The following is a 55255-nucleotide window of genomic DNA, read 5'->3' on the forward strand; positions in this document are numbered from 1 at the left end:
CGTCGGCGTCGGATTCGTCGTCGTCACCGCCTCGCGGACGGACCACGGACTGGGCGCACGACTGCGGACTCGAGCGGTGGGCCGACCGCGTCTCGAGCGGGCGCTCGAGGCCGCGCTCGGGTTCGCGGGGGACGTTCAGGTCGTCGCCCGCCAGCCGAGGGCGGTCGCGCGGATCGGCGCGGGAAGTCTGCTGATCTGGGCGTTCGACGTGCTGACGGCGGTACTGGTACTCGCAGCGCTGGGCAGCGGACTCGCGCTCGGGCCGCTGCTGGCGGTTGGGACGCTGGCGGTCAGCGTCGGGAACTTAGCGAAGGTCCTCCCGCTGTCTCAGGGCGGCGTCGGACTCTACGAGGCGGCCTTTACCGCGCTGGTAGTCGCGCTTACTCCCATCGGTGCGGGGACCGCGCTGGCGGCGGCGATCGTCGACCACGCGCTGAAAAACGGTGTGACACTGGTCGGCGGGGCCGGCGCGGTCGCCGCGCTGGGGCTTTCCGTCTCGGACGCGACGGCCGCGGAACCGACGCGGGAGACCGATAGTATTTTAGGCTCGCCTAAAAGATAGCCGAGCAATGAATCAGGACATCTGTGTCATCGTCCCGACGATACGGGAGTACGAGTGCATGCGCTCGTACTTCGCGAACGCCCGCGACCACGGCTTCGACCTCGAGCGACTCCACGTCGTCCTCGTGACCGAGGACTTCTGTGAGACCGACGAAATGGAAGCCATGCTCGAGGAGGAGGGCGTTTCGGGCGAGGTCTTCGACGGCAGCCGTCGCGAGGAGTGGTACGAGGCCCACGACGTCGCCGAGTACGGCCACGTCGTGCCGGCGGCCAGCCACGCCGAGACGAGTTTTGGCCTGCTGTACATGTGGGCCCACGACGAGTTCGACTACGGCTTTTTCATCGACGACGACACGCTCCCTCACGAGGACGAGGACTTCTTCGGCACGCACATGGAGAACCTCGCGTTCGAGGGCGAGATCGAGACAGTCTCCTCGGACGAGCAGTGGGTCAACGTCCTCTACCAGAACGCGGACGAACACGGGCTCTACCCACGGGGCTATCCATACTCGGCGATGGGCGAGACCGTCGAGACGGGGACGACTGAGGTCGACGGCGGCGAGGTCGTCGCCTCACAGGGCCTGTGGACCAACGTACCGGATCTCGACGCCGTCCGCATCCTGATGGACGGCGACCTCGAGGGCCAGGCCCAGACCCGCACCTCGAGCGATGACTTCGGCGAGGACTTCGTCGCCGCACGGGACAACTACCTCACGGTCTGTTCGATGAACCTCGCGTTCCGCCGGGAGGTGATCCCCGCGTTCTACCAGCTCCCGATGGACGAAAACGAGTGGGACGTGGGCCGATTCGACGACATCTGGTCGGGCGTGTTCCTCAAGCGCGCCTGTGACGTGCTGGGCAAGCGGATCTACAACGGCGCGCCGCTGTGTGAACACAACAAGGCCCCCCGCAGCACCTTCGACGACCTGAACAACGAGGTGCCGGGGCTGGAACTGAACGAACACCTGTGGCAGGTAATCGACGAGACCGGCAGCGAGGCAGACTCCTACGCTGCGGTCTTCGAGGCCATGGCCGATGAACTCGCCGAGGGCGACTGGGACGACTACAACAACGGAGCCTTCTTCAACCACGTCGGCGAGTACATGCGCGACTGGCTCGACTGTCTGGCGACGCTGCGCCCGGTGGCCGGCCTCGAGGCCGACGGCACGCGGGTCGTCGCGGACGACTGAATCGTCAACTATAAGTTTTTAGGTTAACCTAAATCGAGTATGAACGACGAGCAGGGCAATCGTGCAGTTTCACGTCGGCGGGCGTTACAGGTCGGCTCCGCGTTCGGGGCCGCATCGCTCGCGGGCTGTCTCGGGTTTTTCGACGACGGACAGAGCGCGGATATTCCGCCGCTCTCGGAGTTTCGGGGGTCCGGATCGCTGGTCGACGGCCGACCGGCACCGGGCGGCACGTCGATCGAGGACCTCCCGAACCTCTCCGGGGACCTCGCGCTCTACATCGGCGGCGGTGAAGGCGGCATCTACTACGAGTTCGTGGAGATGCTCGAGGACATCTATCCGGACTTCGAGGTCCACTCGACCGACAACAGTTCGTCGTCGCTGGCACAGACGATCGTCGAGGAGGCCGACGCCGGCGCGGCCCAGGCCGACGTCTTCTGGTCGATCGACGCCAGTTCCCTCGGGTTCGTCGCGGAAAACGACGCCTACGAGCCGCTGTCGGACGAGGCGGTCGAGGCGGTCGGGAACAGTCAGTTCGTCGGCGACGACAACGCGTGGGCCGGCGTCGCCGGACGCGCCCGTGCCGTGCCGTACAACACGAACGAATTGAGCGAGTCGGACATCCCGACCACGGTGCAGGAGTTCCCCGACGCCGACGCGCTGCAGGGGACGATGGGCTGGGCACCGACCTACGGCGCGTTCAAGGCCTTCGTGACGGCCATGCGCCTGCTCCGTGGCGACGACGAGACCCGCAACTGGCTACAGAGCATGAGCGAGGCCGGAACGGAACGACGCGGCAACGAGTACGCCGTCTCCGAGGCGGTCGCCAACGGCTCGCTGTCGGCCGGGTTCGCCAATCACTACTATGCGATGCGGGTCAAGAACAATCGGCCGGACGCCCCGATCGATCTGGCCTTTACCGAGGGCGACGCCGGCGCGTTGATCAACGTCGCGGGCGCGCTGAAGGTACAGGGCACCCAGAAGGGCGAACTGGTCGACAACTTCGTCCGCCACCTGCTCTCGGCCGAGGCCCAGGAGTACTTCGCGACGATCAGTTTCGCCTATCCGATGATCTCGGGCGTCGAACCAGTCGGCGGGCTGCCGACCATCGACGAGCTGAGCCCGCCGGACATCGACCTCGCGGAACTGGCCGACATCGAGCCGACGCTCGAGCTGATGGACGAAGCCGGCGTCTCCGGATAACGGAATGAGCGTTCGGGATCGAGTCGCGAAGACGGTCGAGCGAGCCGGTGACGACGACGGGAGCGGCGCCACCGGCGTCGGGCTCACCCTGCTCGCCGCGGCCATCGCGGCCGTTCTCGTTCTCCCCTTGCTCTGGCTGGTCGTCGACGCCGCCGGGCTCGGGACTCGAGCGTTCGAACTCGCCGTCGATTCCCAAACGATCGACGTACTGATCCGAAGCGTCGCTCTCGTCGCGATCGTAACGGGTGCGAGCGTCCTCATCGGCGTCCCGCTCGCGGTGTTGACGGTCCAAGGCGAGATTCCGTTCCCCCGGTTCTGGACCGTCCTCATCGCGTTGCCGCTGGCCGTCCCGAGCTATCTCGGCGCGTTCGCGTTCGTCTCGGCGTTCGGTCCACAGGGTGAACTCGTCGGCTTCCTCGAGCCCCTCGGTATCGACGCGCTCCCCTCGGTATACGGGTTCGCGGGTGCCGCGTTCGTGTTGACGCTGTATACCTACCCCTACGTGTTCTTGACCACGCGAGCGTCCCTGCTCTCGATGGACGGTTCGCTCGTGGAGGCCGCTCGGACGCTCAACTCGGGCCGCTGGGAGGCGTTTCGCCGGATCACCCTCCCGCAGATCCTGCCGGGGATCGCCGCCGGCGCGTTGCTCGTCGCCCTGTATGCCCTCGCGGACTTCGGCACGCCGAACATCATGCGCGTCGAGGTGTTCACGCAGTTCATCTACGCCAGATACAACGCCTTCGCCCGCGACTACGCCGCGTTGTTGTCCCTGCAGTTGCTGACGGTGACCGTGATCATCCTCGCGATCGAGTCCCGCATCGGTGCCGACGACTCCGGGGCCTACGAGAGCGGTGGCGACCGCGGTACCGCCGACCTCGAACTCGGAGCGTGGCGGTATCCGGCCCTGCTGTTGCCGGTTGCGATCGCCCTGCTCGCTATCGGGCTCCCGATTGCCATCTTCACCATGTGGCTGAACACGGGCGGACCCGGCTATCAGCTCGGTCGACTGACATTCGACTGGGAGTACGGGTTCAACTCGGCCTACGTCGCACTGCTGGCCGCCCTCGTCTCGGTGCTGGTGGCGCTGCCGATCGCGATCGGATCGGCGACGTCCGATTCGCGGGTGGCGGCGCTGGCCGATCGGGCCCCCTACATCGGATACGCCACGCCCGGGATCGTGCTGGCGATCGCGTTGCTCAGCTTCAGCCTCGACGTGCTACCGTCGATCTACAAGACCGTTCCGCTGCTGATCTTTGCCTACGTCGTCCGGTTCATGCCCCAGGCGATCGGCTCGATCCGGACCTCGACGCTGCAGGTCGACCAGAAGTTGGTCGAGGCGGCCCGGACGCTGGGTCGATCGCGGCTGAACGCCTTCCGGTCGGTGACGCTCCCGTTGATCCTGCCGGGCGTGGCCGCCGGAGCCGCGCTGGTCTTTCTCACGACGATGAAGGAACTCCCGGCGACGCTCATGTTGCGCCCGCTCGGATTCGAGACGCTCGTAACCTACATCTGGCGGGTCGAGGAGGCCGGTCTCTACGGACAGGCGGCAGTGCCGGCGCTCGTCCTCGTGGCCATCTCGGGGCTGTCGATGGCCGTGATGCTCGCACAGGAAGGACGGTGACGACCGTGAGAACAGGGCCGGGACGACGAACACGAGGTGGGCGATGAGACGGCGACGATGGCGGGCCGCGGTCGCCGCTATCGCCCTCGTCGGTGCGATCGCGATCTGGTTGCTCGCGACGCGGACTTTCCCTCACCACTCGCTCAACCACGACGAGGGCGTCTACCTCCAGCAGGCGGCGATGTTGCTCGAGGGGCAACTGTTCGTCCGGCCGCCGGTCGAGGAGGCCTTCCGCCCCTGGTTCTTCGTTACGGACGGCAGCCGGCTTTATCCGAAGTACTCGCCGGTGCCCGCAGCGATCTTCGCGCTCGGGAAGATTGTGGGCGGCTACCGGCTCGCGCTGGCTGGGATCGGCGCAGCCGTCCCCGCACTCGTGGCGCTGGTCGTGCGCGAGGTCTTCGACCGGCGGACGGGCCTCGTGGCCGCCGTCGCCGTGTTGTGTTCGCCGCTGTTCCTGATCCAAACGGCGGTGTTCCTGCCCTACGCGCCGACGGCGATGCTCAATCTGGCCTTTGCATACGCCTACCTCCGGGCCGACCGGACGGGGGACCTGCGGGTCGCGGGCGTGGCCGGCGTGGCGATCGGGCTGGCCTTTTTCGCACGGCCGTACACGGCAGTCCTGTTCGCCGCGCCGGTTATCGCCCACGCCTGCTGGACGCTCCGGCGGGATTTCCGCGGGGCCGTTCCCCGACAGGCTGCGACGGCGGCGTTCGGGCTGGCCGGCGTTTCCCTCGCGCTCGGCTACAACGCCGTCGTGACCGGATCGGCGCTTGTGTTCCCCTACGAGGCGTTCGCCCCGCTCGACGGGCTCGGGTTCGGCCGTCGGCGCATCCTCGAACACGAGATCGAGTACACCGTCGGGCTGGCGCTGCGGTCGAACGCGCTGGTACTGCGGTCGTTTTTCACCGAATGGGTCGTCGGCGGACTGCTGGGCGCGGGGCTGGCCGCGGTCGGACTCGGGCTGACCGTCCGCCGACGCCTCTCGCCACGCGCGGCGATCCTCGCTGGACAGTTACTGACGATTGCCGTCGGCAACGTCTACTTCTGGGGGAACTTCAACGTCCTCGGCGACATCGATCGGGCCGGAACTGGACTGATCGCCACGCACGGCCCCTACTACCACTTCGATCTCCTGCTCCCGGTCGCGGCCTTCGCGGCCGTCGGCGCGCTGGCGCTGTTCGACGGCGTTCGCCGACGGGCCGATCGATCGCTGTCGCCGGAGCGCGCACGCGCGGTCGTCGTCGCGGTGTTGCTCGTCAGCGGGCTCGCGGTCGGCGGCGTCACCGCGACGACCCTCGAGGGGAAACTCGAGCGAAACGAGGCCATCACCGAGACCTACGATCGGGTCTACGACCCGCTCGAGGACGGGACGATCGAGGAGCCGGCGGTCGTCTACCTGCCGACGCCGTACGGCGACTGGCTCGGGCATCCGTTCCAGGCGCTTCGCAACGACCCCGGGTTCGACGGGGAGCGCGTCTACGCCCTCGACGAGCGGCCGTTCGACGTGGCCGACGCCTACCCCGACCGCTCGCTGTACCGCCTCGCGTATCGGGGGGCCTGGGCTCCACAGGCCAGGTCGCCACAGGGAGCCCGGCTCCAGCGGGTCGACCGGGTCGCCGGTGAGACGGTCTCGCTGAACGCGACCGTCGGCGTCCCGGAAACGGCCGGCGGCGTTAGCGCGACGATCACGACCGACGAGGAGAGCGCCACCTACGTCGCCGACGATGTCTCGAGTCCGTTGGCGACCCGAGTGGTCGTTACCGACGGCGAGGCGTGGCTGCGCGGCGCGGCATGGGGGGCCAACAACTCGGTCGCCGTCGACGAACGCGACGACGTGATGCTGACCGTGTTCGTCGATCGGGGGCCCGGCAACAGCTTCAGTTACCGGCTCGAGCTGCCGGTGGAGGCGGCCGAAAACGGAACGACACGGGCGCTGACACCCAGGGTCGAGCGGTGTAGCGGGATCCGCGACTGTGGCGGCGAGGCCGCGTACCTCCCCGAGAGCGCGCCCGACGGCATCTTCGTCCAGACCGAACTCACGGCGCTGGATCGGAACGGGTCCGACTATAGTAGCCGCTGAAAGTCATTGCACACCTGATCGCACGACAGCGTTGCGATCAGTGTGTAAATCGTTTCAGCGGCTACTATAGAACGAGCAGGTACGTCGACTACTGGGTCGGCCGGTGTGGGAGTTCTCGAAGCCGTTCCTCGAGTGATACTTTGACGATCGAGCGGGCGATCTCGGCCCCGCCTTTGAACGGGTCGAGCTTGGTCTGGCCGGCGCGCTCGCGGTACTCGATCGGGTGTTCGCGGACGTCGTAGCCGCGCATCAGGGGCCGGATCAGCAGTTCCGCCGAGAGGCCGGTGTTTTCCGTCCACTCGATGTCCTCGACGACGTCGCGCCGGTAGGCCCGCATGCCGGTCGTGGTGTCGTGGACGCGGGTGCCCATGAGGAGGCTCGCGACCGCGGCGAAGGCGTGGTTGCCGAGGCGGTTGAGCGCCGGCATCGCGTCCGCGCCGTGATAGAGCCGGTCGCCGCTGACGACGTCGTAGCCGTCGTTGATCAACGCGAGAAACTCCGGAAGTTGCTCCATGGGATAGGTGTCGTCGCAGTCGGTCGTGACGACGATCGGCCGGTCAGGCTCTAAGACGGCCGCACGGACGGCGACGCCGTACCCCTGTGGCTCCTGTTCGATGACCGTCGCGCCGTGGTCGCGGGCGATTTCGGGGGTTCGATCCGACGAGCCGTCGACGCAGACGACCTCGGCCGTCCCGTCGGTGACCTCGTCGATGTCGGTCAGTACTTTGCCGATCGCTTCCTCCTCGTTGTACGTCCCCATGACGACGCTGACGTCTTCGAAGGTGTACTCCTCGTCCGAACCGTCGGTCGTCGCGGGCTGGACCCCATCACTCATTGCCGGTACTCTCTGCGCGCCGTATTTATGCGTTTAGGTTTGCCTAAAACAGTCGGGACACCGGTCCCCGTTCGTCGGGGCGGGATCGGTCAGATCCAGTCCTGCCGACGGAAGTAGACGAGCATCAGTCCGGCAACCGCCCCCATCCCGAGCATGACCGCCGGATAGCCGTACGTCCAGTAGAGTTCGGGCATGGCAAGCGGCGTCTCCGCGAAGTTCATCCCGTAGATCCCGGCGACGAACGTCAGGGGGATGAAGATGGTCGCGACGACCGTTAGCGTCTTCATCACGTCGTTGGTCGACTGTGAGACGGCGTTGAGATAGATATCGCGGGAGCCACCGGTGAGGTCGCGGTAGGTCTCGATGAGATCGACGACCTGCACGAGGTGGTCGTAGACGTCGCGGAAGTACTTCTCGTTCTCGTCGGCGACCTCCGGAATGTCGCCGCGGGAGAGCGACGAGATCGCCTCCCTGGCCGGCCAGGCGACCTTCCGGAAGGCCAGCAAGTCCCGGCGGACGTCGTTCAGGTCCTCCAGTATCCGTGGCTCCGGCTCGTCGAGAACGCGCTCCTCGACCGCTTCGATGTCGTCCTCGATCTCGTCGAGAACGTCGAAGTAGTCGTCGACGATGGCGTCCATGAGCCGATAGGCGAGGAAGTCCGTGCCGCGGTTCGCGACCCGGCGTTCGTTCTTCGCCCACTGCGTGGCCGACTGGTCGACGACGTCGATGTCGGTCGTCGACATCGTCACGAGCCACCCCTCGCCGATGAAAAAGCCGACAGTGTGGGTCCGGATCTCCTTTTGCAGCGCGACCTCGTCGCGCTGACTGAGGCTGACGGTCTTGAGGAGAACGAACGTGTGCGTTTCGTACTCGGCGGTCTTCGGCCGCGTCTGGTCGTCGATAACGTCGTCGACGGCCAGCGGATGGATTCCGAGCCGATCCTCGAGCGTCTGCAGTTCGTCCGGTTCGATCCCGGCGGCGTGAACCCACGTCTCCCCCGGTGCGGCGACTGCGGCCGCCGGATCGTCGTATCGCTCTATGCCGTCGTCGGCGTAGACCATGGCGCGAAGGGTCATGTCTCGCCCCCGGTCGCCGACGACCGTGCGATCGCGACGAGCGTGAACCCGACCATGATCGCGGTCAGGGAGAACGCTCGACCGGCATACGCGACGGAAATCCCGACGACGTACCCGACGACGCCGACGGCGGCCACCCCGACTCCCGCGAGCCGTACCCGATTCATAGCTCCCCCATCGGCTGCCGCTCAAAAGAAGCTGTGGTGTGGACCGCGTTCGGGAACGCCGAGCCGGATGGCGTTCAGCCGCCGTTACGCGGCCTCGAGGACGTGGTCGGCTGCCTTCAGCGCCAGCGCCGCGATCGTCAGCGTCGGGTTCATCGCCCCGCCGGTCGGGAAGACGCTGCTCGAGGCGATCCAGCAGTTCTCGAGATCGTGGGTTCGCAGGTCGGGGCCGACGACGCTCTCGGCCGGCTCCGACCCCATCCGGGTCGTTCCCATGTGATGGTAGGCCGGCCCCGTTCCCTCGGGCCCGGCCTGCCAGGTGATCTCCGCGCCGAGTTCCGCGAGGATCCGTTCCTGGATCTCGTTGACGCGCTCGATCGTCTCGAGCGCGCGATCGCCGACGGTCCAGTGGACGTCGGGCACCGGATTACCGTGATCGTCGGTCGTCGAGGGATCGAGCCCGACGTAGCTGTCCTCGCGAGGGAGCTGTTCGACGAGGCCGCCCATGCCGATGTGGGTGCCATACGCCGAGCGGAGTTCCGCGAGCAAGTCGTCGCCCCAGTCCGCGCCGTCGCTCGAAAGGGCCATCCCGGCCGGCGAGGGGCCGTCGTAATTGAAGAACTCGAGCTTGAAGGGAGCCTGTTCGGCGTCGGCCTCGTCGTAGAACTGGTGGGACTCGCTGGTGAGGAAGCCGACGTGGTTCTGCCGGGTGGGTTCGTCGAGGACGCCGCCGGTGCCCGCGAAGAGGTGGTCCATGAAGTACCGGCCGACGAGCCCGCTCGAGTTGGCCAGCCCGTCCGGATAGTGACTGGATTCGGAGAGCAAGAGCAGGCGCGGTGTCTCGACGCCGCCGCAGGCGATCACGAAGGCGTCGGCTGACTGGCGGTGGCGCTCGCCGTCCGGCGTCGCGTAGACGGCCGCCTCGATCGCGTCGGGCCCGTGTTCGAGTCGCTGAACCGGCGCGCGGTCGATCACCGTCGCGCCCCGTTGCTCGGCACGCTCGACGTGGACGGTCGCGTCGTACTTCGCGCCGGACGGACAGACCGGTTGACAGGTGCCGTAGCCGACGCAGGCGCTGCGGTCGTCGTAGCCCTCCGAGTTGCGTGCGTTGGGCACCGAGTGCATCGCGATCTCGAGTTCGTCGCAGGCCGCGGCGAACAGCGAGTCGCTGTAAGAGGGCGGGAAGGCCGGCATCGGATGAGGCTCCTCCCGGGGCGGGGCGAACGGGTTGTCGTCGGCCCCTGCCACGCCCAGTTCCCGCTCGGCCGCGGCGTAGTAGGGCCGCAGGTCTTCGTAGTCGATCGGCCAGTCGGCCCCGACGCCGCGGGCGCTTTCGGAAGCGAAGTCGTCCTCGTGGAGCCGCATTACCATCCCCTGCCAGTGCAGCGTCGAGCCGCCGACGCCGCGGGCGCGGGCGTGGTTCAGCGGGTAGAACCGCTCGCCGGTGGACTCGTAGGCATCCCGCTCCGGATCGCCGTCCCAGACGTCCGGGCGGTCGTAGGCGGGACGGATCGCGCGTTCCTGCCGGGCGAGCCGATCGTCGGGATCGAACCGCGGCCCGGCCTCGAGGATCACGACCTCGCGGCCGGCCTCGGCGAGGCGGTCAGCGACGATTCCGCCGGCCGGCCCCGCGCCGATGACACAGACGTCGGCGTCCCTGACGGGGGTTCGGTCGGCGTCGTCAGTGGTCGGTACCGCCGAGCCGGCCGGCGGCCGGTCCCAGCTCACGCGTTCGGCCCCCGCTGGTAGCTCCCGGTCCCGCCCGCGTGGCCCTGCGGATTCTCGAGGCCGACCAGCTCGCCGCCGGTCGGCGAGGCATACAGCGCCAGCAGGAGGTCGTTGACGACGTAGTACCGGACCCGTTCGCTCGCCGTCCCCGACGGGTCCTCGTCGGCCTCGTCGGCACCCACGTTCCGCAAGACCTGGTCGCGGTCGGCGACCGACAGTGCCGTGAACCCATCGTCGAACCACACCCGCGCGTTCTCGTCCAGTTCCGCGACCGCCGCCTCGAGCCCTTCGATGTGGGCCCGGTCCGCGAGTCGCCCCTCGAGGAAGGCCGCGACGAACGGGTCGATCCCGGATACCTCGCTCGGGTAGACGACCTCGGCGGCCGCGACCAGCGTCTCGTGGAGGCGATCGACGTCGACCGGCTCCGAACCGGGCGGGGAGACACAGCCCGCCAGCGTCCCCCCGACGCCGAGCGCAGACAACGCGGCGACCGCGTCCCGCCTCGTCAGTTCCATGCGGGAGGATTAGGCAAGCCTAAACCATATATTCGTTGGAACGGGACGGTCGCGCGGCCGCCGCGTCATACGGTCTGCTGTAACTGTTTACTGGGGCGACCGCAGGACGGCTCGCGGTCGCTCCGGAAATAACTTACAGCAGTCCGTATCACACCGTCTCGACCGGTTCGACCAGCGACGGCTCGTCCGTCGCCGGGTCGTTGACCGCGGTCGAAACAGGATACGCCGTCATCCCGTCGGCCGACCGGGGCTCGAGCAGTTCCCGACCGGCCTCGCCCGACAGCCACCGCTGCTCGTCGTCGGGGTCGAGGATCACTGCCATCCGGTGATGAAGGTCCGCGACGAGGTCGTTGGGCTCGGTCGTGACGATGGTAAACGTCTCGAGGGGGCCGGTCTCGGTTCCGCCCTCAAGGCCGCCGCCGAAACTGTCGAGTCCGGTCTGGGTCGCGTCCGGCTCCCAGCGCTCCCACAGCCCCGCCATCGCGAACACCCGCTCGTCCTCGAAGGCGACCCGATAGGGGCGTTTCCCGCCGTCGGATCCCCGATCCGACGAGGATCGCGAATCGCCGATTCCCTCACCGTCTTCGGTCTCGACCCACTCGTAGAACCCGTCCGCGGGGACGAGACACCGCCGTCGCTCGTAGGCCTCGCGAAAACTCGGCTTCTCGTCGACGGACTCGGCCCGCGCGTTGATCAGCCCGTCACTGTCGTCGTCGGCCCACGACGGGACCAGCCCCCACTCGAGGCGTCGAAAGACCTCGGGCTCCTCGTTCGTGATCACCGGCAGCTCCTGGCCAGGTGCCATGTTGTACCGGGGTTCGAACCCGGAGTCGGAAAGCCGGGCGTCGAACCGCGCCTCGAGGTCGTCCCCGTCGACGGTGAGCGTGTAGCGACCGCACATACCCGATCCTCGGCCCGACGGCCCAAAGGGTTGTCCGGTCGTGGCTCGCCGGCCGCCGCGGCGACGGGGTGTCAGTGGCTCCCTCGAGCGACCGGCCGAACGGATTTGGGGCGGTAGGAAGCCGTTACTCCGGCCGAACCGCCGGGTACGGACCGCGTTACGATACCCGATCCCGGTCGATCCTTCGATGGGGTCAACATGGACGATCGATACGAAATGGTGGTGTGTCAGCGCGGCGCGCTCGAACTCCGAGATCCTGACGACCCCGACTGCTGGATCGCGACCGAATCCCCTGTCGAGATCGAGCGGTAACGCGCTCCGGTACCCCTACCCGTTTTCCGCCGTCGGAAGAAATGACTCGTGAGCCGTCGGGTCGCCGTCCGCTCGCGACTCGAGCGCGATCAGTTCCCGTCGTCCGTGATCGTGATCGTTCCGTTCGCGGTCTGGGCCTCGTTTATCATTACCTCGACCGTGTACTCGCCCGGTTCGGACGGGTTGTCGACCGCGGGGTAGGCTGCGACGACTACGTCGCCGGACTCGAGCGTGTAGTCGGTGTCGAGTTCGATCGTGAACGAGTAGTCGTTGTTGTTGACGCCGCTAATGTGTGTCTCGTTGAACTCCCGGTCCACGACGCCGTCGCCGGTCGTGTCGGCACCGAGTACGATGTCCTCGTGTTGGGCGCTGTCGACGGTGAAGTTCTCGCGCGGGTAGGTCACCGAGAGCGACTCCCACTCGCTGCCGTTGACCGACTCGTTGGCCTCGATCGTGACCGACTGGTTGGTGTCCGTCGCGTCGAGCGTCGAGTCGCCGGACTCGACAGTACTGTTACCGTCTGCGGAGGGCGTTGCCGAGTCGTCGCCCTCCGGCGAGGGGTCGGCCGAGTCTCCGCCGAGCCCCGAACAGCCGGCGAGCGATACGAGTACCGCCAGCGTCACGACGAGCAGTGTGCGTCGCATCTACGGCCCGGTCACGGAACGACAGGTGAAAGTCTTCTGGTCGGTTATTTCAATTCATCCATACTATTTGCGCTTATCGTAGCAGGTATGTCCACTAATTCACAGTAACGGGAGACAGAAGGTGAGTGATTTGAACAGTTACGAGACGATCGGCCTCACTGCGTTCGGCCGCGTGCGACTCGCGTGTTCAAATCCCGACGTTGTGTTTTCGTCGCTCACGAAGTTGTTCGCGACAAAAACGCCAGGACAGGGATTTGAACCACGCCCAGACGATCGCCTCGCTTCGCTCGGCGCTGCGACTGGTCTGATTCAAATCCCATCTGTGGCGTTTCGTGATTTCGAATTACTCGCGCCGCTACGCGTCGCTCGCAGCAAGTGAAATCACGAAAACGCCAGGACAGGGATTTGAACCCTGAATCCCAAAGGGAACACGCTTTCCAGGCGTGCGCCTTACCGTTCGGCCATCCTGGCTCACGCTATCCTAACCGCGTCCCTCGTTTAACCCTTACGAGATCCGTCGCCGCGCCCGCGGTCGAGCGCCCACGCGGCGATCCGGGGCTCGAGCAGGTACGCTCCCAGCCCCGCGCCGATTCCGACCGCGGTCGCCAGCGCTACCGCGACCGTGAACCGTACGAGCGGTGTCACGAGCAGGGCATACCCCTGCACGAGGACCAGAAACGCCAGTCCGCCGACGAGCCCCCACAGGACCGCCGACTTGGTCCGCGGCCCGATCCCCATCTTTCCGGCTGGATAGCCGCTCACGCGACGCTCACCGGGTTCACTCGAGATCGGCGACGGCTTCGATCTCGATCCCGACGCCCTTCGGGAGGGCGGCGACCTCGACGGCGCTTCTGGCCGGCGGCTCGTCGTCGAAGTAGTCGGCGTAGGCCTCGTTCATGGCGTCGAAGTCGTCGATGTCCTCGAGGAAGACGGTCACCTTGAGGACGTCCTCGTAGCCGCCGCCGGCCTCGTCGAGGACGGCATCGAGGTTGTACAGCGCCTGTTCGGTCTGGGCCGCGATGGGCTCGTCGTCGAGCAGGTCGCCGTCGGCGGTCATGGGGATCTGGCCGGCGGTAAACAGCAGCGAGCCGTTGCTGGTCGCCTGACTGTAGGCACCCACGGCAGCGGGCGCGTCGTCGGTTTCGATGATTCGTTTCATGTCCAACACCTCGGACCGAGACGGCTTAAAAGCGGGCGAAATCCCCGGCCGATCGCAGCCGGGGAGGTGCCGTCCACAGACATCGACTCCCGGCGATCACTTGGTCGGAATTTAATTCCATGTTTCTCACATTTTGCCCATATCTACACACCACCTCGAGTATCGTATGAACACTCAACACGGTCTACGGAGTCGATCCCGGGCTCTTCGCCGTTCCCCACAACGCATCCACGACTACCGTTGACACACCCTTTCCCTACTCCTTGTGTCTAAAGGTGAAGAGATACGTCGTTATCATCACTATAATACCCAGAGAAATGCCACCAGGAATCGGTGGCGGTGGCTCTACCATTAGCAACGTCGCGAGTACGGAATACCCGAGAGCGGATAAAACGCCGGCAAGAACGGCAGATTCACTACGGGATAGATTGTCCGCCCAATCGTCAATATGATCGTATATTTGTCTCATGCCCCATAGTCACTACTCGAGTATATCTGAAATAAATTTTCGAACGTCCAGTTGAGCCAGTTTGAGGAGCGAGTAGGTCTCAAGTTTTGGCGATGTTCGCAGACCCGCTCAACGACTGCCACGCGGTAGAAGTTGATGGACACGCGTCGCTATCGTTATCGAGCGGAGTATACCAGGCACTCACGCTCTCGTCGCCAGTGGGTCGGTGATTACGGCTCGCAACGGGGTCGTTGGAGAACAGTCGCACTTCGTCCGTCGTCGCGCAGTTCGAGCCGTTCACCGGTATCGGTTTCTCGGGACCGATCGGCAGACTGTCGACCCCCGAAACGTCCCCGCCGGGCTACCGGGCTAGACCGGAACACGACGACCAGTCCCGCTCCATCAGAACGGCGATCGTGATCGGGCGACGGATCGCTCGAGGCCGTTCCTCCCGATCAGGCCAGCACGTCGACTTCGTAGCCCGCGTCCCGCAGCGCCGACAGGAACGCGTCGACGTGGTCGGGACCGCGCATCTCGAGTTCGATCTCGACTTCCGTGTCGCTCATCTCGACCTCGCGGGAGGTCCGGTCGTGGTGGATCGCATAGATGTTCGCCCGGTGGGCGGTGAAGACGTCGAGGAGGTCCTCGAGCGCGCCGGGGCGGTCTTTCAGCACGGTCCGGATCTTCAGGTAGCGGCCGGTCTCGACGAGGCCGCGGACGATGACGTTGGTCAGGGTATTGAGGTCGATGTTGCCCCCACAGAGCGCGGGGACGATGACCTCGTCCTCGGCGTAGTCGAACTTCTCGAACAACACCGCGGCGAGCGCCACCGCGCCCGCGCCCTCGACCACCGTCTTCGAGCGCTCGAGCAGGTAGACCAGGGCGACGGCGATCTCGGGGTCGGAGACGGTGACGACCTCGTCGACGTACTCCTGAATGTGGGGGAAGGTCTGCTCGCCGACGCTGCGGGTCGCGATCCCATCGGCGATGGTATCGACGCCGTCGAGGGAGACCCGCTCGCCCTTCTCAAGGGACTTCGCGGCGCTGGAGGCCCCATCGGCCTGGACGCCGATCACGCGGGCCTCGGGCTGTTGCTCCTTGATCGCGGTCGCGATCCCGCTGATGAGCCCGCCGCCGCCGATCGGAACGACGACGGTTTCGACGTCGGGACAGTCGTCGATGATCTCGAGGCCGATGGTGCCCTGGCCGGCCATGACGTCCTCGTCGTCGAAGGCGTGGACGTAGGTGCGGCTTTCCTCGCGTTCGATCTCGTGGGCGCGTTCGGCGGCCTCGTTGTAGTCCTGGCCCGCGAGGACGACCTCCGCGCCGTAGTTCTTGGTCGCTTTGACCTTCGAAATCGGCGCGTGTTCGGGCATGACGATCTTCGAGTCGACGCCGGACCTGGTGGCCGCCAGCGCGACGCCCTGCGCGTGATTGCCCGCACTGGCGGTGACGACGCCCGCGTCCTTCTGGGACTCGGAGAGGGTCGCGATCCGGTTGGTCGCCCCGCGGATCTTGAACGAGCCGGTCCGCTGGAAGTTCTCCAGTTTCAGCCGGACGTCTGCTCCGGTCATCGACGAATATGTGTGTGAGTGTTCGAGCGGCGTGTGCCGAGAGGTTTCCCGGACCCGCTCGCGTGCCTCGAGAATATCCGAGAGTTCGAGCATACCCCCGACTACGGGACGTGGAGTGTAAGGATTTCTGTCAGGGAACGGGGAGCCCGTGGGGCCCGCCCACCCCCAACAGGATGTGTTGCCAGTCGGGCAACACGACAGGGAATACAGGGAATGCACGGCGTGTGACGTGCGACTGGAGAAGGGGACCGTGACCATATAAATCTCATGCACCCGCAGTGAAAGTGAAACCACACGAAGGCGGCGGGTTAATCACCGCGTCAGACGGAAGGACGACGGGTGTCATTCGCGGTTCCGAACGACGACATCGGCCCGCGAAACGAGCCGGCGAACGCGGTCGCCGAACGGGCCGTCACCCGGCCAAGTTGCATCGACCGCGAGTCGTGCCGGGTCGCCGACGTACACCCACGACCGCTCGGTCGTCGCGTCGGCGGCAGTCACCCGATCCGACGCGATACTCGAGCCGTCCCGCCGATCACCGTCGGCGTCAACGGACGGGACTGCGACCCGGACGTAGAGCCCGCTCTCGACGCCCTCGTAGCGGTCGAGGGACGCGAGGGCCGCGTCGCCGACCGCGAGCAACCGACCGTCGACGCTGCCGCCGGGAACGAGCGTCGGATACCGGCCGTCGACCCGCTGAAGCCCCTCGAGCGTCGCGTGGCCGACGAACAGCCGGGCTGCCGCCGCGGGCGTCGTCTCGAGAACGGATGCCACCCGTTCGGGGTCGGTCAGCGTCCCGTAGACGAAGACCGTCACGGGCCGCGATTCGGCCTCGAAGGACTTGCACGTACCGCCTGGGACCGGGACGATCGTCTCGCGGGACGTTCACCCTAAATTACACAAAGCACTTATACAACTGATCGGACCGTTCGGGCATGAACCGCGAGTCCCTCCTCGCCGTCGCGACGCTCGTGGTCGTCCTCGGGGCGCTCACGACGCTCGCTCTCGCCGGCGCGGTGTCCGATCCAGCCGCGTCCGAGACGGCCAGCGACGTCGAACCCGCCGGCCACGTCTCGCTGACGGAGTTGACGATCAGCGCCGACAGCGTCACCGGCGGCACGGCGACGCTGGCGGTCGATACGTATCTCGACCACCGCGGCGGTCCAGTCGAAAACGTCACCGTCGTCCACCGAGCGATCGATACGGAGAGCGGCCTCGTCGAGGCGACGACCGAACGCGAGGTCGGCCGGCTCGAGGAGGAGTCCGAACACGTCGTCTCGAGTTCGGTCGCCGTCCCCCGGGAGAGCGGCTACGAGATCGAGACACTGGTCTACCGGGGTGGCAACCGGACCGAGTCGACGAGCCACACCGTCGAGGGCGTCGGCTCGCTGACTCCGGCCTACGCCGACACCGACGTCGAGTTCCACCGGTTCGGCGGCGGGTCGGGCGGAAGCCTCGCGGACGTACCCGCGATCGGCTATTCGATCGAGTCGACCACCGACGAGCGGGCGACGCTCGCCGTCGATAGCTACCTCACCAACACCGGCGACGACCCCGAATCCGATCTCGAACTCAAGGTCGTCGCCCGGCAGTCGGGGTCGAACGTCGTCGCCGACGCGGCGACCGTCGACCTGTCGACGATCGAGCCCGGGAAGACCGCGTCGCCGACCGCCGAACTCACCGTCCCGGCCGAATACGACTACTACCTCGACGCGGTGCTGTGGCGGGACGGCACGATCGTCGGCACGGACCGCTCGGTCGCCAACCTCGGCCCGGGATCGCTGTCGGTCAACGAGACGACCGCGTCGGGCGGCCTCGAGGTGAGCGACTTCGCCGGCGGCTCGACTGCCGCGGACGACGGCAGTGACGGGTACGACGCGTCCGAGGACGCCGCCGACGGCGAGGACGGAAGCGGCGACGGCACGCCCGGCTTCGGGATCGCCGTCACCGCGGCCGCCGTCCTCGCGACGATCGCCCTCGCACGGAGGTTCCAATGACCGAAACACCGACCGACACCGAGACGACGCTCGAGGCACCGCCGGACGACCAGTACCGCGATGAGACGGACGATGCGCCGCCGACCGCCGATTCGGACGACGGGCTCGATCCGCGTTCGGCGGCGATCCGGCGATACCTCGTCTGGGGCGGCCTCGCCGTCTGTTCGGTGGTCGCGGTCGTCGCGCTGATCCGGTTCTACGGCAGCGTGACCGACGCCATCGACCTCTGGGTCGACCCCAAGTACCGGCCGCTCGTCCACGCCGCGTTCAACCTCACCGTCCTGCTGACCTCGCTGATCGGGGTCTCCGTGCTGGTCCGAGAACTGAGCGATCGGTACTGAATCCGCCGAAAACGTTCGCGCGCGATCGAACCCGAACCGAAACGACTCGCGGCCGTTACCGTTCCTCGAGCGGGACGAACGCCTGATCCTGCGGGCCGGTATAGCGGGCGCGCGGTCGGATGAGGCGGTTTTCCGCCTGGTACTCGAGGACGTGGGCGATCCAACCGCCGACGCGGCTCATCGCGAAGATGGGGGTGTACATGTCGATCGGGATGCCGAGCTGGTAGTAGACCGAGCCGGAGTAGAAGTCGACGTTCGGGGCGATCCCCTTCTCGACGAGGCCCTTCTCCTCGGTGAGGAACTGCTCGATCGTCGTGGTGTAGTCGTACCACTTGTCCTCACCGGTCTCGGCGAGTTCCTTGCTGCGTTCCTGCAGGATCTTCGCGCGGGGGTCCTTGACGTTGTAGACGCGGTGGCCGAAGCCGGGAATGCGCCGACCTTCGGCGGTCGCCTGCTCGACCCACTCGCGGTGGTCGAGGTCGCTCTCGTCGATCTCGATGAGGACCTCCATGACGTCCTGGTTCGCGCCGCCGTGAAGCGGCCCCGAGAGGGCGCTGATGCCGCCAGTGACGGCGCTGTAGATGTCGGCCATCGTCGAGCCGATGACCATCGAGGTAAACGTCGAGGCGTTGAGCCCGTGATCGGCGTGGAGGATCAGCGCCTGATCGAAGGTTTCGGCGGCGATGTCGTCCGGCTCCTCGCCGGTCAGCATGTAGAGGAAGTTCGCGGCGAGCCCCAGGTCCGGATCGGGGTCGACCGGTTCCTCGCCCTGGCGGTAGCGTTCGAACGCCGCCAGCGCGGTCGGGATCTTGGCCGTGATGCGACGACCCTTCCGGAGCGTCGCGTCGAGATCCTCGGGATCGGCGTCGTCCTCGGGTTCGTAGGCCGAAAACATCGAGACGGCGGTCCGCAGCGCGGCCATCGGCCGCTCGCCGGCCGCGGCCAGCCGCTCCATCGTGTCGAGGACGTCGTCGTCGACCTCGCGTTCCTCGAGCAGGGCCTCGATAAACGGCTCGAGTTCGTCCTCGGTCGGGAGATGACCGTTCCAGAGCAGATAGAGGACCTCCTCGTAGCTCGCGCCGCGAGCTAGATCCTCGATGGTGTAGCCGCGATAGATCAACCGGCCCGCATCACCGTCGATCGAGCTGAGCTCCGATTCGGCAACCAACACGCCCTCGAGCCCTTTCTTGAGGTCGTCAGACATACTCAGGGATTTCGGACGCCAATGGAAAAGTATTATCGTTTAGTCGGTGCCGGCACTCGACACGTCGGATGTCCGCATTTTGCCGGTATCACGAACACGTCCGGGTGGCGTTTTCGACATCGAACGAACAGACAGTCAGTCGAATGCCCCACCGATTACTATAATTGTCTTTCGTGGGGTTCGCTCGAGCGCCCGGATCGAGTCACCGCCGGCCCCGTCGGGGTCGGCGATACACGCAATCGATTCGGCAGGGGACACCGTCGCCGCCACGTTTTTCGAACCCCTCTGCAAAGGGTACCGCGGATGGAGCGATCGGACTGGCGGACCGTCCTGTTGGTCACGACGTGGCAGATCTCGGCGAGCATCTGTTACTATACGATCTTCGCGGCGACGCCGTTCTTCCGGACCGCCTTCGGCCTCTCCCGGTTTTCGGTCGGGGTCGTCGTCACGGCACTCACCCTCGGCTACGCCGTCTTCCTGTTGCCCCTCGGTGCCCTGACCGACCGGTTCGGTGAGCGGACGACGCTGACGCTTGGCCTGCTCGGACTCGCGACGGGGACGCTGCTGGTCGCGGGTGCGCCCACCTACGCACTGTTGCTCGCGGCGGTGTTCGTTCTCGGGTCGCTGTATGGCACCGCGATTCCGGGGACGAACAAGGCCGTCTTCGACAACATCGATTCCGGTCGACGGAACCTCGCGATGGGGATCAAACAGGTCGGCGTCACCGGTGGCAGCGGCATCAGCGCCCTGCTGGTCACCGGACTCGCGGGCGCGCTGTTCTGGCAGGCTGGCTTTCTCGTCGCCGCCGCCGTTGGACTGCTCGTCGCCGTCGCCTTCTATCGGCTTTACGCGAGCGACAGCGAGGGGGACGAGCCCGGCTATCCGGACTTCCGCAAACTGCTCTCGAATCGGGCGTACCGCTCGTTGATCGTTGCTGGGCTCTTTCTCGGAGCGGCCCTGTTCACGACGACGGGCTACACCGTTCTCTACGTCGAGGAGTCCGTCGGCGCGTCCGTCGCGTTCGGCGGGGTCGTCCTCGCACTCGTCCAGTTGTTCGGCAGTGTGGGTCGCGTGCTGACCGGGTGGCTGAGCGACGCCCTCCCCGGGGAGCCACGGGTCAGGATCGGCTCGCTGCTGATCGCCCAATCGATCGGCAGTGCCGTCATGTTCGTCGTCGTCGCGTCGACGACGAGCGAACGCGGCGCCGCAGTCGCCTTCTCGGTTCTCGGTTTTTTCGTCCTCGGCTACACCGGCGTCTACTACTCCGTCATGGCGACGCTCGTCCGCGCCGACGAGATGGGCGGTGCGACCGCCGGCGGCCAACTCGCGTTGACGAGCGGCGCACTCGTCGCCCCGCCCGCGTTCGGCTATCTGGCCGACACGGTGGGCTACCGCACGTCGTGGCTGTTTTTGGCCGCCGTCGTCACGATCGCGGCCGGATTCCTCGTCCAGGTCGTTCGGACGGAGCCGACCGTGACGAACCCCGCTGCGGCCGGCGAGTCGGACTAGGAATCGAGTTCTTCGACCAGTTCGACCACGTAACCGTCCGGGTCCTCGAGGAAGGCAACGCGGACGCCGATGTCGTCCATCGTCATCGGTTCCTCGTGGACCGGCGGATCGACCCGTTCGACGAGTCGATCGAAGACCTCGTCGACGCTGTCGACGCCGACCGCGACGTGGGCCATCGTCCCGGAATCGATCTCCGGGCCGCCCTCGGGATCGTACTTGAACTGGAACTCCGCGTTCTCGCCGCCGATGTAGACGTTCTCGACCTCATCGTCGGTCACGAACGACCAGTTCTCCTCGAGTCCGAGGGCGTCGACGTAGAACGCCCGGGTGCGGTCGAGATCCGAGACCCACAGCGCCGTGTGAATGACGTCCATATGGTCCGGAAAAACGTCGTCGGGCAAATGGTTACCGGAGAATCGAGAAGAAAGCCCCGTCCTTTAGGGCGGGGATGAATCCGACAACTCCTACACATTCCACCGTTCGAGAGCACGGCATGATATTCCACGCTGCATAATACACGCCTTCAAGTAGGTTCGTCTAAATAGGTTACGTATGGCGAAACAGGTCGTCACCCGCACCTACACTGCTTCCATACGGAACCAGCAACAGGTGTCTGACGACCTTGATTCGCTCGGGTTCGCCGCCAGTAAACTCTGGAACGTCGGACGGTGGGTCTGCGACCGCGTGTGGGGCGAAATCGGCCATATTCCCGGTCACAATGAACTCACCATGTACCTGAACACACACGAACGCTACGATGACCTGCATTCTCAGTCAAGTCAGCGAGTCCTTCAAGAACTCGCTGAGGCGTTCAACGGCTGGTACGGCAAACGACGCAACGGAGATGCACGAGCGAACCCCCCCCCCCCCCGAAGTACCGCAAACACGGCAACGACCACCCGCGAAGCACGGTCACGTTCAAAGCCGCTGGCTTCAAACTCGACACAGAGTATGGGAGAGTCCGACTCAGCAAAGGCTCGAACTTCAAGGAGTATTGGTCGGACTTCATTCTCTGCGAGTATCATACCCGGCCTGACGTTGATCTCTCCACCGTGGAGAACGTCCAACAAGTGAGAGCCGTGTGGACAGGTGATGAATGGGAACTGCACTTCGTGTGCAAGGTCGAAATCGAGGTTCCTGACGCACCCGGTGAGAAAACCGTGGGTGTTGACCTCGGTATCAACAACTTCGCCGCGCTTGCCTACGAAGACGGCCACAGCGAACTGTACCCGCTGAACTGCCTGAAGCAGGACGACTACTACTTCAGCAAACGCATCGCTCGCTGTGACGACTCCGACTCAGAGCAAGCCACGCGGTTGAACCAGAAGAAGTCGGCCCGCCGCACCCACTACTTCCACACTCTCTCCAAGCACATCGTCCAGCGGTGTGTTGATGAGGGCGTTGGAACGATTGTGGTGGGCGACCTCTCCGGTATCCGCGAGGACGAAGAAGACGAGGAGTCGAAGAACTGGGGTAAGCACGGCAACCTTGACTTGCATTCGTGGGCGTTCGACCGCTTCACCGACCTTCTCACGTACAAGGCAGAGATGGAGGGTATCACGGTTGAAAAGGTATCAGAGCGTGACACTTCGAAGTCGTGTTCGTGTTGTGGTCGGAAGCGGAAGAAGAACCGTGTTGAACGCGGGTTGTACGTCTGCGATAGTTGTGACACGGTAGCGAACGCGGACGTGAACGGCGCTGAGAACATTCGGCAGAAAGTATCTCCGAGTTCACCGAGTTTTTCGGTGAATAGGAGTAACGGCTGGTTGGCACAGCCATCGACGTACCTGTTTGACAAGGAAACTGGTGCGTTCGCACCTCAAGAACGGGTCACGTCGTAAACCACAATATCCCAAACGCGGTCGGGAATCCTCGCCCTTCAGGGCGGGGAGGATGTCAATGGCAGGCACCGGGGCTGCCGGTTCTTCGGGGATGCGACGCGGACTCTCCAATCGGCCGGCCGGGCGTCGCCGTCACGCGATGGGAACCGCCAGTACAGCTTTGACGGCGTGGCTCTCACGATCGGGTATGTACCACGTCCTCGTCCCGGTCGATACCGACGAGCAGCGCGCGACCGCACAGCTCGAGACGCTACGCTCGCTCCCGGCCGATCCCGACGACCTGTCGGTGACGGTCCTGCACGTCCTCGAGGAGATCGACACGATCGCCGACGAAGGTGGAACGACGTTCATCGACGATCTCAACGAGTCGCTGCCCGAGATCCGTGACGTTCCCGACACCGTCCCGCTGATCGAGGAACGGCTCGCGGACGACGGCATCGACGTCGAGCGGATGGAAATGGTCGGCGACCCGGCCGACGGTATCGGACAGGTCGCGGCGGAGATCGACGCCGATGCGATCCTGCTGGGCGTTCGGAAACGGTCGCCGGTCGGCAAAGCGATCTTCGGCAGCGTCAGTCAGCGGGTCATCATCGACGCCGACCGACCGGTCATCATCGCCGAATAAGGAAAACGGGGTTCGGTCCGAAAACGATGCCAGCAGCTACGTTTCTTCCTCGAGGATCGCGTCCATCAGCTTCGTCTGGGCCGCCGCCAGATGCTCGGTGAAGGTCGATCGGGCGACGCCCAACTCCTCGGCGACATCGGTCGCGTTCGCACCCTTCGGGTAGTCGAAATAGCCCATCTCGTGGGCCGTCTCGACGATTTCCTGTTGTCTGTCCGTGAGTATCTCGCGGTCGACGACGACCGGATCCGCCGAGACCTCCTCGTGGTCCTGTGTCAGTTCCTCGACGAGGACGCCGTCGAACAGCTCCCGCAGGCGATCGACGATGTCGGCGATCTCGGCCAGTTCGAGGGTCCGAAAGGACAACAGCAGGGAGCCATCCTGGGCCCGGACCGAGGAGACCGGGGTCCCGGTTCCCTCGACGACCTCGCAGACGCAGTCAGCGGCGGCGTCGCGCTCGAACCGGTAGATGGCCTCCCGTTCGTTCGACTGGACCGGCGTCAGCTCGACGCCGGCGTCCCCGCTCTCGTCGATCGAGGCGTCGGCGGCGACGCCGAACTCCTCGACGACGGTCCCGTCGGCGGTGGCCCGTGAAGAGCGAGCGATCGAGTCGATCTGCTCGTTGGCCGCCGCCGAGACAGTAGCGACCGGACAGTCCGCCGGTTCGTTGACGACGACCGTTGCACGAAAGCCCGTCATACTACCCCATACGGGACGGCGGGGGATAACCCGGCCGAGAATTCCCGCCGGATGAAAACACTTCGAGCGGCCCCAACGCGTCGCTCGAGCCCGCGGCCGGCCGTCAGCCGGTCAACACCACTCTTCGTACTGGTGGACACGAGCCGGGTTCAGCGGTTCGGGCTCGCGGTCGGTTCCGTCGTAGCTCTCGCGGTGGTGTTCGTAGGTAATGCCGATCCCGGCCTCGGGGTCGTACTCCCGCGGGAGGATCGACTCGGCGCGACGGCGGTTCCAGTCGGCCAGTTTCTCGAGCGTCCCCGGCCGATCGATCGCGGCCGTCTCGAGGGCGGGGGCCGCCGTCTCCCAGGCCGACTCGCCGGTTTCGGTCCGGACGACGACGGTCGTCTCGCCGTCCGGGCTGCCGACGTTGCCGACGCTGATGTCGGCCGCGCCGCCGACGAAGTCCGCACACTCGTCACAGCCGCGCAGCCCGGCCGCGTCGAACGCGTCGACGTCGGTCTCGAGCAGCGTCTCGCCGGCCGTGTCGGTCGCACGGAGTTGCCCGTCGCTGATGTCGAGGGTATCGACGGCGGCGGGGTCGACGTCGAAGGTCTCGAGTCGCGACACCAACCGGCTGTGTTCGAAGCTGCGGGTACACATCAGCCCGACGGTCAGCGAGATCGGGTCGGCGGGCTCGTGGTCGTAGCGATCGAGCGCGGTCGCCCCCTGGATCATACAGGGGGTGCCGACGAACGCGAGGTCGGGATCATCGGTCTCGCGGGTCGTTTTACTCCCCGCTCGACTGTTCGAGGCGCTTTGCGCCTCGCTCCCCAGATCGGCGTCGGCGAGCAGTTCGTCGAGTTGTCCCAGTCCCATCGTCTGGTTGTAGATACTACCGCCCGCCGCGAGCAGTTCCTCGCGGGAGGTCGCCAACACGGCCTCGCCGCGCAGCGGTTCGTCTTCCTGTTCGCGGGCGACGACCGCGCCGTCGATCTCGCCCGCTTCGATGAGTTCGGCGAGCAGCGCCGTCACGACGCCGCCGTCCTGACCCGCGTTGGCGGCCTCGTCGGTCGCCCGCGCGGCGTAGGTACCCGGCTCCGCGAGGCCGCGTTCTTCCTGGGTCAGCTCGAGGTGGCGCTCGTAGCGCAGGCCGCTGCGGGGACAGAAGTCCCAGCAGCGCGAGCAGCCGGTACACATCTTGACCAGCGTCGGTCTGCCCTCGTCCTCGTCGATGCCGATGGAGTCGGAGGGACAGGCGGCGACACAGGAGGCACACTGGATGCAGCGGTCGGCCTCGATGACGGCCTCGTCTAAGTCGCGGAACCAGATCTTGCCGGGGGCCTCGGCGACGTCGCGGTCCTGTTCGCGCGGGTCCTCGCCGATGCCCTTGACCCCCGCCTGCGGAACGCCGGGACGGGGCCTGTCGGTCCCGGCAGGATCGGTACCCGACATCTAGCTCACCTCCGTCCCGATGGCGGGCGAGTCACGCGCCGGCCGTTCGGTGACGATTTCGCGCAGTTCCGCGTTCGAGGTCCGGTCGGCCCACTCGGTGAAGGACTCCTCGGGCTCGCTGTCGGCGTCGTAGGCACACATTGTGGCCTTGACGACGCCGGGCACGTCGTCGATCGGGATCTTCCCGACGAGCCAGTCGATGAACTCGTCGTTGCCGAGGTCGCCGCCCAGTCCGAGGTCGGCCGCCCGCCCGGACTCGTAATCGTCGCGGTAGACCTCGCCGCGCAGCCCGAAATCGCCCAACTGGGGCTGGGCACAGGAGGCCGAACAGCCCGACATGTGGATCCGGATCGCCTCGTGATCGTCGGCGATTCCAACCTGCTCGGCCCAGTCGTCCAGTTCGCGGGCCCACCTGATCGCCCTGTTTTTCGTCTCGATGATCCCGTAGTTACAGAACTCCCGGCCCGTACAGGTGACGATTCCGCGCGTGAACGGCCCCGGATCGGGGCTGTAGCGCTCGAGCAGCGGCTCCTCGAGCAATGCCTCGAGGTCATCGTCGACCAGGTGCGGAACGAGGACGTTCTGGTTGGGCGTCAGGCGGACCTCGCCGTCGCCCAGTTCGCCCGCCAGTTCTGCCAACTCCGCGAACTCGTCGCCGCCCATCCGGCCCGTCGGGACGTTCAGCCCGACGTAGGAGCGGCCGTCCGCCCCCTCGTGGACGCCGACGTGGTCCCCGCGGTAGTCCATCGTGAGGGTCTCGTCGGGCTCGACGAACTCGAAGTCGGCGTAGGACTCGAGTTCCTCGCGGAACCGCTCGGGGCCGAACTCGGCGACGAGAAAGCGCAGCCGGTTGACCGCGGTGTCGAGGTAGCTGCCGTGGTCCATGAAGAGGTCGGCCATCGCGGCCACGAGGTCGTCGACCTGGTCGGGTTCGACGAAGAGGTCGATGTCGCTGGCGACGCGGGGGCCGTCCGAGAGGCCGCCGCCGACCCGCGCGACGAACCCGTCTTTTCCGTCCTTCCGGGCGGGCGTCAGCCCGAGATCCTGAATGCCCGAGCGGGCGCAGTCCTCGTGACAGCCCGTGACGCTGACCTTGAACTTCCGGGGCAGATTGGCGTAGTGGTGGTCGCCGAGGAACCGCTGGCTCACCCGCTCGACGACGGGTTCGATGTCGACGGTCTCGTCGGGGTCGAGCCCGGCCGCGGGACAGCCGACGACGTTCCGGACCGAGTTGCCACAGGCCTGCATCGTCGAGAGCCCGACCGCGTCGTAGCGGTCCCAGATCTCGGCGACGTCCTCGATCTCGATCCAGTGCATCTGGACGTCCTGCCGGGTCGTGGCGTCGAGATAGCCGTCGCCGAAGACGGGGTTCTGGTCGGGGCCGCCGTACTCCGCGGGGGCCCGGGCGAACTCGTCGGCGACCTCGCCGATCGTGCGGGCCTGCTCGGCCGTGAGCCGGCCGCCCGGAGCGCGGGTCCGCAGCATGAAGTAGCCCCGCTGTTTCTGGTGGTAGAGCCCGATCAGCTTCAGCCGACCGAGGACGTCCTCGCCCAGCTCGTCGACCATCGCCCCGAAGCCGCCGTTGTCGGCGTAGTGACGGACCTGTTCCTGTAGCTCGACGGGGTCCCACTCGGGCGCCTCGGCTCGCACCCAGTCGGTGAGACTCCCCTCGTAGAAGGCCACGTCCTCGTAGCCCAGGTGTCGGAGGACGACGAACGTGTGACTGAGCCGCCGGGCCGTGTTACAGTACAGCAGGATCCGCTCGTCCGGTTCGATCCCCCGCTCCGCGAGCAGGGCCTCGAGGTCGTTCTCGGACTTGAGCCGGCCGTCCTCGAGCAGGTCCTCCCAGTCGAGGTGGACGGCCCCCGGGATGCGGGACTGCTCGTACTCGGCGGCGGTCCGGGTGTCGACGAGGACGGCGTCGCCCTCGACGGCCGCCTCGACCGCGTCCCGGTCGACCAGCGGCGCGTCCTCGCACAGCGCGGCCTCGTAGTCGGTCGGCTCGCGGTCGGGGACGTCCGTGGTCAGCGAGCGGTCGTCGCCGTCGCGCCAGGCCTCGAGGCCGCCGTCTAACAGGTAAAGACTCCCCTCGTGACCGTAGACCAGTGCGGTCACCAGAAAGCGGGCCGCGAGCGCGGGGTCGCCACCGTACGCGACGAGCGTGTCATCGGGGTCGATGCCGGCCTCGGCGAGCAGACTCGCGAAGTCGTCGGCCGCCGGCAACTTCCCGGCCGCGACGCTACTGGGGTCGCGGAACCGATCGCCCGGGACACTGACTGCGCCGGGGAGATGCCCCAACTCCTCGTAGTCGCGCCGCTCCCGGACGTCGACGGCGACGACCGAGTCCGACTCCCGGTGGGCCTCGAGCCACGACGGCGAGACGACCGCGGGGCCGAAGCTCACGCACGATCACCCGCGCGGTCGCGATCGGTGCGGCCGCGGCGACCGGACCGGGCCGATCGACCGCTCGCCGACCGTTCCTGTCGAACGTTCGATACTGTCGTACTCATGGTGTACCCGTCGGTTGTAGCCGACTCCCCTTTCAGCTACGCGTCCGGGTAAACAGTACCGTCGCTCCGGAACCACGGCAGCGGGCCGTCGCCACTCCTGACAGAACTGTTACCCTTCGTATGTCCTGATTTTATTCGCCCCGTCGGATGGATCTCGCGACTCGGGAGCCCTCCCGCTCGAGTGGCCATCGGGCGGCTCCGTCGTCGGAATCGGCAGAAATGTCCGCCTCTGTCGGACGGATCGCCGGGCTGGACCGACCAATCGCCGGTCGCGACATCGACGCGTCCGTTCGGTCGATCGGCGGTTCGCCACGGGTAACACAGCGAGAGTCCGAACTCGAGCCGAACCGAAAGACGGTGCCGAAAAGCAGCGAGACGATACCGACCACGAAGGGGTGTTCGACACTGGGTCACGGGCTCGGCGGCCCCGTCGCTCAGAGCTTCTGGCCGAGCTTCTCGCGGCTGATCCGGACGCCCGTCGGGGTGATGATCATCTGATCGTCGCCCTTTCGGACGATGTCGCCGTCGACCTCCTGGGCCACCTGCCGCAGTTCGTCGATGACGTGTTCGACCGTGCTGTCCTCGGTCCGGAGCCGCGTGATGTCCGCGATGACGATGTCGCCGTCGTAGACGGCGTCTTTGATGTCGATCGCGTCGGCCTGACTGCCGACCTCCGCGATGTGTACCTGCATCGTCGCCTCGGCCGACCCCGCGTCGACGTCCTCGAGGTTCAGTTCGGCGTAGTCCTCGACGGTGCGGGACTGGTTCCCGCCGAGAATTTTGCTCATCAATCCCATAGGTGTGTGCGTCCGTCGCTGTCTGTATAGTTCTTACGTCAGACACGGTCGTCACAGCCGGACCGTCGTCGGTCGATTACGGTCGTTCAGTCGGGACAGTCGGACGGTTCGATCGGTTCGTCCCGGCGGCCAGTGGGGTGGACGGTCGGACCGGCAAGCGGTCCGATTGGGCCGTCCGTGGGTTTTTAATTCCTTCACCGTAGCGATTCAAACGATGACGTTTAGCATCTGCGTCCACGAACCGTACGAAACCGAATCCGGGGAGCGCCACCACCGGTTCGGCGTTGCGGTCACGACGCGACTCCCGGGTGTCGGGACGCTCTGTCCCTTCGTCAGCGAACACGGTGCCGTCGCGACCCAGAGTCTGGTCAACGTCGAACTCGGCGAGCGCGGGATCGCCTACATCGACGACGGGTTGGCGGTCGACGACGTCCTCGAGGCCCTGCTCAACGCCGACGAGGGCGCACCCCAGCGCCAGCTCCACGGGGTCGATCGGGAGGCGACGTTTACCTTCTCCGGCGAGGAGTGTGGCGACTGGTACGGCCACCGCGAGGGCGAGACCTACACCGTCGCCGGCAACCTGTTGACCGGTCCCGCGGTCCTCGAGGCGGCCGCGGAGGCTTACGAGGCGACCGCCGTTCGCGACGAACCGGACCCCTCGACCGGTCCGGACGCCGTCACCACGGACGTCGACACCGACCCGCTCGCGAAGCGATTGATCGACGCGCTCGCCGCTGGCGACCTCGAGGGCGGAGACAAACGCGAGGAGTTGTCGGTCCAGAGCGCGGCAGTCGTCGTCGAGACGACCGAGTCACACCCGGTGGAGCCGCCGTACAACGACCTGCGGGTCGACGCGACCGAGACGCCGATCGCGGACCTGCGGGAGACCTACGACCTCGCGGTCCGGGGCTACCGGGACACCCTCGCCCGGCACGAGGGCGCCTACGAGGCCGACGACCTCACGGAAAGCGGCGAGTGAGCGCCGGCCGAGCGGCGAACGGTGGGTACTCAGTCGCCCGCAGTGAGACCGGACTCGGCCGACCGATCGACCCGGAGCGGCTCGTCGTCCCACTCGATCTCGAGTCGATGCCGCGAGAGGTACGGTGCCAGCGTGTGCGCGGCGAGCAGCCCGCGGTACCGACCGTCGGCCACGACGGGAAGCTGTCTGACCCCGGCGGTTCGCATCCGTTCGGCGGCCGCGGACAGCGTCGCAGTCGGGCCGATCGTCGTCACCTGGTTCGACATGAACTCCCGAACGGCCGGCCGGTCGTCCGTCTCGGCGACCAGTGCGACGATATCCGACCCGGTGACGATACCAATGAGCGAGCCGTCCTCGAGAACCGGGAGCGCGGACACGCCCGGACGGCGGAGTCGCCGCGCCGCTTCGGATACCGGGGTCGTCGGTGCGATCGTCGGGGGTGATCGGAGGGCGACCGTTTCGACCGTCGTCCGGATCATGGGACATGAGACCGCACGACAGTATATAGGTCCTGTGGACATACGTCTTCTAGATCCTAGTATTGCTAGCACTATCTCTCACTAACCGAGGAATTTGAACGGATTCGTAGCAGAGTTTTGGGTCGACGGGGAAACGCGCGCTCTCGCCGCCGCATGACCCGACCGACTCACCCGGTGAACTCGTAGAGGTCGTCGCCGACGTGGTGCAGCGAGTCGACGACCTTCCCCTCGTTGCCGGCCATCTCCGATCCGTCGACGCGGGCGCGGCCGACGGCCAGGACCTTACCGTGGGACTCCTCGGCGATGACGACCAGATCGTCCGGCGAGATGTCGTCGGTGGCCTCGGTGATTCCGGGCCGCATCACGTCGGCCCCGTCGCTGACGAACGAGACCGCGCCGGCGTCGACCGTGACGAGTCGCTTGTCGGGATCATAGGCGTTAGCGCCCCGGACCGTCAGGAACGGTTCCTCGTCGAAGTACGCGACCTGTGGCTCGCCGTCGATGAGGACGACCTCCCAGTCGGTGTCCTCGAACTCGACGCGCTCGTAGGCGTCGCCCTCGGGGGAGACGCCCAGCTGTGCCTCGAGCGTGTCCTCGAGGGCCGAGACCGCGTCGCTGCGGAGGTGATGTCGGGATTTGACCTGCATGTCCGGCCCAACGAGCGGTCCGGAAATAAAAGACCCGTTCCGGACCCTCGAGCCGCCGGGCGACGCCGCGGGGCGTACCAATTGCTAAGTGGGTCCACCCCGTCGGACCGCGTATGTGGCCCGCTCGGTCGGGAACCGAGACCGTCACCTGTCTCGCCTGTGGCACCGAGTGTCCGCGCGACGAGGCCCGCGAGTACGACAAACACGGGGATCGCTGGGACCGCGCGGACAAGACCTTCGAACACCTCTGTAAGTCCTGTCACCGCGAGCTGTGTCATCACCCGCGGGACGACCTCGAGGACCTGCTGGTCGAGATCGAGGCCGGGCGGCGGGACCGGGCGGGCTTTCTCGCGAGCTACCTGACGGCGGTCGAGGAGCGATACGGGCCGCTCGAGGAGGAGTCGTAAGCGACGGTCGCCGCCGGTCGGCGCTACCCCGTGTCGATGGCGTCCGTCACGAGCGTCGCTTCCGCTTTCCGCAGTAGTTCGCCGGCCGTACTGCCGGCACAGTCCAGTTCGTCGGCGACGTCCGCGACCGAGCCCGACCGCGGAACGTCGTAGTAGCCGACGGCGACGGCGGCCTCGAGGGCGGCCCGCTGGCGGTCGGTCAGCCCGGCCGCCGCCCGACGGTCGAACTCGCGGACGCGTTCGATCGTCCCCTCGCCCAGTTCGGTCAGCTCGTCGTAGAAATCGGTCAGCGCGTCGGCTCGTCCGACGGCCTCGAACGCCACCGCACCGGTGTCGCGAAACGTGACCGGCGGCAGGAACACGATCCGCGCGTCCTCGACGAGCGTAAGGATCGCCGCCTCGAACTCGTAGGTCGTCTGGTGGACGAAGGCGTACGTCCCGTCGTCGCGCTCGACGAACTCGGTCGCGGTGACGCTCTCGACGGCGGCCAGCAGGTCGGCGGTCGCGGCGGGCCTGCCGTCACACCACAACAGCGTCGTCACGGTCCCCATCGGCCCCCACATCAGGAGTTCTACCCGCGACACGCCATCCGTCGCCACGAGCCGTCGATGGAGGGGGTGTGCGACCCCATCCGGAAACGTCACGCTGAACGAAACCCGTCTCATCGTCGGCCGATGTCACCGAGAGCTATTAAAAGACCGCATGGGTCCGGGAGAAGTCACTCCCGGATCGGGCGACAACGCTCGGTCGATGACACAGTCGCGATCGGATGCCTCGGCCGAAGACGACGGCCGCGGGGCAGATCCACCGACGATCGTTACAGAGGCCGACGGGAGGCGGGTCGCGTACGCCGACTACGGCGACCCGAACGGGACGCCGGTCGTCGCCCTCCATGGTACACCCGGCTCGCGCCGCTTCGGTGCCCTGTTCGACGACCAGGCGCGGGAAAACGGTGTTCGGCTCCTCGTCCCGGACCGGCCGGGGTACGGACGCTCGTCGCCCGTTCCCGACCGCGACGTCGCCGACACCGGCGCGACCGTCGCTGCGGTCCTCGAGGCTGAAGGCATCTCTCGGGCAGGAATCGTCGCGTTCTCCGGGGGCGGACCACACGCGCTCGCGGTCGCAGCGACGCGGGGAGATCGCGTGACGGAGATCGATATCGTCTCGGGCGCGCCGCCGCCGTCGCTCGCGGCCGATCTCCCCGCCGTTCAGCGCCTGCTCGGCTCGCTCGCACGGCGGACCCCTCGCATACTGCGCGGGTTACTCGGGGTCCAGACGCGACTCGTCGCGCGGACGCCGCCGGCGGTCGTCCTCTCGCAGTACACGACGGCGGCCGAGCGCGCCGAGATCCCGCCGACGATGGCGGAGCGCGTTCGGCGCGACTTCCTCGAGGGGGTCGGGACACAGCGGGACGGGTTCGTCACCGAGACGCGACTGGTAACGACGGAGTGGGAGTTCTCGCCGTCGGATATCGATCACACGGTCCGGCTCTGGCACGGCGACGCCGACGCGAACGCGCCCCTTCGAGGGGCCCGCCGCCTTCGGGAGCGGTTACCCGACGGAGAGTTGACCGTCCTCGAGGACGCCGGCCATCTGACCGCCCTGTCCCGCAGTCGGTCGCGGATCGTCCGGTCCCAGCGGTAAGCGGGCGCGCTTGGCCCGACACGCCCCGCCGCCCGGTCGGCGGTTCCGAGCGGGGCCGATCCCGACACGACTTTCACTCTTACGTGCGTAGCCCTCGGCATGAGTGACGACGCACAGGCCGAAGCCGGGACCGTGGAAGGGCAAGGTCCCGTCGAGGTCTCCGAGGATCTCGCGCGCCATCTCGAGAACAAGCGCGAGGACTTATTCGAGGAGTTCGAGTTGCGCGACGAGTTCCCCCCGGAAGTGTTGGAGGAGGCCGAGGCCCGGACGGAGGGCGTGACGGCCGAGATCGAGGACGAGATCGACGAGCGGAAGGATCTGCGCGATCTGACGACGTGGACGACGGACCCGATCGACGCCCAGGACTTCGACGACGCGCTCTCGATCGAGGAACGCGACGACGAGTACGTCCTCTGGGTCCACATCGCCGACGTGACCCACTACGTCAACCCGGAGACGGCCATGTGGGACGAGGCCGTCGAGCGGGGCAACACGGTCTATCTCCCCGGCTACACGGTCCACATGCTGCCGCCGGTGCTGGCCGAGACGGTCTGCTCGCTGGTTCCCAACGAGGACCGACTGGCCCACACCGTCGAGATGCACCTCGACAAGGAGAACCTGACCTACGAGAACATCGAGATCTACAAGTCGGTCATCGAGTCCGACGAGCGGCTCACCTACGCCGAGGCCGAAAGCCGGCTCGAAGAGCCCGACGCCGACCTCCACGAGGAGAACGCGCTGGTCTACGATCTCGCAGAGCAGATGCACGAACAGCGTAAGGAAGACGGCTCGCTCGTCCTGAACCCGGCCCGCGACCGCGCCCACACCATCATCGAGGAGTGCATGCTGAAGGCCAACAAGGCCGTCACGCACGAACTCATGTGGAACCGCGGCGTCTCGGCCATGTACCGGGTCCACCCTCAGCCCAGCCCCGACGAGTGGTCCGAAGCGCTGCGGGAGATTCAGGACCTCGACGGCGTCTCGATCCCCGGCAGCACGTGGGACGACCCGCGCAAGGCCGTCAACGCGACGCTCGAGGACGCGCCCGAGCGCCAACTGGACAAGATCCAGTGGGCGGTGATGAAGGTCATGCCTCGAGCGCGGTACATGAACGACCCCTTCGGCGGCCACCACGCGCTGAACTTCGAGATCTACGGCCACTTCACGAGCCCGATCCGGCGGCTCAGCGACCTGATCAACCACTGGATCGTCTACCAGAACGACGTACCGGAGAACCTCGTCGAACTCTGCGATCGGGCCAGCGACAAGCAGAAAGACGCCGAACAGTGCGAGCGCGAGTACAAGGACTTCCTGCAGGAGGTCGGCCTCGATCCGATGGCGGTCAACAACCGGGGGATCGAAGTCGTGGACGAGAGCGAGGCCGAGAAGACGCTGTGAGGGAGGTCGTCCGAGACGGCAACGCCGTCTCGTGATCCCGAAAATCGGAGATTTTCGAGGACCTCGGCACAGCGAACGGAGAGCGTAGCGAACTGCGAGCAGGCGAGGAAGCCGAGAAGACGATCTGACCAGCTTTCGTTGTCAGAACTTCCTTCGTGAGCGCCCGTGTTCGGTACTGTGCGATTACACCGGGAAGCGGGTACGTTAACGCGTGATTCGGTTGGTTGTCATGTGATGCCCCACTCGCGCGGCAAATTTGCTGTCAAATTAACTTCTTGCGTGCCACATGTCACCACGGCCGCGCTAAGATGGACCCATTCTTCACCGAAAGCGACTCAACAGGGATGTGACACCCGTGGCCTCCGCGGCGATGACGAATCCGATCACACTTACGCCTAACCCCCAGACGAGACTGGACGTCCCCGAGTTAGAAAGCGCGAGGTCTATACCACCGAAGACGAAGAACACTGCGAGTCCCAAGTACACGACTGTGGCAACCGTCGCTAGCATCGCATCTTTCGTTGCGGAATAGACGGTAGTATAGAGTTGTTCCTGGTCGATACCAGGGGTTGCACCACCATCGGTGGCCGTTTTCTCTTCAGAGTTCATACCTATGGTAATCGCACCTGTGGCTATAAAATTTGTCCGCCAACATACATGAACGACCCGTTCGGCGGCCATCACGCGCTGAACTTCGAGATCTACGGCCACTTCACCAGCCCCATTCGCCGACTCAGCGACCTGATCAACCACTGGATCGTCTACCAGAACGACGTCCCCGAGAACCTGATCGAACTCTGCGATCGGGCCAGCGACAAGCAGAAAGACGCCGAGCAGTGCGAGCGCGAGTACAAAGACTTCCTGCAGGAGGTCGGCCTCGATCCGATGGCGGTCAATAACCGCGGGATCGAAGTGGTCGACGACGAGGAAGCGGAGAAGACACTGTAGCAGCCGGAAACCGTCCAGTTTTCTCCCGTTCAGTGGGGACGAGTTGCGGTGGTGCGAACGACCGGCTCAGTCGGCGTCGAACCGCCGTTCGTAGACGTGTTCCTCGAGCCCCTCACCCAGATCCGACGGTCGAGTGCCGACGCGGTCGAACCCCCGCGATTCGTAGAAGGCAATCCCGACGTCGTTGGCTGCAAGCACCGCCAGTCGGAGCCGGTCGGCGGTCCTCTCGAGGGCGGTTTCGAGCGCCTCGAGCAGGGCGGTGCCGACGCCCTCGCTCCAGACGGCCGGGTGGACATAGAGGCGGGCGAGAAACGCCACGGAGGTGTCTTCCGGCCACGGGACCGCGTGGGCGAACCCGTGACAGTCCGCGCCCGTCCCGGTCCCGTCCTCGCCGTCGTCGGTCGATCCTTCGGCCACGAGAAAGGCAGCATCCTCACGGTCCGTCGCCGCCGCGATCGACGACTCGAGGTCGCCGAGCGCGTACCACTCGTCGACGACGGTATCGACCCGCTGGGGGCCGAGGATGTCGTCGTAGGCGGCGTGCCAACTCTCGCGTGCGATCCCGTGGACGACCCAGACGTCGTCGACCGTCGCCGGACGAACGGTTCGACTCACGGCCGGAGGTAGTACAGCGGTCGATAAAAAGCGAGGCCCGACCCCCAGCCGTTCGTTACGGTCGCCGTGCTGTGACTTCGGACCGAGCGAACAGTTACCAACCGACTACCGCGAGATGTCCCTATCCTGCTCTTTGACGACGGCCTCGACCTCGTCGGCGGTGACCAGCGCGACGTCGCCGGGGATAGTCCGCTTGAGTGCGGCCGTCGCGGCGGCGTACTCGAGGGCGGTCGGGACGTTGTCGCCGTCGAGTCGACGGGCGATGAACGCACCCGTGAAGGCGTCGCCGGTGCCGATGGGATCGACGGTGTCGGTCTCGTAGGCCGCGTGATCGTGGACGACGCTGTCGTGCCAGCCGACCGCACCCTCTTCCCCGCGGGTGACGACGACGGTCGTGAAATCGTATTGCGAGCCGAGTTTGTGTGCCAACTGTCGCGGGTCGCCCTCGAATCCGAGGACCGTCCGCGCGTCGCGGGCGGCGATCACGAGGACGTCGATGCCGGGGAACAGCTTGGTCAGCGTCTCTCGAGCCTCGTCGGGCGACCAGAGCTTGCGACGGTAGTTGAAGTCGAAGGCGGTGGTCGTCCCGCCCTTTCGGGCCGCTTTGAGCAACTTGAGCGTCGTGTCCCGCAGCGTCGAGGAGAGCGCTGGCGTGATCCCGGTCGTGAAAAAGACCCGCGCGTTCTGGATCTTGTCGATGTCGATGTCGCGGACCTTCGCCGTCGAGACCGCCGTGTTCTCCCGATCGTAGATCACGTTCGTCCCGCGGGGTTTGCCGGCGTGTTCGAGGTAGTAGGTTCCCTGTCGGCCCCGGTGGCTCCAGGTCACATCCGTCTCGATGCCGTGACCCCGGAGTTCGCTGACGACCCGGCGACCCAGCGGCGTCTCGGGCACCTTCGACAGCCAGGTCGCCGACGCGCCGAGCCGGTCGGCCGCGATGGCGACGTTGCTCTCGGCCCCGGCGGCCCGGACCTCGAACTCGTCGGCGTTCTCGAGGCGCTCGTTCCCCGGCGGCGAGAGTCGGAGCATCGTCTCACCGAAGGTGACGATGTCGCTCACCGGTCGGCCCTCCGAGTTGTACGGCCGCGACGGTCGGTGTGTCCCTCGGTCATACTCCAGCTAACGAACGGCGTTGCTATAAGTTGTGGCGGTCTGTCAACCCAGAATCACGCTGAACCGAGGGGAGGGTTTCGCTCGGACCGCGAATCACCTTCGGTGGCGCGGGAATCGACTGACGCTTTACGCTACCAAATGTCGCGTCGGCCGAACGGTTATAACGTTGCTATTCGAACATGTCTCCGGATGGTGTCGTCAGACGGACTCAAAACGTGGTTCGACTACCAACTTCTCTTTCTGGGACTCGCGATCACGGTGGTCATCGCCACCGTCGTGTGGAATCGACTGATGTCCTACCTGAGAACGCTACTGCTCGCGGCCCCGGAGTTCGATCCTGCGGCTCCGCAGTTCGCACTCGCGGTCACGGGAGCGGGTATTCTCGTCATTTCCCTGCTGGTCGTGCTAACGGGGCTGTTGAACCGAGAACGGCCGTGACCCCGGAGCCACGCGCTACGGAACCCCGTTCAACGGCGACGAGACCGAGGCGAGCGTCGTCTCGCCGTCGTCCTCGAGGTCGATCGCCGCGCCGAACGCTTCGAGCAGGGCACGCCGTGTTTCGACGTGATCGGTCACGGTCGGGATCCGTATCCGGCCGCCCGCGAGCGCGAGGAAGCCGAGCAGTTGATCGGCCATGTGCCGGTCGACCGGGGCCGCCCCCTCGAGGAAGCGGTTCGCCGCGTCGGCCGCGTCCTCGCCGACCCGCTCGGCCGGTTTGCCCCGTTCGCCGAGCGCGGAAAACCCGGCGATCCCGGTCCCGTGATCGATGCGGAGAACGAGGGCGCTGCCCGGCGAGGGGCTGTCGGCGGCGATCTCGCGCCGCTCGAGGAGTTCGAGGTCGTCTCGATCGAGTCGCTCGAGCGCCCCTTCGGCCTGTCGGTGGGCGACGTCGCGGTCGGCCAGCGATTCCGACTCGGTCGAGTAGAGGTGCAGGGCCTCCAGCGCCCCCCGCTCGACGATTTCGATCGGCTCGAGAGCGGACGGCTCGAGCCGGAGCGTGACCTCGCCGCCGCCCTCGGGGTAGAACCCGCGACGGTCGACCTCGCAGGTCGCCTCGAGGCCGAACCGCCGGACGAGCGGGAGTTTCACGCGCCGCAGGTAGTCCAGCGGCGGGGACCACGCCACGTCCGTCCCGCCGGTGATCGTGACCGACAGCGGCGACTCGAGGACCGTCGCCAGCGGGAGGACGGCGTTACAGAGCAGCGTCGCGCTGCCGGCGGTCCCGATGTCGACGGCGTACTCGCCGCCCTCGAGTCCGCCATCGCCCTCGATTCCGGGGTCGAACGCGACGGTCTCCGCACCCAGTTCCGCGCCCGAAACGTCTGCATCGCAGATCTCGGCCATCGTCTCGAGGACCGCCAGATGCTGGTGGCGAAGCCCGGGCGTCGGCCGGTCGCCGCGGACGTTCTCGAGGCGGATCGGCTCGTCCGTGAGGACCGACAGCGCGAGCGCGGTCCGGACGAATTGGCCGCCGGCGTTCGCGCCGTCGAGTTCGCGCGGGGACATGGGTTCGACTGCGGGCTCGAGGCACCTACCGGTGGCGGCTTCGGGCCGGTACCGATGGGGGGTTCGTCAACGCGGGCCGCGTTTCCGGTTTGTGAACTTTTTCCACGCTTCGTGGCGGAGTCCCAGCGCAATGCGACTCTGGCACGATCCGCTCCGGCGTCGGTGGCTCCTGTGGGCGATACTGAGCGGTCTCTTCCTGCTGGTCAACGTCAGCCGGCTCTCGACGGCGGTCCTCTCGGAGGACCTGATGGCGGCCTTCGGGACGACCGGGGCACAGCTGGGCACGCTCCACGCCGTCTTCTTCTGGGTCTACGCGGCGATGCAGATCCCGTCGGGTCTGCTGGCCGACCGGATCGGGCCCCGATTGACGGCCACCGCCGGGGCCGTCGTGATGAACGTCGGCGTCGTCTGGTTCTCGTTCGCCGAGGGCTATCTCGAGGCGACGCTGGCCCGCGGGCTGATCGGGCTCGGGGGGAGCGTGATCTTCGTCTGCGTCCTCCGGTTCTGTGCGAACTGGTACCGCACCGACGAGTTCGCGACGATGAGCGGCGCGACCTTCGCCGTCGCCGGCTTCGGCGGCGTCTTCGCGACGACCCCGCTCGCGCTGGCGGTCGGCCGGTTCGGCTGGCGGTCGACGGTCGCCGGGCTCGGCGTCCTGGGACTCGCGATGACCGTCGCCGCCTTCGCCCTCGTCCGGAACTCCCCGAGCGCCGCCGGCTTCGAGCCGCTCGAGGGCGTCCCCGGACAGGAGGTCCTGACGAACGCCCAGCTCAAATCCTATCTCGCCGCCGTCCTCCGGGACCGCTGGCTCTGGGTCGTCAGCGTCATGCTGTTCTGTTCGACCGGCGTGAACATCACGCTCTTCGGGCTCTGGGGCGTCCCCTACGTCGTCCAGACCTACGACGTGACGGTGACCCGGGCCTCCACGCTGACCCTGCTGGGCGGGCTCGGGCTGATGGTCGGCCCGCCCGCCGTCGGCTGGCTGGCCGACCGCCTCGAGCGCAGGATCGAGCTGATGGTCGCCGGCGGTGTCTGTTACACCTGCTGTCTCGCCCTGATCGCGGTCGTCGGAAATCCGCCGCTGCCGGTCGTCGGTGCGGTGTTTCTGGTGAGCGGCATCAGCCTCGGCGCGTTCGTGCTGGGGTACTCGGTCGTGCAGGAACGCCACCCCAGCAGCGCGAGCGGGATTTCGACGGGAGCGGCGAACGCGGCGGCCTTCACCGGCGCGGCGATCTTTCCGACGCTGATGGGGCGGGCGCTCGACGCCTACTGGACCGGCGACCTCGTCGGCGGCGTCCGCGTCTACACCGAGACCGGCTACCGGATCGCGTTCGGAATCGCCACCGTCGCCGGCGCGATCGCGTTCGCCTGTACGGGCTGGCTCTACTACCGCGAGAAGCGGGGTGCGACGGGTCCCGCCGACGCGCCCGCCTCGAGCGGCGAGAACCCCGACCTCGATCCCGACCCCGATTCGGACGAGCGGGGCGACGAGAAGACGGACGGCGACGACGGGGGTCGAGGCGTGCCCGGCGAATAAAGCCGGGCGTACCGCTACCGGTCCGGATCGGCGCTCTCGATCGTCGCGGACCGGACCGCGACCTCGTCGTCGACGGTGACCAGCAACGACTCGTTCCCGACGGGGATCGAGACCGCACACCGCCACGGATCCGTGGCCGTCACCGACGCGGCGTCTCGGGAGACGCACCACTCGAGTTCCCAGAACGGCGTCGCCGAAAGCGAGCGGCCGCGCTCGGCGGCGAACCGAACGACGCGTTCGTGTTCGAGGAGGACCAGCCCGGGCTCCGGTCGAAGGTGATTACCACACCGGCGACAGCGGAAGGTCGCGATCGGATCGTCCGCGGCGTCCGCGTCGGTGCCGTCGGAATCGGTACTGGTGCCGCCGTCGACCACCGACGGAACCGTGACCGCCATCGGACCCGTACAGGCCGGACAGACCCCATCACGGGCGAGCGCCACGTGGGACCGAACGCGCCGATCGAACGCCTCGAGGACGTCCGGTAACGTGCGGGACTCGAGCCCACCCGGTGGGAACGGATATCTGACGAGTCGGTCATCGCAGGCGCCGCACTCGATGGTAAGCCACTCCTCGCGGTACGACGCGACGAGTGTCTCCGCCCCGCAGTGCGGACAGCGGCCGTCGATCCCCGTGGGGCCGAACGCGGCCCGTCGGTTGTACGTCCCCGCGAGGATCGAGGTCGCCACGGCCCAGCCCGCGTATCGGAGTTCGTATCCGTCGTCCGTCCGCCTGACGAAGTGCCCCGTCAGCTCCCCGAGGTGGTAGTTGAACTGCGCGCTCACTTCGGCACCCACCTGCTCGCGCAGCGTCGAGAACGACGCGGGGTACTCGTCCCCCGTGCGACTCGCCTCGAGAAGCGCCCGCAGAATGTCGACTCGGCGGTCGTGTCCGAGCAGGGAGAAGGCGTCGGCGGGAACGAGATCGTCAGGCGCCGTCCGCTCGCGATCCATGCCTCGAACGTCGGCCCGACGCTGCAATAATCCTGCCGCCGTGGCGCCCACAGGAGTGTTAAATCTCCAACTAAAACTCGCGTTCGCGAGCGTATTTCCGGGCTCGGCAGTAGGTGTGGGACGACGATGTCGCGAGTTCGCGGAGGGCGCTCGGTCGCTATCGCCTACTACCTGTACCGGATGGCCGACTCGGTCGGATTCATCTGGCCGGTGTTTACCCTCTTTCTGTTGTGGAACGGTCTCACCTACGTCCAGATCGGGACGTTGAGTGCGATGTCCGCGGTTCTCGTCGTCTCGCTTGAGGTCCCGACGGGCTACGTCGCCGACCGGTACGGCCGTCGGCTCGTTCTTGGAGCAGGGATGCTCTCGATGGCCGCCTCGACGGCGGGATTCGTCGTCGCCGACGCCTTCCTCGAGTTCGCGGTACTGTACGCACTCTGGGCGCTCTCGATGGCGCTTCAGAGCGGGACCGCCGACGCGTGGCTCTACGACGCACTCGGCGGCGACAGAGCGGAGAACGAACCGTCCGAATCGCGACGGTTCACACGCGTACGGGGCCGGGGCGGGGCCGTCCACCAGTGGACGTCGGCCGTCACGATGATCGGCGGGGGCTTCCTCTACGTCGTCCACCCGACCGCTCCCTTCGTCGCCTCGGCGTTGCTCAACGCGGTCGGCGTGCTGGTGGTCGTCGCCATGCCGCGAAATGCGCAGTTCGAGGGGGCGGCCGCGAACTCCGGGAAGACGGACGAGCGGCTCGGCGTCTTCGAATCGCTCTCCGTACTCGCCGCGCGACTCGCGGCCCCCTCGATTCGGGCGGTCGTCGCCTACGCCGCGCTGTTTTTCGGCATCGTACACGCGGCCGACACGTACGTCCAGCCGATCACGGTCGACGTTCTCCGCGCACAGGTCGGTGGGGCGCTCGAAAACGTCTCCGTCGCCGGGATCGCAATCCGATCGGCGGCGCTGCTCGGGTTCGTCTACGCGGGGTTCGCGGCCGTGGCCGCCGTCGGCAGCTACTACGCCGAGGCCGTCCGTCGGCGGGTCGGGCTCCGGCACGCGCTCCGGTGGCTCCCGGTCTGTGTCGCTGCGTCGTTTCTCCTGCCGCTTGCCGTCCCGTTGCTCTCGGTTCCGGTCTTCTTCGGTATGAAAGGTGGCGAGGCGCTCTCGAAGCCGCTCGTCGCACAGTTCCTCAACGACCGGATACCCGACGCCGGCCGGGCGACCGTCCTGAGCGGGGTTTCGATGGGCAATGCGCTCGTCCGTGCGCCGTTGCTGCCTCTGGCCGGCGTCGTCGCGGACCGGGCGGCCCCGACCGGGGCCGTCGCCGCACTGGGCGGCGGTTTCCTCGCGGTCGCCGCCGTCGGGTACCTCCTCGCGTCGCCGCTCGCCGACGCCGCACCGAGGGCACCGTCGGAGGGGTAACCTACCCCGTCAGCCGCCGTGACCCGGATAATCCCGTTCGAACCGATCCTCGATCTCGGCCTCGTCGAAGCGGACGATCACCGGCCGGCCGTGCGGGCAGGAATAGGGGTTCTCGCAGTCGTCTAACGCCTCGAGCAGGTCGACGACCGACCCCTCCGTCAACGACGTGTTCCCGGTGATCGACGGATAGCACGCGAGGTCGCCGAGGAACTCGTCGGCCAGCGCGTCGACCGTCTCGGCCCCCGCCTCACGGTCGCCCGCGACGAACGAGGCCAACACGTCCCGCAGGCGATCGGGCTCGAGGGTCTTCTCGAGGACGGCGGGGACGGTCGTCACGGCGACGGTGCGGTCGTCGACCCGGTCGGCGTAAAAGCCCAGCCGCGAGAGCGCCTCGCTGTACTGCGCGAAGGCCTCGGCCTCGGCGGCGGTCAGCTCGAGTTCGACGGGGTCGGCCAGCGCCTGCGCGGTGGCGTCGTCGGCGAACGCCTGCTGCAGGCGCTCGTAGTTGACCCGCTCGTCGGCGGCGTGTTGGTCGATCAGGACGAGCCCGTCATCAGTCTCACAGACCAGATAGGTGTCGTGGAGCTGTCCCAGCACCCGCAGAGCAGGCAGCGAGTCGAACGCGGTTTCCTCGCCCGTCGCGGCCTCGCCGGTCAGGGTCCGCTGCTCGGTCGCGGCGTCGAACTTGCGGTCGGCGTCGCGACCCCGTTCCCGCTCCGCGCTCGCGTCGCTGTTCCGGCGCGAATCGGGGGCGCTCGAGGCTCCTGTGGTGGCCGCCCGATCGGACTCCCCCTCCGTCTCGCTCGAGTCGGCCGTGGAACCACCGGCGTCGGGTTCCGTGTGGGTGGCGGAATCGACGGCGGTCGGGGCGGTCGACCCGCTCGAGTCCGAGCTGGCGCTCGCGGCCCGATCGCCGGCCGCGCCGTTCGAATCGGCGACGGGGTCGCCGGCGTCCGTTTCCGTTCTCGCGTCCGCAGCCCCGTCGGTCGATGACCGCTCGACAGGATCGTCGTCACCGTCGCGTTCGGTCCCGCTCGAGTCGGTCGCCGCCGACGACGCCGTTTCGACGCCGTCCTCGAGCGTCGCGGGTTCGCCACCGGCAGCGGCCGGATCGGTCCCGGCTCCGGTTCCGCGCGCGTCGGGCCGGACCCGCGCCTCGCCGGGGGCCGACCGACCGCGCGGGGCACGCGAGCGAAGCAGGCCGTGATCGAGCAGGGCCGATTCGACCGCGGCGTCGACCTGCCGGCGGACCGCATCGTCGTCGTCGAAACGGACCTCCCGCTTGCGCGGGTGGACGTTGACGTCGACCGCCCCGCCGGGCACCTCGAGGAAGAGGGTGACGAACGGGTAGCGGTCGCCGCCCAGTTGCGTCCCGTAGGCACCCATGAGTCCCTCGCGGACGGCGTCGGCGGTGACGGCGCGGCCGTTGACGTAGGTCGCGAGGTAGTCCCGACTCGAGCGGTTGGTCTCCGGATGGGAGACGAGCCCCGAGACGGACTCGAGGGGGCCCGGTGGGAGGTCGTCGCCGTCGGCCTCGACGGGGATCATCGAGGAGGCGACCTCGCGGCCGTAGACGGCCAGGACGGCGGCCTGGAGGTCGCCCTGACCGGTCGTCGCGAACACCTCGCGGCCGTCGTGGGTCAGCGAGACGGCGACGTCCGGGTTCGCGAGCGCGTAGCGGGTGACGACGCGATTGACGTGGGAAAACTCCGTCGCGGTCGTCTTGAGGAACTTCCGGCGGGCGGGCGTGTTGTAGAAGAGGTCCTCGATTTCGACGGTGGTTCCAGCGGGACAGCCCGTCGGCTCGACACTGGTCACGTCGCCGCCCTCGTAGACGAGTTCCGTCCCCGCACCCTCGCTCCCGCGGGGCCGCGAGCGGATGGTCATTCGCGAGACCGAACCGATCGTGTGGAGGGCCTCACCGCGGAATCCCAGCGTCGCGACGCCCGACTCTAAGTCCTCGAGGCCGTCGATCTTGCTGGTCGTGTGTTCGCGGACCGCCGCCCGAAGGTCGGCCTCGCTCATTCCGCGGCCGTCGTCGGCGACCCGGATCAGTTCGGTGCCGCCCGCCTCGACGGTGACGTCGACGCTGTCGGCGTCGGCGTCTAAGCTGTTCTCGACGAGTTCCTTCACCGCGCTGGCTGGTCGCTCGACGACCTCGCCGGCGGCGATCCGGGCGACGGTGTCCTCGTCTAACTGGCGGATCTCGGTGTCGTCCTGGGGTGGGTCGGTAGTCATTGCTGGATTCGAGTACGGCGGCGTCGGTACCGTCGGCGTTCGTCCCCGTCGTGCGCACTCGATGGGGATCCCGGTGCGCTCCCATCGGTCCTCGTCCGCGGTCCGTTCATAGTTTTGGCTCGCGTTCGAACGGCGTTAAATTGTGGTTTGGGAATCGGCCGTCCCCCGCCGCGCCCGCTCGATCGCGTCGCGAACGACCTCGGCGTCCTCGATCGCCGACCGATCACAGCGAACGGCCGGTCGCCACCGGCGCTCGAGGACGAGTCGATCCGCGGTCGTTCGCACGTCGACGATCCGGTCCCACGGGACGAACCGCCTGTACGACGGAATGTGACGAGGTTCGATGACGATGCCGTCGGGATAGGCGCGGACATCGGCGCGGGCACCTTCGAGCCCGGAGACCGAGAACAGCGTCAGGTCGTCGCCGCCCGGGTTCGGGATCGAGAGCGTCGGTGCCCACCCGAGGACGATGAAGACGATCGATGGGAGGAGGAACCGGTACGAGGACGTGCCGGCGACGAGCGAGGCCGCCGTTCCGACCCCGAACAGGGCGAGGCCGATGGCGATCAGGAACGCGTGGGTCCCGGATTGATACCACGTCCAGTCGACGAGCATGTCGTCGCGATCGTCGATCACCGCACCGACGTAGGCGTCGCGCGTCGTCCGCGACAACAGCCAGCCCGAGAGGACGACCGCACCCGACGCGATACCGAGCAGTAGCAGCTGCCAGTCCCGTGCGCCTGTGTCGGTCACGGAGCGGACGCCGACACCGCCCGCGACGAGCGACGTGGGCGCCCAACAAGCGACGGTCCGCAACCGCGAGGCACCGAATCGGATCGCGGCGTCGGCGGTGACACGCGCGACGATGGCCCCACAGAGCAAGCCGGCGGTGAACGCGGTCGGAACCAGCGCGACGAGAGCGTCGCTCGAGGCCCCCGCGGCGACTCCACCGAGCGCGACGAGGCCGACTGCGACCGCCGCGACGGACAGGCCAACGGCCGCAACCACGTCGATGCCGGGGTTCCCAGAAGTCGCCATCGGCTACACTTGGTAGCCGGTCGACATATTCGTTACCCGTCCGTGCTACCGCGGGGCGCCCCGGATCGATCCGCCAGCGGCTGACACCTGGACAGAGGGAAAGCGAGACGGAGTTCCCGACGCCGTCAGTCCTCGAGGCCCAGGTCCTGCGACATCGAGTTGCCGGCTCGCGGGACGCCTTTCACCGTCACGGTCTCGCCGTTCATGAAGGCGGCGGCGGGGCTGGCGAGGAACTGCGCGACGTCGGCGATGTCCTCGCCGTAGCCGATGCGGCGGTCGGTCTCCTCGCGGGGCGGCATGTCCTCGCTGTCGATACCGAGCGTCTCGGCGACGCCGGGCGTCTGGATCAGGCCGGGCGCGATGCAGTTGACGCGGATGCCGTACTCGGCCCACTCGACGGCCAGCGTCTCGGTCAGGCGGATGATCGCGGCCTTGGACGCGCCGTAGTGGCTCTCGCCGGGCGCGGCGTGCTGTCCGTTGACGCTGGACATGTTGATGATGACCCCGCCGTCGCCCTCACGCATGACCTCGCCGGCGAGTTGCGTGCAGTGGACGGTGCTGTTGAGATTGAGGTCGACGATGGTCTCCCAGCCGTTCGCGGAGATGTCCTCGAAGGGCGCGACGAACTCCCCGCCGGCGTTGTTGACGAGGATGTCGACGTCGCCGAACTTCTCGACCGTCTCGTCGACGAGATTTTGAACCTGCTCGCGCTCGCGGACGTTGCACTCGACCGCGAGCGCCTGGGCCGCGTCGTCGGCGTCGTTGATCTCTTCGGCGACCGGACCGACACGATCCATCGACCGCGAACAAATGGCGACGTCCGCGCCGCCCGCGGCCAGCGTCTTCGCGATCGATTCGCCGATTCCCTGGCTCGCGCCGGTGACGATGGCGGTCTTCCCCGCCACGTCGAAGTCTGCTTCGTGCATCGTGCTACCGAGTGCCCCAGTATCTCAAAGTTCTACCGATCGCCGACGGCCTCGCCGTCTCTCGGTCGCGTGGCATCGACGGTCGTCGACCGCAGTGACTGGCGGAATCTCGACGAACTGTGTCGTTCCTCAGTCGGACGGAACGCGACGCCGGCGCTCCCACGGAACGGACCGGTGCTGAACGTTCTGCTGACTACCCTAGTGAAATTTATATCGTCGGTCCGAAACGCGTCGGTATGAGTTCGTCTCCGCACCGTCGATTCGCCCGAACCCTGGCCGGCTTGGGTGCGATCGCGGTCCTCGTCTCAGCGGTCGTGTCGCCCCCGGATCCGTACACCCAGCTCGTGTACGCCACCCCGCTACTGCTGCTCGCGCTGCTCCTATCGGTCCTGCGATCGTACACGGACGCGCTCGAGGCGTTCGAACGGGACCGCCACCAGTAGTTTCCGGTTCGTGTTCCTCCGCTGGAGCCGGAGAACAATCCAATTCAGGGCACGAAAGTGATACAGACAATATATATCATGAGATGCTTAAAATAGTCGTACAATGAATAATAGACCGATTATCTTCCGCCTTAATCTGATTATCGTACTTTTGCTTAGCAACCTTGTACTGCTGCTTTACCTTATTCTCCCGCGTGAGTTGTTACTTATTGGGGTTGGTTTGATTTTGTTCCTCGGTCCGATGGTGGCTCTGCTAACGCTCCGACTTCTTCGATAAGTTCGCATGTCCACCTGTCGATTCAGCCGCTCCGTTTTCGGAACCCATCCGAACACCGATCGCTACCTCTCGCTCTCCGACATCGAACGCGGCGTCGGCGGCCGGGTCACTCCTCGAGTCGCTCCTGTAGCTCCTGGACCCGCGAGACGAGTTCGATCGGCGGCGTCGTGTTGACGTCGATCGACTCGAGGTCCGCGAGGACGGCCTCGGTTTCGGGATCGAGCGACCCGCCTGCGGCGTCGTTCGCCGCCGGGCCGCCGTCGGTCGACGCCGCCTGCGACCGGTCTTGGGACCCGGTCTGCATCGTCCCGCTGCCCAGATCGAAGACCGCCTGCACCGGCTCGCTCGAGGCCCCGCCTTTCGCCTCGATGGCCTTCTCCTCGCGTAGACGCTCGAGGACTTCCCTCGAGCGGTCGACGACGGGGTCCGGAACGCCGGCGAGGTCGGCGACGTGGACGCCGTAGCTGCGGTCCGTGGGGCCGTCTCGGACCGTCCGGAGGAAGGTGACCTCGCCGTCGCGTTCGTCGGCCGCGACGTGGACGTTGGCGACGCGGGGGAGGTTCTCGGCGAGGCCGGTCAGTTCGTGGTAGTGGGTTGCGAAGAGGGTCTTCGCTTTCACTTCGTTGTGGAGGTACTCCGTCGCGGCCCAGGCGATCGAGATACCGTCGTAGGTCGCGGTGCCCCGCCCCACCTCGTCCAAGATGACCAGCGACTCCTCGGTCGCGGTGTGGAGGATGTTCGAGAGTTCGCTCATCTCGACCATGAACGTCGACCGGCCCTGGGCGAGTTCGTCGAGCGCGCCGACGCGAGTGAAGATGCCGTCGACGACGCCGATCTCGGCCGCCTCGGCCGGAACGAAGCTCCCGATCTGGGCCAGCAGGACGATACACGCGACCTGTCGCATGTACGTCGACTTGCCGGACATGTTAGGCCCGGTGACGACCAGAAAGCCGCGGTCCTCGTCCATGCGGACGTCGTTGGGCACGAACTCCGTCGTCTGTTCGACGACCGGGTGGCGGCCCTGCTCGATCGTCAGATCCTCGCCCCGATGCAGCTCCGGCCGTACCCAGCGGTTCTCGGCGGCGTGGGTCGCCAGACTCGCCAGCGCGTCGATCGTCGCTAAGGCCCGGCCGACGTCCTGCAGCAGTGCCGCCCGCTCGGCAACCTCGTCGCGGAGTTCTGCGAAGAGTTCGTACTCCAACTCGCCGCGTCGGTCCTCGAGTCGGAGGACGTCGCGTTCCTTCTCCTCGAGTTCCTCGGTCGTGAACCGCTTGGAGTTTTTCAGCGTCTTGATCTGCTCGTAGTGGTCGGGCACGCCGTCCGCGGCCGATTTGCCGACCTGAATGTAGTAGCCGTCGGTCTTGTTCCGGTCGACGGTGACGTGTGAGAGCCCGTGCTGGCGCTTCTCGCGCTCGGCGAGAGTATCGAGCCACTCCCTGACTTCCTCGTGGCGCTCGATCACCTCGTCGAGTTCCGCGTCGTACCCCTTCCGGAGGAGTTCCCCCTGCGTCACCGTCGACGGGGGGTCCTCGGCGACGGCTTCCTCGAGGGTCTCGCGCAGTTCCCGCGCGGCCGCCCGGTCCGGTCGGTCGACGATCGCCGAGAGGGGGGAGTCGGCCAGTGCCGGCGTCGACTCGATCGTCTCGGCCACGGCCGGGAGAACGGCCAGCGTCTCGCGGACGGCAACCAGATCCCGGGCGTCGGCGCTGCCGTGGCTGGCCTTCGAGGCGAGGCGGGCGAGATCGTAGGCCTCGCCGAGGTGATCCAGCAGTTCGTCGCGGGCCAGCGCCGCCGTCGAGAGCGCGTCGACGCTCGCCTGTCGCTCCTCGAGGGTCTCGAGCGACCGTCTGGGCCGCTGGAGCCATTCTTTGAGCAGGCGGCCGCCGGCGCTGGTCTCGGTGTGGTCGATCGTCGCGAACAGCGAGCCGTCGCGCTCGCCTTGCATCGTCTCGGTCAACTCGAGGTTGCGCTGGGTGGTCGCGTCCAAGGTGACGTGGTCGTCGCCGTGGTGGGCCTGGATGCGGGTCATCGAGGCCAGCACGCCCGCGCCGGTCTCCTCGACGTAGGAAAGCACCGCACCGGCGGCCGCGAGCGTCTGCTCGCCGACTGACAGTCGGTCGACGGTCTCGGTTCCGAACTGCTCACGGACAGTGTGGGCACCGCGTTTCGGCGCGAACGCGTCGGTCTCGTGGAGCGTCAGCGTCGCGTCGACGCGCTCGCGAAGTTTCCCGAGCAGGTCGTCGTCCGTCCGCACTTCGGGGCCGGGCAGGACCTCGACTGGATCGAATCGGTAGAGTTCCGTCAGCGCCTCGTCGGCGTCGGCGGCGTCGGCGACGAGAAAGCGGCCGGTCGTCACGTCGGCGAACGCGAGGCCGTAGCCGTCACTGCTCGCCCCGCCGACCTCGCCCCCGTCGACGACCGCCGCCATGTACTGGGCGTCGGCGTCGCTCGTCTCGAGTAGGGTGCCGGGGGTCACGACGCGGACGATTTTCCGGGCGTGGCCGGAATCGGTCTCGTACTGGTCGGCGACGGCGACGCGGTAGCCGCGTTCGACTAAGGCCTTGAGATAGGGCGTCAGGTCGTCGATCGGCACGCCGGCCATCGGATAGGAGGAACCGTGCGAGGACTTCTGTGAGACTTTGAGGTCGAGTTCCTCGCTGACGAGTTCGGCGTCCTCCCCGAAGAACTCGTAGAAATCGCCACACTGCATCGTCAGGAGGTCGGCGTCGGTGTCTTCCTTGAGCGAGAAGAACTCGCCGACGATCCCCGTCGCCTCGGTCATATCCGGTGACTGTCCCTCCACCGCAAAAACCCTGCGGGATCCGCGGTGAACGTGGCCGGGCAGCGACGGGACGGCCCTACTCGGACTCCTCGTTCGTCGGCTCGAGCGGGATGCGCTCGATCTCGAGGTCGTCGTAGTCACGTTCGCTACCGAGAACTGGCGTCTCCCACGTGTCGACCATCCCCGCGTGAAGCGAGTCGAAGTTCGTCATCCCGTACTCGTCCTGATACTTGACCGCCTTGAGAACGGCCTGTGAGTGTTCCTCGGGTCGAACCGGGACGAGTTCGACGAGGTTGGAAATCGCTCGAACGCGATCGACGTCGTAGTCGTCGAGGAGGTGAAAGAGTTCTGCGTAGGCGAGGATCGACGTTTCTACCTCGTGTTCGTCGAGGGCAGCTTTCGCCTCGGCCTGCAACCAGTCAGAGTCCTTGAGAAGCGCTAGCAGGAAATCAGTCTCGACGTACATCGTTCGCTGCCTCCTCGCGGGCCAACTCCCGGGCTTCGTCGCGCAGTTCGTCGATCGATTTGTCGTCGAACGCGTCGCCGACGGCTTCTCGAAGTCCCTCGAGCGGGTCGTCGTCGATCGGGATCAGTTCGATGTGGTCGCTGTATTCGACGACGTGAAAACGCTCACCGTGTCGCTCACGGAGATCCTTCGAGAGATAGAGCCGTCCGCGGTCGTCAGTTTCCGTCCCCATCTTTCACACGTATACGGTTACAGTGGGTACTACTTAGACTATTCCCAAGATCAGTACAGCGTTCCGCCCAGCGGCACGTCCTCGTCGGGCGAGACCAGCACGGGATACCCCTCCTCGCTCGGAACGCCGACGGTCAGCGCCTCCGATTTGAATCCCGCGATCCGCACGGAGCCGAGGTTCGTCGCGCACAGCACCTGTCGGCCCTCGAGGTCGGCGGCGTCGTGATGGTGGTCCAACTGCGCCGCGGACTGGATCTCCTCGTCGCCGAGGTCGATCCACAGCTTGGTCATCTCGGGTTTCTCGGCTTCGGGGAACGGTTCGGCCTCGAGTACCTCGCCAACCTCGATCGTCACGTCGAACGGGCTCTCGACCATGCCCCACGGTACCGTCGCCACCGAAAACTAGGTATCGGTCCGCGACCGTCAGCCGCCGCGGGTGCGGTACCAGACGCGGGCACCGATCGGCGACTCGTCGGCCGCGAGATCGAGTCGCCGGAGGACGAGATCCCGGATGGCGACGGTCACGACGAGTTCGATCGACTCGCCGCCCTCGGCGGTTACCTCGAAAACGGCGTGACCGTCCCGTTGGTCGATGGCGGCGATCGTCCCGACGGACCATCGCTCGAGGTCGTGTGTCGGTTTCCGCGCGTGGATCCTGTCGTGGGCCATACGGAATCGAACGGGTGCCACGGGGGAGAGTCTGGCGGGGGGCGACGGTTCCGGACGCCGTCGGTCCGGCGGGCTGAAAGCGGGTCAGTAGTCCCCGAGGACGCCGAGCCGTCTCGCCCGACGGGTCGCGTACTGGAAGATCGCGTAGCCGAGCGCGACGTAGCCGACGGCGACCCCGAGCAGGATCGCGAGATCGACCGCAGGGAACTCCCAGAGGCGGACGTCGTGGATCATCGTCCGCTGGAGGAGCGCGCTGCCCTGGGCGAGCGGGAAGAATCGCAGCCAGCCGAGATCGAACGCGGGTGCGGAGATCAGCACGATAAAGCCGAACTGGAGCAGGTTGAGCCAGTTGCCGACCCGCTTGTAGAGGACGGTCACGCCGCCGGCGGCCAGTCCGAGGCCCAGCACCGAGACGATGCTGAGCGTCGCGACGACGACGATCGTCAGGACGTTCAACTCGAGGCTCCGCCCGGTGATGAGCAGCATCACCGCCAGCAGCACCGACGAGGTGACGAACGACCGGACGATCTTGGCGAGGCCCTTCAACAGCGCCACGGGGGCGAAGCCAAACGGCGACATGACGTGGCGCTCGAGGGTCCCCCACTGGACTTCGCTCCCGATATCGTTCGCGATCGAGGAGTACGCCCCGACCGAGAGCGACCACAGGAAGTAGCCGACGATGATCCCCTCGATCGAGTCGGTCAAGGCCTGTCCGGCGATCGCCCGGCCGCCGTAGAACAGTAGCCCGAAGAAAAACACCGAGGCGATGAGCCCGCCGATAGCGTTCGCGGGATAGCGAACGAAAACCAGGTACTCGCGATAGAGGACGGCCCGCGCGAGGTGGCGGTAGCCGGCCGGCCGCGGCCGGTCGGTCCCGTCCTGCCGACCCGCGCCCGCGCTCATCGCCCACCTCGATCGCCGCTCGTCAGCTCGACGAAGACGTCCTCGAGGTCCGGCTCGACCGTCCGGACGCGCTCGAGGGTCACGCCGGCGTCGCGGAGCCGTGCCAGCAGCACGTAGAGGCCGTCGCTGTCGGTCACGACCTCGATCCGGTGGCCGGCGTCGCGTCGCTCGGCCTCGATCGCGTCGAAGCGCCGGCGGAGCTGCGAGACGAGCGCGGCGTCGATGTCGGCGCTCGTGATCCGAACGCAGTGGCGGTCCGTGTCGGAAAGCAAGGCGTCGACGGTATCGTCCGCGATGATCGCTCCGTCGGACATGATGAGGACGCGGTCACAGACCGTCTCGACGACGTCCATATCGTGGCTGCTGAGGACGACGGTGAGGTCCTCCTCCGCGGCGAGGCGTCGCAGTTCCCGCTGGAGCATCCGGGAACTCTCGATGTCCAGACCCAGCGTTGGTTCGTCGAGAAAGACGACCTCGGCACCACCGGCGAGGACGCTCGCCAGCGACACCTTCTGTTTCATCCCTCGGGAAAGATCGCGGACCGGAACGTCGGCCTTCGCCTCGAGGTCGAGCTGGGCCAGCAGCCGGTCGTGGCGGTCGCGGACCGAGTTCGGATCGACGCCGCTGATCGTAGCGAAGTACCGCAGGTTCTCCCGGACGGTCAGCCGCCAGTAGTCGTTGCGCGCTCCCTCGAGCATGGCATCGACGGCGCTGTAGGCCGCCCGCGGTCGTTCCCGGAGGTCGATGCCACGGATCCGGACGCTGCCCGCGTCCGGCACGACCATCCCGAGAATCGACTTGATGAGCGTCGTCTTACCGGCACCGTTCGGCCCCAACAGGCCCACGATCGAACCGGTCTCGATGTCGACGCTCACGTCGTCGACCGCGGTGACCGCCGTCTCGCCGGCCCCGAACCGCTTCGAGAGTCCGTCGACGGAGACGGCGACGTCGCGACTATCCGTCGCCGACGGCTCGCGGCTGTCCGGGCGCGTCTCGGTCGGTGGCCGCTCCCGGTCGAACCCTCGGTCAGTCCCCACCGCGTCATCGCCGGGCGGCGCACCGGCTCCCTCACTGAACGCGGCCACGGCGTCCGTTTCGTTCGTCGTCACGCTGTTTTCTCGCGCCGTCACGGTACTGGTTTAAGTGGCCGAGCTACAAAAACGCGCGGCCGTCCGCCGAAACGGGGCTCGAGGGGGCGGTCGCCGGCCGGGATATATTACGCTGCCCGTGGGAGAGTCACTCGTCAGTCATGTCAGACCGCGCCCATCGCGTGTTGATCCCGGTCGACGTCCTCGAGGGGGAGAGCGTTCCGCGGACGCTCGTCGACGCGTTCGCGTCGATTCCGGTCGTCCTGCTGGGCTATCGCGAACTCCCGGACCAGACCGGCACGGAGCAGGCACGCGATCAGTACGGCGATCGCATGCGGGCCGAACTCGCGGAGCGACGGACGGTGTTCGAGGACGCCGGCTGCGACGTCGCGTCGCGACTGGCGTTTACCCACTCCCGACTGAAGACGTTCGAACGCGTCGCCGTCGAGGAATCGTGCGACGCCGTCCTGATCCTCAACCCAGCGCCCGTCCTCGAGACGGTACTCGTCGCGATTCGGAGCGACGTCAACGTCGACCACATCGCCCGACTACTCCGTACGGTCCTCGCCGAGACGACGCTCACGGTCACCCTCTTTCACGTCGCGACCGACGAGGGAGAGCGAGACGCGGGCGCGGAACTGCTCGAGACGGCGCGGTCGGAACTGGTGGCCGCTGGCCTCGACGACGGGCGGATCGACAGCACGGTCGTCGTCGACGACTCGCCCACGGCGGCGATCCTCGACGCCGCGGCGGATCACGACCTCCTCGTCCTCGGCGAGAGTCGGCCGTCGATCCGCCGGTACGTCTTCCGGGATCGCGTCGAACGGCTGGCACGGGAGACGGTCGATCCGGTCCTCGTGATTCGCGGCGAGTACCTCGAGACGACAGCAGAGGACACGGAACACGGCGGCGAAAACGAGGAGTAGCGACCGTGTGGGACACCCACACGCGGTAATCACGCGCCGTCGGAACTCCGGACGATGAGTACCGGACCGACCGACTCGGCGGCGACCCGCTCGGCGTCCTCGCCCAGCAGGAACGACCGGAGCGACGGTGCTTGCTCGCCCATGACGATGGCGTCGTGGTCCGCCGCGGCGTCGACAAGCGCCTCGAACGGCGCGTCGTCAACCGCGAGTTCGGTCTCGACGTCGATACCGGCCGCGGCGAGGGCTTCGGCGGCCGCCTCGAGGGACTCGCGACCGCCGGGCTCGTCGTCGGTCGCGAGAAAGAGCGTGACGTCGATCTCGCGGCCGGCGACCAGGTCGGCGACGAAGGAACCGATGTGGTCGACGGCGGCGGCGTCCGAGAGCGCCACGAGGAGGCGATCGACCGGTCCGGTCACGCCAGTGATGGCGTAGGCGTCCGCTCCCGTTTCCGCGGCGATCCGGTCGATCGTCTGCTCCCGGTCGTGAGTGAACACGAGACGATGATCGGCCGCGCCGCCGGCCGCTTCGAACTCGGCGACGAGGTCGTCGAGGGCGGCGGTCGCCCGGTCCTCGTACTGGAGGCGCGCCTGGTCCGGCGGCGTCTGTTCGGGCAGGACGTGATAGCCGAGTACCGTCACGTCCGCCGGGGCGAGCAGCGTCGGCA

General features: G+C 66.9%; 54 protein-coding genes, 1 tRNA gene and 2 pseudogenes (1 of these 57 cut by a window edge). 20 read left to right on the top strand and 37 right to left on the bottom strand.

All coding sequences use genetic code 11. The features are described 5' to 3' along the window. The 5 genes from ACSBP4_RS16015 to ACSBP4_RS16035 form a co-directional block, all read left to right on the top strand. The coding region (locus ACSBP4_RS16015; protein WP_435552809.1) for a lysylphosphatidylglycerol synthase domain-containing protein at positions 1-562 on the top strand (562 nt) is incomplete at its 5' end. 7 nt (positions 563-569) lie between these two features. After that, positions 570-1751 carry an alpha-1 4-glucan-protein synthase gene (locus ACSBP4_RS16020; RefSeq protein WP_435552810.1) on the top strand — a complete coding sequence of 394 codons (1182 nt, stop codon included), beginning with the start codon at positions 570-572 and terminating at the stop codon, positions 1749-1751. A gap of 39 nt (positions 1752-1790) precedes the next feature. Further along, positions 1791-2951, top strand: a complete 1161-nt coding sequence (locus ACSBP4_RS16025; protein ID WP_006651157.1) for an extracellular solute-binding protein — start codon at positions 1791-1793, stop codon at positions 2949-2951. A gap of 4 nt (positions 2952-2955) precedes the next feature. Continuing rightward, positions 2956-4572, top strand: coding sequence for an ABC transporter permease (locus tag ACSBP4_RS16030; RefSeq protein ID WP_006651156.1), 1617 nt, complete (start codon positions 2956-2958; stop codon positions 4570-4572). Between the two features lie 43 nt (positions 4573-4615). Further along, positions 4616-6652, top strand: coding sequence for an ArnT family glycosyltransferase (locus ACSBP4_RS16035; RefSeq protein WP_435552812.1), 2037 nt, complete (start codon positions 4616-4618; stop codon positions 6650-6652). An 88-nt stretch (positions 6653-6740) separates the two neighbouring features. Here the strand turns inward: ACSBP4_RS16035 and ACSBP4_RS16040 are convergent, their stop codons facing one another. From ACSBP4_RS16040 to ACSBP4_RS16095, 12 genes are all read right to left on the bottom strand, one after another. Then, positions 6741-7487 carry a dolichyl-phosphate hexose transferase gene (locus ACSBP4_RS16040; RefSeq protein ID WP_049965983.1) on the bottom strand — a complete coding sequence of 249 codons (747 nt, stop codon included), beginning with the start codon at positions 7485-7487 and terminating at the stop codon, positions 6741-6743. A gap of 89 nt (positions 7488-7576) precedes the next feature. Then, positions 7577-8563, bottom strand: coding sequence for a magnesium/cobalt transporter CorA (gene corA, locus ACSBP4_RS16045; RefSeq protein WP_435552813.1), 987 nt, complete (start codon positions 8561-8563; stop codon positions 7577-7579). After that, positions 8560-8730 (bottom strand): hypothetical protein, encoded by a 171-nt coding sequence (locus tag ACSBP4_RS16050; RefSeq protein ID WP_162834896.1) that lies wholly within the window; start codon positions 8728-8730, stop codon positions 8560-8562. The genes corA and ACSBP4_RS16050 overlap by 4 nt, the downstream gene beginning before the upstream one ends. Positions 8731-8814: 84 nt before the next feature. Beyond that, on the bottom strand, positions 8815-10455 hold the full coding sequence (locus tag ACSBP4_RS16055) for a GMC family oxidoreductase (protein ID WP_435552814.1): 1641 nt from the start codon (positions 10453-10455) through the stop codon (positions 8815-8817). Further along, on the bottom strand, positions 10452-10970 hold the full coding sequence (locus ACSBP4_RS16060; RefSeq protein WP_435552815.1) for a gluconate 2-dehydrogenase subunit 3 family protein: 519 nt from the start codon (positions 10968-10970) through the stop codon (positions 10452-10454). Before ACSBP4_RS16060 ends, ACSBP4_RS16055 begins: the two co-directional genes overlap by 4 nt. Positions 10971-11118: 148 nt before the next feature. Further along, positions 11119-11871, bottom strand: a complete 753-nt coding sequence (locus tag ACSBP4_RS16065; RefSeq protein ID WP_435552816.1) for an SOS response-associated peptidase — start codon at positions 11869-11871, stop codon at positions 11119-11121. Between the two features lie 401 nt (positions 11872-12272). Next, on the bottom strand, positions 12273-12827 hold the full coding sequence (locus ACSBP4_RS16070) for a hypothetical protein (protein ID WP_435552817.1): 555 nt from the start codon (positions 12825-12827) through the stop codon (positions 12273-12275). 390 nt (positions 12828-13217) lie between these two features. Beyond that, a tRNA-Ser gene (locus ACSBP4_RS16075) sits at positions 13218-13298 on the bottom strand. Between the two features lie 27 nt (positions 13299-13325). Next, positions 13326-13589 (bottom strand): hypothetical protein, encoded by a 264-nt coding sequence (locus ACSBP4_RS16080; RefSeq protein WP_084158293.1) that lies wholly within the window; start codon positions 13587-13589, stop codon positions 13326-13328. A gap of 16 nt (positions 13590-13605) precedes the next feature. Beyond that, positions 13606-13986 (bottom strand): Rid family detoxifying hydrolase, encoded by a 381-nt coding sequence (locus ACSBP4_RS16085; RefSeq protein ID WP_373631816.1) that lies wholly within the window; start codon positions 13984-13986, stop codon positions 13606-13608. A 903-nt stretch (positions 13987-14889) separates the two neighbouring features. Beyond that, positions 14890-16101, bottom strand: a complete 1212-nt coding sequence (gene ilvA, locus ACSBP4_RS16090) for a threonine ammonia-lyase (protein WP_049965978.1) — start codon at positions 16099-16101, stop codon at positions 14890-14892. Positions 16102-16350: 249 nt separating this feature from the next. After that, complete coding sequence (locus ACSBP4_RS16095) at positions 16351-16824, bottom strand: gamma-glutamylcyclotransferase family protein (RefSeq protein ID WP_049965977.1); 474 nt, start codon at positions 16822-16824, stop codon at positions 16351-16353. 119 nt (positions 16825-16943) lie between these two features. Here ACSBP4_RS16095 and ACSBP4_RS16100 point away from each other — a divergent pair, with 119 nt between their 5' ends. Together ACSBP4_RS16100 and ACSBP4_RS16105 are read left to right on the top strand one after the other, a co-directional pair. Beyond that, positions 16944-18005, top strand: coding sequence for a DUF7490 domain-containing protein (locus tag ACSBP4_RS16100; protein ID WP_435552818.1), 1062 nt, complete (start codon positions 16944-16946; stop codon positions 18003-18005). Continuing rightward, a complete protein-coding gene (locus ACSBP4_RS16105; RefSeq protein WP_435552819.1) occupies positions 18002-18346 on the top strand; it encodes a hypothetical protein in 345 nt (114 codons plus the stop codon). Before ACSBP4_RS16100 ends, ACSBP4_RS16105 begins: the two co-directional genes overlap by 4 nt. A 55-nt stretch (positions 18347-18401) precedes the next feature. On the opposite strand, the gene citZ is transcribed toward ACSBP4_RS16105, so the two are convergent. Further along, a complete protein-coding gene (citZ, locus tag ACSBP4_RS16110; RefSeq protein WP_435552820.1) occupies positions 18402-19550 on the bottom strand; it encodes a citrate synthase in 1149 nt (382 codons plus the stop codon). 303 nt (positions 19551-19853) lie between these two features. On the opposite strand from citZ, the gene ACSBP4_RS16115 reads away from it, so the two are divergent. Continuing rightward, on the top strand, positions 19854-21059 hold the full coding sequence (locus ACSBP4_RS16115; RefSeq protein ID WP_435552821.1) for an MFS transporter: 1206 nt from the start codon (positions 19854-19856) through the stop codon (positions 21057-21059). On the opposite strand, the gene ACSBP4_RS16120 is transcribed toward ACSBP4_RS16115, so the two are convergent. After that, complete coding sequence (locus ACSBP4_RS16120) at positions 21056-21433, bottom strand: VOC family protein (RefSeq protein WP_049965972.1); 378 nt, start codon at positions 21431-21433, stop codon at positions 21056-21058. The genes ACSBP4_RS16115 and ACSBP4_RS16120 overlap by 4 nt on opposite strands. Positions 21434-21611: 178 nt before the next feature. On the opposite strand from ACSBP4_RS16120, the pseudogene ACSBP4_RS16125 reads away from it, so the two are divergent. Both ACSBP4_RS16125 and ACSBP4_RS16130 read left to right on the top strand, forming a co-directional pair. Continuing rightward, positions 21612-22900 (top strand): annotated as a pseudogene (locus ACSBP4_RS16125) (RNA-guided endonuclease InsQ/TnpB family protein). Positions 22901-23087: 187 nt separating this feature from the next. Next, on the top strand, positions 23088-23525 hold the full coding sequence (locus ACSBP4_RS16130) for a universal stress protein (RefSeq protein ID WP_006651139.1): 438 nt from the start codon (positions 23088-23090) through the stop codon (positions 23523-23525). 36 nt (positions 23526-23561) lie between these two features. Here the strand turns inward: ACSBP4_RS16130 and ACSBP4_RS16135 are convergent, their stop codons facing one another. From ACSBP4_RS16135 to ACSBP4_RS16150, 4 genes are all read right to left on the bottom strand, one after another. After that, the gene (locus ACSBP4_RS16135) at positions 23562-24221 is read right to left on the bottom strand and encodes a helix-turn-helix domain-containing protein (protein WP_435552822.1); all 660 of its coding nucleotides are present in this window, start codon (positions 24219-24221) and stop codon (positions 23562-23564) included. Between the two features lie 111 nt (positions 24222-24332). Beyond that, positions 24333-25652, bottom strand: coding sequence for a Coenzyme F420 hydrogenase/dehydrogenase, beta subunit C-terminal domain (locus tag ACSBP4_RS16140; RefSeq protein WP_435552823.1), 1320 nt, complete (start codon positions 25650-25652; stop codon positions 24333-24335). Next, on the bottom strand, positions 25653-28055 hold the full coding sequence (locus tag ACSBP4_RS16145; protein WP_435552824.1) for a rhodanese-like domain-containing protein: 2403 nt from the start codon (positions 28053-28055) through the stop codon (positions 25653-25655). Positions 28056-28596: 541 nt separating this feature from the next. Continuing rightward, the gene (locus ACSBP4_RS16150) at positions 28597-28959 is read right to left on the bottom strand and encodes a cell division protein SepF (RefSeq protein WP_006651134.1); all 363 of its coding nucleotides are present in this window, start codon (positions 28957-28959) and stop codon (positions 28597-28599) included. A gap of 214 nt (positions 28960-29173) precedes the next feature. Here ACSBP4_RS16150 and ACSBP4_RS16155 point away from each other — a divergent pair, with 214 nt between their 5' ends. After that, complete coding sequence (locus ACSBP4_RS16155) at positions 29174-29938, top strand: DUF1028 domain-containing protein (RefSeq protein ID WP_435552825.1); 765 nt, start codon at positions 29174-29176, stop codon at positions 29936-29938. 29 nt (positions 29939-29967) lie between these two features. On the opposite strand, the gene ACSBP4_RS16160 is transcribed toward ACSBP4_RS16155, so the two are convergent. Both ACSBP4_RS16160 and ACSBP4_RS16165 read right to left on the bottom strand, forming a co-directional pair. Beyond that, positions 29968-30417, bottom strand: a complete 450-nt coding sequence (locus tag ACSBP4_RS16160; protein WP_435552826.1) for a CBS domain-containing protein — start codon at positions 30415-30417, stop codon at positions 29968-29970. Between the two features lie 167 nt (positions 30418-30584). After that, positions 30585-31064 (bottom strand): RNA-binding protein, encoded by a 480-nt coding sequence (locus tag ACSBP4_RS16165; protein WP_006651131.1) that lies wholly within the window; start codon positions 31062-31064, stop codon positions 30585-30587. A 113-nt stretch (positions 31065-31177) separates the two neighbouring features. Between ACSBP4_RS16165 and ACSBP4_RS16170 the strand changes: the two genes are divergently transcribed. Continuing rightward, positions 31178-31471, top strand: a complete 294-nt coding sequence (locus ACSBP4_RS16170) for a DUF7562 family protein (RefSeq protein ID WP_006181481.1) — start codon at positions 31178-31180, stop codon at positions 31469-31471. A 23-nt stretch (positions 31472-31494) separates the two neighbouring features. Here the strand turns inward: ACSBP4_RS16170 and ACSBP4_RS16175 are convergent, their stop codons facing one another. After that, complete coding sequence (locus ACSBP4_RS16175; RefSeq protein ID WP_435552827.1) at positions 31495-32136, bottom strand: helix-turn-helix domain-containing protein; 642 nt, start codon at positions 32134-32136, stop codon at positions 31495-31497. An 85-nt stretch (positions 32137-32221) separates the two neighbouring features. On the opposite strand from ACSBP4_RS16175, the gene ACSBP4_RS16180 reads away from it, so the two are divergent. Both ACSBP4_RS16180 and ACSBP4_RS16185 read left to right on the top strand, forming a co-directional pair. Further along, complete coding sequence (locus ACSBP4_RS16180) at positions 32222-33115, top strand: alpha/beta fold hydrolase (RefSeq protein WP_233274345.1); 894 nt, start codon at positions 32222-32224, stop codon at positions 33113-33115. Positions 33116-33214: 99 nt separating this feature from the next. Continuing rightward, positions 33215-34513: an RNB domain-containing ribonuclease gene (locus ACSBP4_RS16185; RefSeq protein WP_435552828.1), complete on the top strand. Its 1299-nt coding sequence runs from the start codon at positions 33215-33217 to the stop codon at positions 34511-34513. 321 nt (positions 34514-34834) lie between these two features. On the opposite strand, the gene ACSBP4_RS16190 is transcribed toward ACSBP4_RS16185, so the two are convergent. After that, positions 34835-35122, bottom strand: coding sequence for a hypothetical protein (locus tag ACSBP4_RS16190; RefSeq protein ID WP_435552829.1), 288 nt, complete (start codon positions 35120-35122; stop codon positions 34835-34837). Positions 35123-35167: 45 nt separating this feature from the next. Between ACSBP4_RS16190 and ACSBP4_RS16195 the strand changes: the two are divergent. Beyond that, positions 35168-35461: pseudogene (locus ACSBP4_RS16195) on the top strand (RNB domain-containing ribonuclease); the annotation flags it as partial. A 66-nt stretch (positions 35462-35527) separates the two neighbouring features. On the opposite strand, the gene ACSBP4_RS16200 reads toward ACSBP4_RS16195, so the two are convergent. Both ACSBP4_RS16200 and kdgK1 read right to left on the bottom strand, forming a co-directional pair. Next, a complete protein-coding gene (locus ACSBP4_RS16200) occupies positions 35528-36076 on the bottom strand; it encodes a GNAT family N-acetyltransferase (protein WP_049965960.1) in 549 nt (182 codons plus the stop codon). A gap of 105 nt (positions 36077-36181) precedes the next feature. Continuing rightward, the gene (gene kdgK1 / locus ACSBP4_RS16205) at positions 36182-37135 is read right to left on the bottom strand and encodes a bifunctional 2-dehydro-3-deoxygluconokinase/2-dehydro-3-deoxygalactonokinase (protein ID WP_373631802.1); all 954 of its coding nucleotides are present in this window, start codon (positions 37133-37135) and stop codon (positions 36182-36184) included. A gap of 243 nt (positions 37136-37378) precedes the next feature. Between kdgK1 and ACSBP4_RS16210 the strand changes: the two genes are divergently transcribed. Next, positions 37379-37627 carry a hypothetical protein gene (locus ACSBP4_RS16210; protein ID WP_006651123.1) on the top strand — a complete coding sequence of 83 codons (249 nt, stop codon included), beginning with the start codon at positions 37379-37381 and terminating at the stop codon, positions 37625-37627. Between the two features lie 15 nt (positions 37628-37642). On the opposite strand, the gene rtcA is transcribed toward ACSBP4_RS16210, so the two are convergent. Then, the gene (rtcA, locus tag ACSBP4_RS16215; protein ID WP_435552830.1) at positions 37643-38695 is read right to left on the bottom strand and encodes an RNA 3'-terminal phosphate cyclase; all 1053 of its coding nucleotides are present in this window, start codon (positions 38693-38695) and stop codon (positions 37643-37645) included. Between the two features lie 130 nt (positions 38696-38825). Here rtcA and ACSBP4_RS16220 point away from each other — a divergent pair, with 130 nt between their 5' ends. After that, a complete protein-coding gene (locus tag ACSBP4_RS16220) occupies positions 38826-40232 on the top strand; it encodes an MFS transporter (RefSeq protein WP_435552831.1) in 1407 nt (468 codons plus the stop codon). A 14-nt stretch (positions 40233-40246) separates the two neighbouring features. On the opposite strand, the gene ACSBP4_RS16225 is transcribed toward ACSBP4_RS16220, so the two are convergent. Further along, positions 40247-41182: a DUF7351 domain-containing protein gene (locus tag ACSBP4_RS16225; RefSeq protein WP_435552832.1), complete on the bottom strand. Its 936-nt coding sequence runs from the start codon at positions 41180-41182 to the stop codon at positions 40247-40249. Between the two features lie 126 nt (positions 41183-41308). Between ACSBP4_RS16225 and ACSBP4_RS16230 the strand changes: the two genes are divergently transcribed. After that, a complete protein-coding gene (locus ACSBP4_RS16230) occupies positions 41309-42604 on the top strand; it encodes an MFS transporter (protein ID WP_435552833.1) in 1296 nt (431 codons plus the stop codon). A gap of 9 nt (positions 42605-42613) precedes the next feature. Here the strand turns inward: ACSBP4_RS16230 and mutL are convergent, their stop codons facing one another. The 3 genes from mutL to ACSBP4_RS16245 all read right to left on the bottom strand — a co-directional run bounded on the left by mutL (position 42614) and on the right by ACSBP4_RS16245 (position 46806). Continuing rightward, positions 42614-44842 (bottom strand): DNA mismatch repair endonuclease MutL, encoded by a 2229-nt coding sequence (gene mutL / locus ACSBP4_RS16235; protein WP_435552834.1) that lies wholly within the window; start codon positions 44840-44842, stop codon positions 42614-42616. Between the two features lie 135 nt (positions 44843-44977). Continuing rightward, on the bottom strand, positions 44978-45880 hold the full coding sequence (locus tag ACSBP4_RS16240) for a hypothetical protein (protein WP_435552835.1): 903 nt from the start codon (positions 45878-45880) through the stop codon (positions 44978-44980). A gap of 125 nt (positions 45881-46005) precedes the next feature. After that, positions 46006-46806 (bottom strand): SDR family NAD(P)-dependent oxidoreductase, encoded by an 801-nt coding sequence (locus tag ACSBP4_RS16245; RefSeq protein WP_049965953.1) that lies wholly within the window; start codon positions 46804-46806, stop codon positions 46006-46008. Between the two features lie 236 nt (positions 46807-47042). Between ACSBP4_RS16245 and ACSBP4_RS16250 the strand changes: the two genes are divergently transcribed. After that, positions 47043-47249 (top strand): DUF7534 family protein, encoded by a 207-nt coding sequence (locus ACSBP4_RS16250; protein WP_049965952.1) that lies wholly within the window; start codon positions 47043-47045, stop codon positions 47247-47249. Positions 47250-47632: 383 nt separating this feature from the next. Here the strand turns inward: ACSBP4_RS16250 and mutS are convergent, their stop codons facing one another. The 7 genes from mutS to ACSBP4_RS16285 all read right to left on the bottom strand — a co-directional run bounded on the left by mutS (position 47633) and on the right by ACSBP4_RS16285 (position 53707). Further along, positions 47633-50308 (bottom strand): DNA mismatch repair protein MutS, encoded by a 2676-nt coding sequence (gene mutS / locus ACSBP4_RS16255; RefSeq protein ID WP_435552836.1) that lies wholly within the window; start codon positions 50306-50308, stop codon positions 47633-47635. A gap of 76 nt (positions 50309-50384) precedes the next feature. Further along, positions 50385-50774, bottom strand: a complete 390-nt coding sequence (locus ACSBP4_RS16260) for a PIN domain-containing protein (protein WP_435552837.1) — start codon at positions 50772-50774, stop codon at positions 50385-50387. Then, positions 50758-51006 (bottom strand): hypothetical protein, encoded by a 249-nt coding sequence (locus ACSBP4_RS16265; RefSeq protein WP_049965949.1) that lies wholly within the window; start codon positions 51004-51006, stop codon positions 50758-50760. The genes ACSBP4_RS16260 and ACSBP4_RS16265 overlap by 17 nt, the downstream gene beginning before the upstream one ends. A 50-nt stretch (positions 51007-51056) precedes the next feature. Next, positions 51057-51380 carry a hypothetical protein gene (locus tag ACSBP4_RS16270; protein ID WP_006181501.1) on the bottom strand — a complete coding sequence of 108 codons (324 nt, stop codon included), beginning with the start codon at positions 51378-51380 and terminating at the stop codon, positions 51057-51059. 48 nt (positions 51381-51428) lie between these two features. Then, positions 51429-51674, bottom strand: a complete 246-nt coding sequence (locus ACSBP4_RS16275; RefSeq protein ID WP_435552838.1) for a hypothetical protein — start codon at positions 51672-51674, stop codon at positions 51429-51431. An 84-nt stretch (positions 51675-51758) separates the two neighbouring features. Continuing rightward, positions 51759-52577 carry a hypothetical protein gene (locus ACSBP4_RS16280; protein WP_006651110.1) on the bottom strand — a complete coding sequence of 273 codons (819 nt, stop codon included), beginning with the start codon at positions 52575-52577 and terminating at the stop codon, positions 51759-51761. Next, positions 52574-53707: an ATP-binding cassette domain-containing protein gene (locus ACSBP4_RS16285; protein WP_435552839.1), complete on the bottom strand. Its 1134-nt coding sequence runs from the start codon at positions 53705-53707 to the stop codon at positions 52574-52576. Before ACSBP4_RS16285 ends, ACSBP4_RS16280 begins: the two co-directional genes overlap by 4 nt. A gap of 119 nt (positions 53708-53826) precedes the next feature. Here ACSBP4_RS16285 and ACSBP4_RS16290 point away from each other — a divergent pair, with 119 nt between their 5' ends. Continuing rightward, positions 53827-54591, top strand: a complete 765-nt coding sequence (locus ACSBP4_RS16290; protein ID WP_373631790.1) for a universal stress protein — start codon at positions 53827-53829, stop codon at positions 54589-54591. A gap of 29 nt (positions 54592-54620) precedes the next feature. On the opposite strand, the gene ACSBP4_RS16295 is transcribed toward ACSBP4_RS16290, so the two are convergent. Next, on the bottom strand, positions 54621-55255 hold the 3' portion of the coding sequence (locus ACSBP4_RS16295; RefSeq protein ID WP_435552840.1) for a universal stress protein. The gene runs 58 nt beyond the window's last position; 635 of the gene's 693 nt are visible here — the last part of the coding sequence; its start codon lies off the right edge, out of view — the gene reads right to left on this strand; it ends in the stop codon at positions 54621-54623.

It is taken from the genome of Natrinema sp. CGMCC1.2065, assembly GCF_051225675.1.
Lineage (GTDB): Archaea > Halobacteriota > Halobacteria > Halobacteriales > Natrialbaceae > Natrinema > Natrinema thermotolerans.

What these genes read in the sequence shown, in the direction of transcription:
- citZ (WP_435552820.1), bottom strand. Translation starts at nt 19,550, where the DNA reads ATGTCTGACGACCTCAAGAAAGGGCTCGAGGGCGTGTTGGTTGCCGAA.
- ACSBP4_RS16140 (WP_435552823.1), bottom strand. Translation starts at nt 25,652, where the DNA reads ATGTCGGGTACCGATCCTGCCGGGACCGACAGGCCCCGTCCCGGCGTT.
- ACSBP4_RS16280 (WP_006651110.1), bottom strand. Translation starts at nt 52,577, where the DNA reads ATGAGCGCGGGCGCGGGTCGGCAGGACGGGACCGACCGGCCGCGGCCG.
- ACSBP4_RS16025 (WP_006651157.1), top strand. Translation starts at nt 1,791, where the DNA reads ATGAACGACGAGCAGGGCAATCGTGCAGTTTCACGTCGGCGGGCGTTA.
- ACSBP4_RS16070 (WP_435552817.1), bottom strand. Translation starts at nt 12,827, where the DNA reads ATGCGACGCACACTGCTCGTCGTGACGCTGGCGGTACTCGTATCGCTC.
- ACSBP4_RS16020 (WP_435552810.1), top strand. Translation starts at nt 570, where the DNA reads ATGAATCAGGACATCTGTGTCATCGTCCCGACGATACGGGAGTACGAG.
- ACSBP4_RS16170 (WP_006181481.1), top strand. Translation starts at nt 31,178, where the DNA reads ATGTGGCCCGCTCGGTCGGGAACCGAGACCGTCACCTGTCTCGCCTGT.
- ACSBP4_RS16180 (WP_233274345.1), top strand. Translation starts at nt 32,222, where the DNA reads ATGACACAGTCGCGATCGGATGCCTCGGCCGAAGACGACGGCCGCGGG.
- ACSBP4_RS16250 (WP_049965952.1), top strand. Translation starts at nt 47,043, where the DNA reads ATGAGTTCGTCTCCGCACCGTCGATTCGCCCGAACCCTGGCCGGCTTG.
- ACSBP4_RS16135 (WP_435552822.1), bottom strand. Translation starts at nt 24,221, where the DNA reads ATGACGGGCTTTCGTGCAACGGTCGTCGTCAACGAACCGGCGGACTGT.
- ACSBP4_RS16260 (WP_435552837.1), bottom strand. Translation starts at nt 50,774, where the DNA reads ATGTACGTCGAGACTGATTTCCTGCTAGCGCTTCTCAAGGACTCTGAC.
- ACSBP4_RS16210 (WP_006651123.1), top strand. Translation starts at nt 37,379, where the DNA reads ATGGTGTCGTCAGACGGACTCAAAACGTGGTTCGACTACCAACTTCTC.
- ACSBP4_RS16240 (WP_435552835.1), bottom strand. Translation starts at nt 45,880, where the DNA reads ATGGCGACTTCTGGGAACCCCGGCATCGACGTGGTTGCGGCCGTTGGC.
- ACSBP4_RS16050 (WP_162834896.1), bottom strand. Translation starts at nt 8,730, where the DNA reads ATGAATCGGGTACGGCTCGCGGGAGTCGGGGTGGCCGCCGTCGGCGTC.
- ACSBP4_RS16270 (WP_006181501.1), bottom strand. Translation starts at nt 51,380, where the DNA reads ATGGTCGAGAGCCCGTTCGACGTGACGATCGAGGTTGGCGAGGTACTC.
- ACSBP4_RS16105 (WP_435552819.1), top strand. Translation starts at nt 18,002, where the DNA reads ATGACCGAAACACCGACCGACACCGAGACGACGCTCGAGGCACCGCCG.
- ACSBP4_RS16120 (WP_049965972.1), bottom strand. Translation starts at nt 21,433, where the DNA reads ATGGACGTCATTCACACGGCGCTGTGGGTCTCGGATCTCGACCGCACC.
- mutL (WP_435552834.1), bottom strand. Translation starts at nt 44,842, where the DNA reads ATGACTACCGACCCACCCCAGGACGACACCGAGATCCGCCAGTTAGAC.
- ACSBP4_RS16175 (WP_435552827.1), bottom strand. Translation starts at nt 32,136, where the DNA reads ATGAGACGGGTTTCGTTCAGCGTGACGTTTCCGGATGGGGTCGCACAC.
- ilvA (WP_049965978.1), bottom strand. Translation starts at nt 16,101, where the DNA reads ATGCTCGAACTCTCGGATATTCTCGAGGCACGCGAGCGGGTCCGGGAA.
- ACSBP4_RS16185 (WP_435552828.1), top strand. Translation starts at nt 33,215, where the DNA reads ATGAGTGACGACGCACAGGCCGAAGCCGGGACCGTGGAAGGGCAAGGT.
- ACSBP4_RS16230 (WP_435552833.1), top strand. Translation starts at nt 41,309, where the DNA reads ATGTCGCGAGTTCGCGGAGGGCGCTCGGTCGCTATCGCCTACTACCTG.
- ACSBP4_RS16030 (WP_006651156.1), top strand. Translation starts at nt 2,956, where the DNA reads ATGAGCGTTCGGGATCGAGTCGCGAAGACGGTCGAGCGAGCCGGTGAC.
- ACSBP4_RS16165 (WP_006651131.1), bottom strand. Translation starts at nt 31,064, where the DNA reads ATGCAGGTCAAATCCCGACATCACCTCCGCAGCGACGCGGTCTCGGCC.
- ACSBP4_RS16115 (WP_435552821.1), top strand. Translation starts at nt 19,854, where the DNA reads ATGGAGCGATCGGACTGGCGGACCGTCCTGTTGGTCACGACGTGGCAG.
- ACSBP4_RS16160 (WP_435552826.1), bottom strand. Translation starts at nt 30,417, where the DNA reads ATGATCCGGACGACGGTCGAAACGGTCGCCCTCCGATCACCCCCGACG.
- rtcA (WP_435552830.1), bottom strand. Translation starts at nt 38,695, where the DNA reads ATGTCCCCGCGCGAACTCGACGGCGCGAACGCCGGCGGCCAATTCGTC.
- ACSBP4_RS16085 (WP_373631816.1), bottom strand. Translation starts at nt 13,986, where the DNA reads ATGAAACGAATCATCGAAACCGACGACGCGCCCGCTGCCGTGGGTGCC.
- ACSBP4_RS16065 (WP_435552816.1), bottom strand. Translation starts at nt 11,871, where the DNA reads ATGTGCGGTCGCTACACGCTCACCGTCGACGGGGACGACCTCGAGGCG.
- ACSBP4_RS16155 (WP_435552825.1), top strand. Translation starts at nt 29,174, where the DNA reads ATGACGTTTAGCATCTGCGTCCACGAACCGTACGAAACCGAATCCGGG.
- ACSBP4_RS16035 (WP_435552812.1), top strand. Translation starts at nt 4,616, where the DNA reads ATGAGACGGCGACGATGGCGGGCCGCGGTCGCCGCTATCGCCCTCGTC.
- ACSBP4_RS16220 (WP_435552831.1), top strand. Translation starts at nt 38,826, where the DNA reads ATGCGACTCTGGCACGATCCGCTCCGGCGTCGGTGGCTCCTGTGGGCG.
- ACSBP4_RS16150 (WP_006651134.1), bottom strand. Translation starts at nt 28,959, where the DNA reads ATGGGATTGATGAGCAAAATTCTCGGCGGGAACCAGTCCCGCACCGTC.
- ACSBP4_RS16040 (WP_049965983.1), bottom strand. Translation starts at nt 7,487, where the DNA reads ATGAGTGATGGGGTCCAGCCCGCGACGACCGACGGTTCGGACGAGGAG.
- ACSBP4_RS16225 (WP_435552832.1), bottom strand. Translation starts at nt 41,182, where the DNA reads ATGGATCGCGAGCGGACGGCGCCTGACGATCTCGTTCCCGCCGACGCC.
- ACSBP4_RS16290 (WP_373631790.1), top strand. Translation starts at nt 53,827, where the DNA reads ATGTCAGACCGCGCCCATCGCGTGTTGATCCCGGTCGACGTCCTCGAG.
- ACSBP4_RS16190 (WP_435552829.1), bottom strand. Translation starts at nt 35,122, where the DNA reads ATGAACTCTGAAGAGAAAACGGCCACCGATGGTGGTGCAACCCCTGGT.
- corA (WP_435552813.1), bottom strand. Translation starts at nt 8,563, where the DNA reads ATGACCCTTCGCGCCATGGTCTACGCCGACGACGGCATAGAGCGATAC.
- ACSBP4_RS16275 (WP_435552838.1), bottom strand. Translation starts at nt 51,674, where the DNA reads ATGGCCCACGACAGGATCCACGCGCGGAAACCGACACACGACCTCGAG.
- ACSBP4_RS16265 (WP_049965949.1), bottom strand. Translation starts at nt 51,006, where the DNA reads ATGGGGACGGAAACTGACGACCGCGGACGGCTCTATCTCTCGAAGGAT.
- ACSBP4_RS16060 (WP_435552815.1), bottom strand. Translation starts at nt 10,970, where the DNA reads ATGGAACTGACGAGGCGGGACGCGGTCGCCGCGTTGTCTGCGCTCGGC.
- ACSBP4_RS16100 (WP_435552818.1), top strand. Translation starts at nt 16,944, where the DNA reads ATGAACCGCGAGTCCCTCCTCGCCGTCGCGACGCTCGTGGTCGTCCTC.
- ACSBP4_RS16130 (WP_006651139.1), top strand. Translation starts at nt 23,088, where the DNA reads ATGTACCACGTCCTCGTCCCGGTCGATACCGACGAGCAGCGCGCGACC.
- mutS (WP_435552836.1), bottom strand. Translation starts at nt 50,308, where the DNA reads ATGACCGAGGCGACGGGGATCGTCGGCGAGTTCTTCTCGCTCAAGGAA.
- ACSBP4_RS16245 (WP_049965953.1), bottom strand. Translation starts at nt 46,806, where the DNA reads ATGCACGAAGCAGACTTCGACGTGGCGGGGAAGACCGCCATCGTCACC.